The following is a 56,412-nucleotide window of genomic DNA, read 5'->3' on the forward strand; positions in this document are numbered from 1 at the left end:
TAACGAAGCTTTTTCTTTTTCCATGTCTTTTTGTGGCAGTTGTAATTTATTCATTTTTTATCACAGTCAAGTATTGCATATATATTGTACCATAACCTTGATAATGATTTAGGATTGCTATATATAAAAAAAATGGATTGTGACTCCATTAAAGATTGTATGGAAAAGCGCAAGTGGCTAGAGAAGTTTGAGAGCTATAAAGCTGAGTGGGATAAGTGTAAGAAGCAGAAGAAACCTTAGTCCGAAGAATAATGGCTCTTCTAACAAATCAAAGTGCTTTTTTAGAAGAGCCACATAAACTAGATTTTTGGCGTTGCCAGATTTTTAGAAATCCTTATTTTTACTACAATCTGACTTTTAGTGTAGTTTATTGATCAGTTCTACAAAATAGTACTTAATATGGTCATAGGTGTCATCTGAAAGATTATTAGAGTGCTGCTTCTCTTCTGGGATTACCTTCTCTACAATTAGTTTAAGTGCTTCTGCTAAAATATCACTGGGTATTTTTAAATCAGTTAAATCGGTAGTTTCATGGTCTGCGTCGAATTTTTCCAAAGAGTTACAAATTTTTATTAGACACTTGTCAATGTCTATTTTAAGTTGTTCGTTTAAATCGATTACTCCACTATCTAGTTTCGTTTCAGACTGTGTATCTACATAATCTCTAACCCCTTTGCTATTCAATATTATCTCACGGTTAGATTCTAGCCATTGTCTAGCTAGACGATAAGATTCCTCATGAGACTCATCCGCCCTTTGCAGATTTTCCATCTCAGATAGAACTTGCTGATTCTTTTTATCGTTATTTTCTTTATCATCCCAAGCCTTCTTAAGCTTTATTCCTAGTCTTTTCAATTGTGCTTTTCGTATGGCGGAACGTTCCTTATGCTCTTTTTCGTTTTCAATTAAGTTTTCTAAGGCAGTTTTAAAGTCTTTTACAATGAGATTATCTTGCAGACAGACTGAATTATTAGTTTCCATTTCTTTGAGTAATGCTGCAATATTATGCAGCATTTCATGGCTCACTATTTTTCTGTTCTTGTCTACATCATTTTCTTTTATTAATTCGCCTAGTTCATCTGGAGACAGATCCATTGTGGGATTTTCGTCACAAAAACTCTTATCATAGAGAGCATCTTTCCAATCTTTAGCCGAGTTAACTTGCTCTAGAGTTAGTTTGGTATTCCCAAACCTAGTTCCATTAAGCGTAGCATCCTTAAAGATAGCTCCCTCAAGGTCAGCTCCGTTAAAGTGAACTGCACTGAGATCCGCGTTATAAAATTTAGCATTTTTAAGGTTAGCACGAATTAAAAATGCTCCTCGAAGATCAGTATTGCGAAGAAAAGCGTCCTCCAAATCAGTACGCTGCTCTTCATATTTAGATTCATTACTTTGATTATCATAAATGGTATGTCCCAGCTCCTCAAGTTCAGCTCCCTCAAGATTAGCTCCCTCAAAATCAACTCCCTTAAGGTTTGCGCCCTGTAACTGAGCTTTCTGGAGTTGGGCATTCTTAAGATTAGCTCCCTCAAGATTAGCCCCCTGAAGCAGAGCATTTTTAAAACTTGCTCCTTCAAGGTTAGCTCTTTGCAAGTTAATTCCTCTGAGATCTGCTCCATCGGCATCGAGTCCTTTTAGAGAAGCTCCCATTTTATGCAGTTCTTGGATAGCTTGGAATCTTGCGCCACTGGTTTCAGCCCCTATTGCTCCATCAATCAATTGCCATGCTTTAAGCTCTTCTTCTTTTTGGCGCTTGGGTTTCTCCAATAAATATATTATTGCGACTAAAATAACGCCAAAATTTTGGAATTGTCCTAATAATTTTGAGTTGGAAATTGTTTTAATAACCGAATTGTTTTGCTTAATTTGAGGTGTTGGTTCAGGATCTTGCGGTGGCTCTAAAACAAATACAGCCAAAAGAACTACAACCAAGGTTAGCAACACACCATATTTCGTACTATGTCTAGAAAGATGTTCAAGAGGTTTATTAAGTTTCAATTTCAGTTTCAGTAATAAATTTTGAACTTTCAACTTCTTGCCAGATTTGGTGGTTGTCATAGTATTCCCGATCGAGTGTTATGATTATTCTTCCAAAAATCATTCTCGATAGAAGTGACTGAAGTCCGAAAAAACACCGATCGCAATCACAAAATAATAGGACTTATGCACTGTACAAAATAAGCATTTTGTGTATCAACCTAAATACGTCGTTACTATTGTGTGGTGCGTCGCTGCAAGATTGTCGGTGCGACGCACCCTACGGCTAGGTTCTATTCGATCGCAAATTCCCGATTTCTTCGATACTCAATCCCGTTGTTCGACTGATGGTTTCGTCATCGAGGACATCGAGTAACTGTCGCGCAGCCGCCTGCATTGCTTCTTTTCGACCTTCTTCTCGTCCTTCTTCTCGTCCTTCTTCTCGACCTTCTCGATTAGCTTTGATTACAACTCCTTGTTGGTCGTAAATAAACTGTTCTTGCCGTTCGAGGGCTTCTAGTTCGCCAGGATTTAAATTAACTTGATTGGCTATCTCAAAGGCTTGATGGATCTCTGGCACCATATCCATTGTTTGCGGTACTTGTGTCAGCATACTAGCATATTTCATGAAATAAATCCATTTATCGGTCAGGGTTTCTACTTGTGACAATTCTTTGGTGAATTTTGGCAGTTCGACGAACACTAACTCAATGTGATTGTCGATATATTCAATATTTGTTGTTGTTTCTTTGTAAACAAATCGAGAAATTAGCCGATCGCTATTTTTAAACATCTCAAAATCTGTAATTGTCAGTGCAATTACAGGTTGCAGCATTCGGTAGCCTTGTCCTTTCTGTAATTGAGAGGCGTAGGTTTTGGCAGCGTTGTATAAAACTCTCTTCCCGAAAGACTCGACGTTTAATACCTGCATTTCAATGATGACTAAAGTCCCGTCGGCGAGTTGGGCTTTGACATCTAAAGAAGAGTCTTTTAAGCCTGCGATTTTGGGTGGTAAATTAGGATCGATAATTTCTAAGTCTGCAATTGTCAGATTCCCATCGTAGATTGTGGCGTTGAGAAAGCTGATGAGAATGCCTTTGCTGTCTTGGGAAGCAAAGATTTTTTTGAAGGCGTAGTCGGTTTTGGGATTGATGAATGTCATGGTGATAAATCGAAGATAGCAACCGCTATCTCGATTCTATCACCCGTCTAATTGGTAGGGTGTGTCGCTGCGAAAATATTGATAAAACTTGCAGATTTGAGATGGCGACGCACCACACAATAGTAAGGTGCGTCGCTGCGAGATTGTCGATTTGATTTACAGATTTTCGGTGCGTCGCACCCTACGGCTAGGTGATATTCGATCGCAAATTCCCGATTTATTGGATACTCAGCGCCTGAGTGTTGTGTGGTGCGTCGCTTGGAAATTGTCGCTTTGATTTGCAGATTGTCGATGCGACGCACCCTACGACTAATTAGACAGACTCTATTCGACGCTCGATCGCATTCCAGTAACTCTCGCCCATATCAACCATCCCAACCTCAATCAACCCTATATTATCGGCACTCAACACCCGCAAAGGCGAATCAGCACCCCCAACAACGCCGATTTTCTGCCACATTTTCGGTAAATGTTCTTGCAGGTAAGACTCCCAAATTTCTTGATTTTTCGGGGCGACTGAAACAATAATGCAATTGCCCATTTCACCAAACAAAACTTCATCCCAACGGCTAACATCTGCCGAATTCAAGCCCAGATGGATTTCCGCACCCAGTTTAGCAGAGATACAGGATTCCGCCAGGGCGATCGCAATTCCACCTTCCGCAGCATCGTGGGCTGAACATATCCAACCGCTGCGGATTCCGTCGCGACAAACTGATTGTACTTTCCTTTCCAAATCAAAATTGATAGTTGGCGGTTTCCCAGCAATAATCCCGTGAATTGCCGCTAAATATTCTGAACCTCCGAGAGTAGCAAAAGCCAGATTTTTCGGAGTTTCAGTTTTAAATTCAGAATTGGCAGATTGAAAAAATGTCAATTCCTCTTGACTGCTTTCTCCAATTCCCAACACATAAATTAAATCGCCCTTCTTTTGCCAACCTTGACCGCAAATCTTCATCAAATCTGGAATCAAACCCACCATTCCGATTACCGGAGTTGGATAAATCGGTTGAGGATTCCCCTCAGCATCAACCGTTTCATTGTAAAGAGAAACATTCCCGCCAGTCACAGGTGTTTTTAACTCGCGACAAGCATCAGCAATCCCGCGACAAGCTGATGCTAACTGCCAATATCCTACAGGTTTTTCGGGACTGCCAAAATTGAGATTGTCCGTGACTGCCAGCGGTTCAGCACCCACACAACTTAAGTTTCTCGCTGCTTCCGCTACGACTGCTTTTGCACCTTCATAAGGATCGAGATAAACATAGCGAGAATTGCAATCAACCGTCGCCGCAACTCCGGGAATAACCCCCCCCGGCCCCCCCTTGCTAAGGGGGGGAGAAAGTTCGAGAGTTTCTCTTCCTTGTGCCTTCTTAAATAAGGGAATAGCTTCTGCTTCCTCTTGTAGCGTCGCCTTAGTAAGGGCGGGTTCTCCCTCTTGTAGCCCCCCCTTACCAAGGGGGGGTTGGGGGGGTTCTTTTTGACACGGTTCCAGAGGCCGCAATCTCACAACAGCAGCATCGGCACCACCGGGCAACAGCACAGTATTATTTTGCACCTGATGGTCGTATTGGCGATAAACCCAGCGTTTTGAAGCGATGGTGGGAGTATCCAAAAGCGTCAGCAAAATCTGATTCCAAGTTTGGAAATCACCCTGAACTTCGATACCGGCTGCGGTGCATTCCGGCAACTTGTCAGCCGTCCATTCCCATGCTTTTCTAGCATATTCTGGCGCTTCAGTCAACAATTCGCGGTGATAAATTGGCGTATTATCTGCCAAAGCAGTCGCGGTAATTTCGGCAGCGATTTCGCCTTTAAACAGAATTCGGACGATCGGCTCTTCGATGACTGTCCCCGCGACTACGGCGTGCAATCCCCAGCGATGAAAAATATCAATTAATTCCTGTTCGCGTCCTTTATGGGCGACAAACAACATCCGTTCTTGCGATTCCGAAAGCAGGTATTCGTAGGGAACCATGCCGCTTTCTCGAACCGGAACTTTATCTAGATCGAATTCAATTCCGACACCACCTTTGGCTGCCATTTCCGATGTCGAACAGGTGATTCCGGCCGCGCCCATATCTTGGGCGGCGACGACAGCACCAGTTTTAAATGCTGCCAAACAAGCTTCAATTAAAGATTTTTCGAGAAACGGATCTCCTACTTGAACGGCGGGGCGGTCGTCCATCGATTTATCAGTCAATTCTGCACTAGCAAAACTTGCACCTCCCATGCCATCTCTGCCAGTAGTTGAACCGACATAAAGCACAGGATTTCCAATTCCCGATGCACCAGATTTAACTATTTCTTGAGTTTCCATCAAGCCCAAGGCCATGACATTAACTAATGGATTGCCAGCATAGGCATCATTGAAATAAACTTCGCCGCCAACTGTGGGTACCCCAATGCAATTTCCGTAGTGACTGATTCCCGCTACAACACCTTTAAACAATCTCTGAGTTTTGCTATCATCTAAATTGCCAAAGCGGAGGGAATTCAAAAGTGCGATCGGGCGAGCACCCATTGTAAAGATATCGCGGAGAATTCCACCGACGCCGGTTGCAGCACCTTGAAAGGGTTCCACTGCTGAGGGGTGGTTGTGGGATTCAATTTTGAAAGCAAGTTGCAACCCATCTCCCAAATCTACGACACCGGCATTTTCTCCCGGGCCGACCAGAATGCGATCGCCCTCTGTGGGAAACTGTTTTAATAGCGGCCGCGAATTTTTGTAGCAGCAGTGTTCGCTCCACATCACGCCGAACATTCCCAATTCTGCTTTATTGGGATGGCGGCCGAGTCGCTGAACGATTTCTTCGTATTCTTCGGGTTTGAGTCTTTCGGCGGCAATTTGTTCCGGGGAAAATGGGAGGTTTGACATAATAATTGCGATGTTTTGTAGATTTTACATCCCGACTTGGGATTTTGTTAATCAGGACTTAGGCATTTCCGACCAAACAAACCGGGTTTTTTATTTTATCTGCGGGTTGGAAGGAAATCTTTTGGCTAAAAAACCCGGTTTCTGACAACTCTTGCATCCAGGAGTGTTAATGCGAATTTCTAGGATGGCGGAGTTTGTTGATAACAGCGTTCAGATTTTAATTTCTAGCATGGATTGAAGGGGCTGCATTGTTGTTAACTCAATCTCAAAGATGGTAGCAGTTTTTTGTCGCTCCGATGAGTTCCTAGGACGCGATCGATCGTACAGGGAAATCGACAAGTTACCAAATATCAGATAATAATTGACATATATCTTGTTTTCTGCTAAAGCAGCCGCGCCCAACAGTTAAGATATTATTAATTCCTCAAACCCTTGTGGAAGATTCCCTCTTCCCTCTTCCCTCTTCCCTCTTCCTTCGTGTCCTTCGCGTCTTCGCGGTTCATACTTCCATCTTCACTTATGACTCAAAATCTCAACTTTGCCAACCAAAACTTGCGGAACCGTTCATTTAAAGGGCTGGACTTATCAGGGGCGAACTTCAGCGGTTGCGACATTCGAGGCTGCAATTTCACAGGGGCGATTTTGAGGGGGGCAAATTTTCAAGGCGTCAGAAGCGGACAAAGCCGCCGCCGAGTAAAAAAATTGATTGCTAGGGCTGGCGTAACAGCGGTGACAGTGACGGCTGCTGGGGCTTTGATTGGACTCATTGGCGGAGTGGATGCGGGGGCTGTGGCTGTAGCGGGGACTGCTGCGACGGCGATTGCTGCGACTCGGGGCGAGGCGGGAATTGTGGCGGGGGCTGTGGCTGGGGCTGCTGCTGCGATCGGCGCTAACGGTATTGTGACATTTTTGGGTGGGGATACTCTCAGGGGAATTGGTTTATTTTTGGTTTCTGGGGTTATTTTGGGGTTAACTGCGATCGGCTTTTTTATCGCGGTTGAAGAAATCGAAAAATTGTCAGTAACGTCGTTTAGAAAAGCTGATTTAACTGGCGCTATATTCGATCCGGGGGCGGTTCTCGATGCCGATTTTTCCGATGCGCGAGGTTTACCGTGGTAAGCTGCACAATTGAATGAATTATTTTTGCTTGTTATGGCGATCGTACTAGCTTTAAGATTTCAAAGTTTTGTGACAGTTCTAATTTTTGGACAATTATTGACGTAAAGGCGATCGATCGATCAAAGCAAACAAATACATCAAACATACTCCCCATCGGATTTATGGGTTTTAGGGCGGTATGAAAGCACGTCCGCCTTACTGGGAGGACGTTAAGTGTGCGATCGAGGCGGGGATTATTCCGGCGATTTAGAAGCTGATTGATGATGGTGGAAGATGTTTTGGGCGATCGTACCCACAGACTTATGTTAAATTAGACCTCTTGCAAAAATCGCTAAGACGGGCAAGATGCCCATCCCACAAAAATCATCTTTTCTTGTGGAATTGGCCGGAGAGCCCGTCCTAAAATTTGATTAAAAGGACTTTTGCAAAAGGTCTATTTTCCTGTATTTTCAGTCACTCACAGTACCTCCGGCGAACGACTTCTTTTTAAAGCAATAGATAATTGCCTCAATCGTTCGCTAACTTCTAAATTCGATTCTTGTGACTTCAAGTTATCAGGTATTTCAGCAAACAGAATAGAATTTCCCTGCAACCATTCATTGAGAGCAACCCCAGTCCAAGTACCTTCTTTGTCTCTAAAACTATCAACTAAACCCTTTAGTTCTTGAATACAGTATGACTCGAAACCAGACGCACCGAAAATTGCATAGCGTAGGTATTCTTCAAAAGCATTAATATCATTCTCTACCTCAAAAACTACAGATTCTTGTGAAGATATGAGGTCTTTAGAAACATCTACTACTATCTGCGTTGCTACCCCAGCAATTTGTCTTGCTACTCCTGGCACTCCCAAGACTTGTTGCCGAAGCTCAGGATTAAATAGTAAATCAGATCCATATTTTACATATTTTTTAAGAGTTTTAAAGGCAGCCTCTTCGCCAGTATAGTAGTTATCAACAATTTCAATATCTACTCCTAAACTTTTGATGATTTTATTTCGAGTATCGCTATTCACTGGGCCGCGAATCAGTGCTTCCGCAACTGGACGGGCAAAGCGTAAAAATAATACGCTTAAGCTATTCTCTAGTTTTGCTAAAAAATACTCCTCTGAATTTTCAATAAGCCTGGACTTTACTTGGTTACTTTCCCATAATAAAGTTGTCATGTACTCAACTAATTTTAATGCTTCATCCTTAAGTTCTAAAGCAAGTTGATGAGCAATTGAAGATAGAAGCTTACTAATATCACCGTACAAATGATCGCGCCAAGCAAAATTGGCTTTCATGCGATCGAACTCTGGATTTGAGTTAGCAAGAAAAATCGTATCTTTCTTTTTAAATGTTTCCTCCCTAAGTTTCTTCATTTCTGCCTCAACGATTTGTAAATATCGCTCTCTAAATTTTTCTATTTGAGTGAATGAGTTAGCAGTTGAACTCTCTAAGGGTTTGTTGACAACAGAATATTCGTAGTATTTTTGCAAGTCAGCTTTAATTATTTCCCATTTTTGGTTCCACCATTCTGTAAACAAAACTCGTCGATTATTTTCTTCAAAAAGCTTTGCTTCTTCAGGATTTTCAGGATATTTTTTGCTAACTGTAATATAAATTTCTTCAGAATTGCTGATAATTTTATCGATAGACGCTTCGCATCTTTTCTTTAAAATAGATACACGCTCTGTGTTGATATAGTTAAATATTTTGTCTTTAATTTCTGGAATACCCGTGCCATCTTTAGTGATAATCTCTCGATCGGTAATTCCAGTTAATCTCTTCAACTGAGCTTGAATATTACTTGCGTCCCCAATCTCTAACTTAGTCTGTTCTCCTGCTAAACCATTCAAAATTAAATAGGCTCCCGCTGAACCATATACAATGCGTTCAGGTGGAAGGTTTGCACGCCTTAACCAATCTTGGGAAGCTTCTTCAATATGTGTTTTAAGCGCCTCTGCACTACCTAATGAATCAATCCGACTTAAAAAAACAAACAGCTTGTCAGCAACGGTGACGTTTTTATCGCCAAGTTCTGTGAATTTTATTATTTCTAGTTCCTTTTCTCGGAGGCTAGTAAACCGCTGTACTAATATCACAGCATCACAGTCAGACAGCATTTCTTGTGCTTCGTCAACGTGCTTTGCTAAACCCGAATCCAAACCCGGAACATCATAAAAAACAATCCCTTCAGCTTGAGCAAGTTTGTTAGTATAAAGTCGAGCTTCTAAAACAGCGTGAGCATACTTTTCATCTGCTACATACTTCTTTAGCGGTTCTCTAATATCTTCTAGTCTAGTAAATGGGAAAGTGAGATTACCTTCTCTTCTTACCTGTTGTAAAGTTATTTCGTTGATTTTTATAGTATTTAAGTCTTCTTTTGCCCCTACTTTCTCAAGTTCCTTTAGTAAATTGATAAACTCTTCTTCAGTTCTCGCTTGTACTTCCAGCCTTTGTTCGGACTCATTTTCGACTGAATAAATTTGGGTGGTTGTAAATGTACATCTTCCTCCCTTCGCTGGAAGTAAATCGCATTCCAGCCAAGCATTAATAAAAGTGCTTTTTCCAGCTTTCTCTAACCCCACAACAGCGATACGAAACTCACGCTTTCTAAGTCTTTCAAGTTGGCGGCGAGTTGGTTCTGCTTCTTGTAAAAGTACCTCTTTTAATCGAGTAGGAACTTCAGCCTGGGGTAACATAGCCAAATTAAGCGCGTGTCGCTGCACGTTTAGAGCGTCGCTAAGACGAGCTTCATAGTAAGAAGAGGCTGTTTTCCAATCCATTTTGGGGTTCCTTAAATGCGGTTAAAGTTTTCTAAACCAGATACAGATAGATATTTTAGACAAGCTAATTGTGTAACCATACCTTGTCCATTAGAAGGGAGATTTCTCTTTAAAATATATGGAACTTTCTTCCCAATCATTTCTTCCCCATTATCAATGTTAATCCTGACGTAAATTTCTCTCTGTTCACTAAGAGTTGTAATATCTTCGTCGGTTCTTTCTAACCGCTTCCATGTCGCATCCGCATCTTCTGGAGTTGTACATAGAAAATATAAGGAATTATCTATGAGTTTTTCTATGTCAGAGACATCAATTGGATGATTTTCTCTTACATTTTCTACCACCGATGCTGGTACAACAAGACACAAAGCTACAGGTACAGGAACTTTTGGTCGTGGTGGAGAGCTATCTAATGGCTGATTTTTGCGACTATCTCCTACTTCTCGTTCTTTTTTGGCTTTTTCAAGATATTTTATACAAACAACTGCTCCTACAATTAGACATCCTATAACAACAATCTGAAATAACTTCATTTGAGTATCTTCCCAATTATTACCAAAATTCTTACGTACAGTTTTAACACTCTCTTTCACAGGCTGAATTATATCATTTATCCATTTCTTTTGATTATTAGGATTACTTATGAAAAGCCCAATAATATCAACTGATATAGATAAATCATCTTCTAATGATGCGTAATCTTTAATTTTAAGATACTGACAAACTTCTTGAGCTTGTGAGTTGTCGGCTCCAAGTATTATATATATTACTGTGGACAGAACTCCCTTCTTTTGATTTTTAATTTTAGGATAAATCTCCTCACAAATCGCTTGATACAATTTTTCTATGTTTTGACCTACTGAAAATTGGGGTTGCGTATTCATGTCATTATATTTTTGGGATAGAACACGGATTTTAAATTAACAAAAGCAATTGTCAATTCAGTTAACTTTCCAGATTTTTCCTAAGCTAGAAAACTCTTCTGCTAGGTTTTGAGCTTTTTGTTCCATAGGTTGCCAGACGTTTTTTTGCTTTTCATAATCAATAGTAATTTCTTGGTTTGCCTTATCGAGCCTTTCTTGATAACGGTTAATAATATCACTCTGAACTTTATCTACATTTTTTTTTAGACAATCAATTTGTTCTAGTAACCATCTTGCAACTTGATTTACTCTTTCTGAGTCTTCCCCTTTTGCCTGCATTACCCACCCTTCAAGTAAATTTTCTACGCTTGGTATATCAGCATTATCGCTAGAACGGGTTCGATATTCGGTTTCATAAATGGTTTTCTTCCCTATCCACAATGTATACCAAGTTCTTTTTTGTCTTTCAACCTGTACTGCTTCCTCCCAATTCCCTTTTGTAATAGGAAATCCTGCTTTAAACCTAAAATTAAATGTTAAATGACTCTCGACTTTAATCAGTTCGGATTCAGGAAATTTAATCGCTATGTTAGGTGCAATATCATTGGCTTCATTTTCAAAATAAGACAAATGGCAACGAAACAATTCGGACACAGCCTGATAAATTCTATTTAATTCTTGAGTGGAAATCTGTTTTAATACATCCTGTATAACAATGTTAAGATGGATAGCTAGTTCATTGAGTTCGTCATTAAGTTGTTTGAGTTTATTTTTCTCAGCCTCCGTTTTTGCTTCCATTGTTTTTCCTTCTTTAGCAACGGAAGCCTTGTAGCCTAAACCAACTAAACGGTTCAAGTTTCTTGCTAGTAAATTGACATTTAAAACATTTGCTCTTTTTAAATTCGGACTGTCTAAGTCTACCCTTCCAGTTTCTAAAGACTTTGCCACTGCTTCTAATACTTGGTTAATTCCTTTTTGAAATTCATTTTCCCATGAATAAAGTGGGAATAATTTTTCTCGTAATTCATCGTATGGTTCGACCTGCTGGAGTTCCGAAATTATGGTTCTTATATACTTCACAACATCATCTTCTGACTGTTTTCCAAGAACCTGTTTAACTTTTGTATCTAGTTTTTCAAAAGGCTGTTTTAAATTTGTATCGCTAATTTCTAAGAACTGTTTAAGTGATGCCCTAATCCTTGATATATTTTCGTATTCCTGTTTATAGCGTTCTTCCGAACTATTAAGAATAGCTGTTGTTGTTTGTGTTGCCCATTCCGTTACGGCATTTCCTGCGGATAGATTGAAGCGTTCTATAATTTGTGGGATTACTAACTGTGGAAAGTGTTGAGTAATATGTCCCCTTAAGTTCTGTTGAAATTCCTCTGCATAAGATTTTTGCCATAATGCTTCAGCAACTCGGTTTCGATCGTGTCTAGACCATTTTTGTACGTTACGTGGCAGGACTTCTAATATATCTTCATCAATTAATCCATTAAAATTGTTGTCTGCCTTTTTACAGGCTTCAGCACTATAGATATCATCATTATTTTGGATCTGAAGGGCTAGTAGCGCAGGCCATGTACTAAGTTTGACAACTTGTAACTTCTCAATATCTTCTGTATATTCTTGTAATTGTTCAGTCAATTCGTTTTTTATATCACGTATAGCTTTTTCAACAAAGCGATTTTCTGTTTCAGGCCAATTTTTGTCGGCTCGAAAAACGTCAATCCGATTCAGAGTAAAGAGCATACGTGCAGGAGAACCACCTAAATCTTTTACCTGCTGTACAACTTCTTGCAGTAAACTTTTTACTTTATGTGCATCGGTTTCTGCACTATTGTATGTGACTATGCACAAGGCTTCTCGGCACTGTTTAATAACATCTGCGTTACCTTGATCGCCCACATAGGCCAAACCAGGTAAATCAAGAATTTTTACCCTGGTTCCTTGTGGCAGTTCCAGTTTAGACTCTTTGACAAGCCTGAAAGGGTAAAATATTGTAGATTGTGGGCAAGCTAAATTCGGTTCTTTTTCTCTGTTTTCGATATAACTTATCATTACTTGGTATAAGCGCTGATAAATTTTTTCCTCTCTGATACCTCTCCATTCTCCACATTCCCACAATGCTCCTGGTGTTTCATGGATTATTAGAGACTTTTCCTTGCTATATTCGATAGTGACTGCCCCTGCGCTCATTTCACTTACGGCTACGGGGACAATTTCGGCTCCACATAACAAATTCACCAAAGTGCTTTTCCCACTACTGGTGGTTCCTGTAGTCGCAAGAGTCAGAGTTGGATTACGAAGTTCCTCAACCAGAGTGCTTAAAGCATTGTCTAATTTACTAGAAAGTTCTTGTATCTCAGGCTGATATGTATCTGGTAAATGCTCAGAAATTTCTGTAGAAAAATTATTCCAGTATTTAGCAAGCAGTTGAGCTTGGAATTCTACTTCGTCAAAAACTTTGTATAATTGTTTACTCATGTGTTAAATACTGGTGTTGATAGTGAATATGTATCCTAGTTAACATATTTGAGTCGCAAGTCATAGAGGGCTGACAGCCGCACTGTTTAATTATAACTCTAGGGTATTATAGTATACTTGTAAAGATACGATCGCACTTTCTTTAAATAATTTTAGCAACAGGCTCTTCAGATTTTTGCAGGTCTTAAATCAGATGATCGGCGGGCGTTGCTGAATGCAGGTATGAAACGATCGCCCGCACAGTCAAAAGGCCGATCGCCCGCACAGTCAAACACCTGTTTTGTCCCAGATCTCTGATTATCGTTGAGGTGCGCGAGGACGATCGCACGTTAAGAGTTGATAGACTGACAATTACCTATTCCTCACCCATTCCCGGAATTCTCGCACTGCTGCGGTTGCGCCTGCTGTTTGAGTGCGATCGTCGATCGGTATGTTGCGATTTTGATGTTCCGGTAGTAGCACCATAATTTCTAATTTACCTTGATGATAAGCAATTCTGGTGGAACGTTAATTTCCCAGTTTCGCAAGTAAATCTTCATATAATTTCCAACTAATATTTGGTAGTAAAACTCTTTGTTCAGAGGACGTTGATGTTGTTAATATTTGAGTTGGGTTTGTATTGATGACTATTTGTTTGTGTAAAATAGCACGAAGTGCAAAACATTGACTTTATGACTAAGTTTCCCCACGATCAGTTTGCCAAAGAATACCTTCAGGAGTTATTGTCGCCTCTGGGAGAAGTAGAAACCAGCAAAGATGTCACCGCTGAAGTCAGAGAAATTGATGTCTGGTTTCAACCAACTTCTTTTGAGGGCGAATATGTTGAGAGTTTGGGTTTATTGGGTAAGATGGCTGCTACTGTAGCTGTCATTGAGCCGTTTCGCAATCCGGTTAATACTGAGGGAATCTTCAGTTGTGTGGTAAAACTATTAAATAGTAGGGCTAAACTGGGGCGGCAGACTAATCGAGAAGACCAGCGTTTAGAAGAAAGACAATTGCCGAGGTTGTGGATTTTAACTCCCACTGCTTCGGAACTTTTACTGGACAGTTTTGGTTTTCGGGTTCCCGAAGAGTCAGAGGGCTGGGGGAAAGGAGTTTATTTTTTAACTGAGGTTTGGAGAGTCGGACTAATCGCGATTCACCAGCTACCGAGAAGTCCCGAGACTATGTGGTTGCGGATGTTGGGCCGCGGGCGGGTACAGCAGCAGGCGATCGCAGAACTAAGTGCATTGCCTGTCGATAATCCACTCCGAACTAACGCGCTAGAATTATTGTACATCTTGCAGGCAAATTTGCAAGCGAATACACCACCTATTCCCGCAGGGGATGATGAAGATCAGGAGTTAGTTATGGCAATCGCACCTCTTTTTCAACAACATTTAGAAGCTGCACAACAACAAGGTCGAGAAGAAGGACAGCGGATGATTTTGGAGAGTTTTTTGCAAGTTAGATTTGGGGAGTTAGACCCACGAACTATCGCATTAATTCTACCGATTTCTGCTTTACCTGTTGCCGAGTTTACCTTGCTGTTAGTGCAATTATCTACTCTGCCTGCGGGAGAAACTGAACACCAACAAGTCCAAAATTTGTTGGCTGAAACTGTTTTGAAAAAATATTTTCCTCAAACGGAACAGTCATCGGAAATTTTGGCTAGTATCATCCATGATTTGCTGGCTTTATCTCCCGAAGTTTTCTCATCTTTATTGGCAGAATTACCTCAATTGTCGATTGAAGAACTGACAGCTAGATTGGCACAAATATCGACTTAACAACAAATCAACTGACGGACGATGCCTGTCAATAACAGTAACAGGCATCGCAGAACTAAGTGCGTTGCCTGTCGATAATCCACTCCGAACTAACGCGCTAGAATTATTGTACATCTTGCAAGCAAATTTGCAAGCGAATACACCACCTATTCCCGCAGGGGATGATGAAGATCGGGAGTTACTTATGGCGATTGCACCTCTTTTTCAACAACATTTACAAGCTGCACAACAACAAGGTCGAGAAGAAGGACGGGAAGAAGGCCGGGAAGAAGGCCGGAAAGAAGGCCGGAAAGAATTACAGCGGATGATTTTGGAGAGTTTTTTGCAAGTTAGATTTGGGGAGTTAGACCCACGAACTGTTGCATTAATTCTACCGATTTCGGCTTTGCCTGTTGCCGAGTTCACCTTACTGTTAGTGCAATTATCTACTCAGCCTGCGGGAGAGAATCAACACCAACAAGTCCAAGATTTGTTAGCTGAAACTGTTTTAAAAAAAACTTTTACTCTAACGGAACAGTCATCTGAAATTTCGGCTGGTATTATCCATGATTTGCTGGCTTTATCTCCAGATAATTTATCATCACTGTTGGCAGAGTTGCCTCAATTATCGATTGAAGAACTGATGGCTAGATTGGCACAATCATTGACTGAGAAAAAAATAAACTGACAGCCAATAGCTTGTCAATATTGGGGCGGTTTCTCACAGACACCGCCTCTATATTTTGCAGGTGTCAATAGCTGCGGTCATGCGCTACTGTAGTTAATAATAGACTGTGGTCATTAGTCCTTTTTGTATGAAGCTGCGATCGTTCTTTTCTTTCCTCATTGCTGGCGTCTTGGCACTCTTAGCCTTGAGTGCAGGCGGTTTTTACTGGCTGTCAACCAAAACTCCCCTAAATTTGCTCGCCGGTGGGCCGACAACTACTCCGGCTGCGGCTGTGTTTGTCTCGAAACGATCGCCTGTGTTAGTTTCAATGCTGGTAAATCCCGATCGCCTCGAAGCATTGCGACAAATCTTTGCCTCTCCTGAAGAAAGAAGCCGATCGCACGCTGAATTCGAGCAAATCAAAAAAAGCCTCCTCGTCAATACTAACCTGGATTACAGCCGCGATATCCAACCTTGGATCGGTGACGAAATTACTTTCGCTACCACTACGCCAGATTTCGACGATCGCGAACTCAACAACGGCAAACAAACCGGGTTTCTGCTAGCCGTTTCCTCCCAAAATGCCGATCGCAGTCAAAAATTTCTCACTTCCTACTGGCAAAAAGAATCTCGTAAGGAGAAAACAGTGCAGTCGGAAATATATAAAGGTGTCAAAATATATTATAAAGATTCACCAACAACTAACCCCAAAAAAGATTCGATTTGGTCTTTCAACTCGCTTTCTCTACCGAATTCAACTTTGCCTCCTAGCTTTGCAACAGCAGCAATCGGCGGTAGTTCCGATCCAGGAAGTAAGAGCAGTTTTGTTTTATTTGCCAACAGTCCGAACGTGTTGCGAGATGCAATTGATAACGTAGAATCAGCAAACTGGAATCTCCACAACAGTCCTAACTATCAAAAAGCTTTGCAGCAGCTAACTCAAGGCAGAATAGCTTTAGGATTTGTCAATCTCCCGCAGCCGGCAACCAACCAAAATTCCCAAGTTTCCCCCAATTCCCTGGCAGTTGCGATCGGAGTCAACCGACGGGGATTGCTTGCCCAAACTGCTTTGGTGACATCGGGAGACAAAACAGCAATTCCCACACTATCCGCACCTGTACAAGCCTTGCAGTACATACCCTCAGCCAGTCCTTTCACTGTCGCCAGCACCGATTTAAGGAATTTTTGGACTGATTTGTCGTCGGCGGTGTCAACTAACGCAGAGGCTTCAAAATTAGCCGATCGCGCGATCGCAGATATTCAGCAAAATTCGGGCGTCAATTTGCCGCAGGATATATTTAACTGGGTACAAGGAGAATACGCTTTAGCCGTACTTCCGAGTTCGTCAAGCACTCCCGACTGGATTTTTGCGGCAGAAAAATCTGCTGGTGCTCAAAAGGCGATCGACAAACTCGATGAAATTGCCCGGAGTAAAGAATACAGCATCGGCAACTTTACTCTCAGAAACCAGAAAATTACCGCTTGGACGCAGTTGACAACGAGCCAGAGTTACGATGGAAAAAATAAGAGCAAAAGTGCGATCGAAACTGAAGCAAAAGGAGTTCGAGCCACTGTCGGCAAATACGAAATTTTCACGACTTCGGTAGAAGCAATGGATGCAGCACTCAAAGCAGCCGAAACAGGCTCTTTGGTGGCAAATCAAGATTTTCAAACCAGCATCGAACCGCTACCGCCAGCTAACGACGGCTATTTTTATTTAGACTGGCCCTCCAGCAGAGCAATTTGGGAAAAACAAATCCCGTTGTTGAGGTTAATTGAACTTTCTGCAAGACCGCTTTTTGACCACTTGCGATCGCTCACTGTCACCAGTACGGGAGAAGTCGCAGGAATTCGGAAAGCTACAATATTTATGCGGCTTAATTAGTCAGTTGTTAGTTGTCATATCGTGTCCGGTCAGTTGACCGCGATAATATCCGTTCGTTCGTAGTGCGGACTTCAGTCCGCAGCATATTGCGGACTGAAGTCCGCACTACGAACAACAGTCAACAATGCCCCATGCCCCATGACTACTCAGGGGTTACTACTACCGGGTTGACTGGTGTTTTTGGCTTGCCAAAATAAGCTTGAAACACCTCTTTGGCGATCGGGGCTGCCGCGACAGAACCAAAACCGCCATTTTCTACAACCACGGCGATCGCAATTTCCGGCTTGTCCGCAGGCCCATAGGCCACATACAGCGAGTGATCCTTCTGTCCGATTACCTCCGAAGTCCCAGTTTTGCCCGCCGTTAGTGGAATTGAGCCGTCATTTAGCCCCTGTCCCGTACCGTCGGTAACTACTGCCGCGAGTCCTTCTTTAATCACATTAACTGTCGAAGGTTTCATCCCCGTAGGTACTGGTTTTGTCTCAGGCTTGCCAGTCATAGAAGTCAAAAGATGCGGCTTGACGCGATTACCACCATTGGCGATCGAACCTATCATCACCGCCGCCTCCAAAGGAGTCACCAACACGAACCCCTGACCGATCGACATTGTTACCGTATCACCAGCATACCAAGGTTCTTTATACATTATTTCCTTCTCTGCCGGGGTCGGCATTTGACCGTAATCGCCACCGCCTAGGCCCAACAGCTTCAAATCCGTATCCTTGCCAATTCCCAAGCGGTGTCCCCACTTAGCAATTTCCTCCGGGCCGATACTCATCCCGATTTGATAAAAAAATGTATTGCTGCTGAAAGCCAAAGCATCCCGAAAGCCGATGTTGCCGTAACCGCCACTGTGTTCGTTAAAATCAATTCCCCCCACAGTAATGTAAGACGAAGTACCAATAATTGAGTCCGGCGAAAACTTGCCCGACTCCATCCCCGCGACGGAAGTCACAATTTTAAATGTGCTGCCGGGGGGATAGCCTTGCATGGTTCGATTCACAAATGGATTTTCTTCCTGTTGAAGAGTTGCCCAATCATCCTTAGTGATTTTTCGCGTAAACAGATTGGGGTCAAAAGTCGGGTGGCTGGCCAAAACTAATACCGCACCGGTTTTCACATCAAGGGCCACTACTGCTCCCCGACGGTTCCCCAGGGCTGTTTCGGCTGCTTTTTGCATGGGCAAGTCTATGGTTAGCTGCACTGACTGGCCCGGTTTGGGCGGTGTCTCTCCCATCAGCCGCAATTCTTGATTTTGGGCATTTACTTCGATCAGCCGATCGCCCCACACTCCCGCAATTTCCTTATTAGAACTCGCTTCTATGCCCATCTGACCGACAATCATCCCCATTGGATATTCCGGGTGAGCTTTCAAGTCTTCTGCGGTAGCTTCGCCAATATATCCCAAAACGTGAGCAGCTAAACTGCCTTCGGGATAGTAGCGGCTCGCTTCTGGCCGCACTTCCACTCCCCGCATTTGTCCCACCTGTTCTGCTAGCGGTACAAACAATTCTGGCGGCATCGCTTGCCTGATTCGCACCGGTCTGTAGGACAGAGGATCGACCTTTTTTAATTTATCTAATATTTCTTTAGCCGGGATTTTGAGCAGCGGACTCAACTTTTCTGCTGTCACTTTCCACTCTTCCGTCGTTTGTTCTTTTGGCCACAAATAGACCGATCGAGCTAAATTGTTAGCCGCTAGCAGCTTGCCTTTGCGATCGAGAATGTGTCCCCGATTCGACGGCATCGGTACTAGGCGAACGCGATTGTTTTCGGCTCGTTCTCGGTTTTGCTTGCCTTGTACCAGTTGCAATTCCACCAGCCGGCTAGCGTGCAGGCCCAGCAAACCGGTTGCTACTAGCATTAACACGATCGCCCGGTGTATCGGACGCGACTGTTTCTTAGGAGTTTCCAGAAAAGTTTTGTCATTCGAGCGAAATTCAGAGAGCGCAGAAATTTCTCGTTGCATTATTCTGTCTATAGGTAGATGTCAATTCCTAGATTTTAGATTTCTGATTGTCAATTTTGCAGTATACACGATCGCACCCGAGGCCCTTGCATAGGTCCAATTTGTACCAAGGGGAATTGACCGTTGGGCGAAGCGGAAAGATTGATAATTGGCTTTTGAATAACTAATAACTCCTCATCGAGCGCTGTCAACTAATCCCCCAAGCACCAAGAAATAGCCAGCAAAATCAAAGTCAGGCTGAGCCAAACCGGGAAATGGATCCACCCAGATAGACTCATAGGTAACAATAGCAAAGCCTCGGCGAATAGGGAAGCAATTGTCAATACAGAGGCAAGCAGTATCAAATTTATCATTTTGACACCGTACAATTGCGGATGCGAGCAGGGCGCGTGTGGCAGAACCGGGAGTGGCACGAGGAAGGGCGATCGCACAGGTGTTGTTCTGATAAAAATAAGGAAGAGAAACCAAGAGGTTTTGAACTAATTAAAAAAAAATGTTCTTCCTCTCCTAGTTCGGATTCTTGGGGCTGCGATGGGTGAATTCTGAGTTGTGATTTTAAGTTGTGACAGAGGAGTATTGCCATGTTGTTTAATCCGCGAGCTCATTTCAAAAACGCTGCGATCTTAGCTGCGACTTGTGCGATCGCCACCCACCCCGTTTTAGCAGAAACAGCCAATTTCGGCACATTAATTTTATCGCGAGGTTTTGGAGCCCCAACAGCAGCTTTGAGAGGTTCCATAGGCGGATCGTACTCTCTATCTGCCATTGCCAACGCCGATCGCCACAAAAACAAATGTTTGGGTTTTGCCACCCCCACTCCCGACCACATCATACAGTTGCAGCAAAACTTTTCCAAACTCACCATCCAAGTCAACAGCGGAGGCAAGGACACCACCTTACTCGTACAAGGCCCTGGTAACACCGTGCGCTGCGGAGACGATACAGGTCAGAATAAAGATGCTGGCATTGTAGATTCAGACTGGCAAGCAGGCTCATACAAAATTTGGGTCGGCACACTCGAACCCGGAGTCAAGTCTAACTATACGATCTCAGTACAGGAATAACGTGCATCTGGGTTTGACATTTGTAGTGCGATCGCACTGTCAAAAAAAGCTCCACAGGAATAAAACGCAACGGCACTGTGGGATGGGGACGATCGAATATCCTCAAATTTTCTCGAAATCTCCCCCAATCTCCTCCAGGGACACTCCCCCAATCTCCCACTCCCCCAATCTCGCGATCGGTCAATAACTTCCCCCGTCGAGTAAAATGTAAGATCGAAAGTGCCGTGTTTAACCAAAATTGGTAAATCCGAAAGTGCTAAAGACTCTTAGAGCTGACTTCAGTATTATTTTCGATCGCGACCCTGCCGCTCGCAACTGGCTGGAAGTTTTGTTTTGTTACCCAGGTCTTCAGGCCCTAGTGCTGCACCGCCTCGCACACTGGCTTTACGTACTGGGCCTTCCCTTCATTCCCCGCTTAATTTCCCACATAGCTCGCTTTTTGACCGGCATTGAAATTCACCCAGGGGCAACGATCGGCAAAAGCGTCTTCATCGACCACGGTATGGGGGTTGTGATCGGCGAAACTGCGATCGTCGGCGATTTTGCCCTAATTTACCAAGGTGTCACCCTCGGCGGCACAGGCAAGGAAAGCGGAAAACGTCACCCTACCGTCGGTGAAAATGTAGTTGTCGGTGCCGGCGCCAAGGTACTCGGCAACTTGCTAATTGGCAACAACGTTCGCATCGGCGCCGGTTCCGTCGTCCTCCGCGACGTACCATCTGACTGTACAGTTGTAGGGATTCCCGGCCGCATCGTTTATCGATCGGGAGTGCGCGTCAATCCCCTAGAACACGGGAGTTTGCCGGATTCGGAAGCTGCGGTAATTCGCTCTTTGGTCGATCGTATCGAGTCCCTCGAACAGCAACTAAAAACTTTGCAGGCTCAACCATCTGCCTCATTAACTTCTGTTTCCAATTCCCACAATTTCCAATCAGTATCAGAAGCTTTAAACCAAGCCAGCAATGTAGCCTTAGCCGAAAAAACCCAGCCCGTTACAACCCCTAGCTGCAAGTTAAAAGATAAAGCAATTCAAGAATTTTTCGACGGCACCGGCATCTAAAATTTGAATTGGGAATTGGGAATTGGGAATTGGGAATTGGGAATTGGGAATTGGGAATTGGGCATGGGGCATGGGGCATGGGGCATTGGGCATTCGCCCGCCCAGGGCATTTGGCATTGGGCAAACAGGGCATTTGGCAAACAGGGGATTGGAACTGATATCATGTCCGGTCGATTACTATAACAAAAAACTGTTCGTAGTGTGGACTTCAGTCCGCAGCATATTGCGGACTAAAGTCCGCACTACGAACGGATATTATCGCGGTCAATCGACAGAAGACGATATGACAACAAATAACCAATAACCAATAACTAATGACTAATGACTAATGACTGCTGACTAATGACTTCTTTTTCAAGGATTGACCGATCGCACAAACCAATTGCCATCTCCGTCGCGCCCGTAAAGCGATCGGTTCTGGGGTTCCCCCCGCAACTCCAAAAAATCCACCGTTTCCGGTTCCAACAGCAGCAAGCAAAAACTAGGCAGCGGCTCGATCGCATCTGGGGAAGCACAATCAAAAGCAGTAGCCTCAGCCTTGTCTTCCCCAGGTTGGGGCCAACCAAATTGCGATCGAGCCCCCTCAGAAATCTCCTGCCAAGCTGTGCGGCGCGCTGCGTACAACTCTACATCTGGACAATCTGCCCCTGCCAAAAGTAGCTTTCCAGCAATCCGAAATTGTTCGCGAGTTTTAGGGAAATACCAGCAAATCTCCCCCCAAGGATAGAGATTAATTTCCTCTGCCTTTTGACTGCGAATATCTGTAATAAACTTTAACTGGTTGGTGTTTTCCAAAAAGCCTCGAAACACCACAGTGCGGTTAGCAGGACGCCCGTCAGGACGAACCGTTGCTAGTTGCAAGTAGCGGGCATAGGCAAGACTGCGGTTGCGGTGGAGCGATCGCGCCAAGGGCGATCGCCAAAGTGCTAAAGACATAATGAATATCCTATTATATTGGTTTTCATAAAGATGAGGTATGTTGTTGGGCTTTAGCCCTGTGAGTTTAGTAGTTATATGAGCTGTTAGTTATACCTCATCTTTTTGAGAAAGGCTATATATTGGTAATTGGCAATCAGTAATCCGTAATCTACTAAGCCTGCTTCTTGTTTATAGTTAATGACCAATGACCAATGACCAATGACCAATGACCAATGACTAATGACTATTTTTCTTATATTAGTAATTGTATGTCAAATTCACCCTCAAAACTCAAAACTATTGAAACTCCCCACAGCGGCTACCACTGGGACGGCAGTTCCCGGCGCTTTTTTGAAGGCTGGTACTACCGAATAACATTACCAATTCACGGACAATCCTTTGCATTCATGTATTCCATAGAAGACCCCAGAGGCGGTCAACCTTACAGCGGCGGTGCCGCCCAAATTCTTGGCCCCAAAGATAGCTATTTGTGCCGCACATTCCCCGATGTAAATAAGTTTTGGGCGCACCGAGACACATTGGGTTTAGGACATTGGGGCAAAACAGATTTACAAATGAAACCAGAATATTTAGAACCACAAGTATTCGACAGCCGCGTCCAAGAAGGGTATCAAGCTACTGCTACTTTAAATCAAGGTTATCTGCACGATCCAGGAACTGGCAAGCACTGTTTTTGGCAGTACCAAATCCAACCTATTTACGGCTGGGGAAACTCCGACGAACTCCAAAAATCTACAGCCGGAATGCTATCTTTTTTGCCAGTGTTTGAGCCTGGATGGCAAATTTTAATGGCTCGCGGTTTAGCCACGGGTTGGATCGATTGGAACGGCGAACGCTATGAATTTAAAGACGCTCCCGCTTACACCGAAAAAAACTGGGGCGGTGCTTTTCCGCAAAAATGGTTTTGGATAAATTCCAATTGTTTTCAAGGCGAAAGCGATTTAGCATTAACTGCTGGGGGTGGCAAGCGGGGCGTGCTGTGGTGGATGGAATCGGTAGCAATGATTGGCATCCATTACCGAGGCAAATTCTACGAATTTGTGCCTTGGAATTCCCAAGTAACTTGGAATATTGAACCTTGGGGAAGTTGGAAAATGCAGGCGAGAAACAGCCAGTTTGAAGTTGAGTTAAGTGGCAGTACAAAGAGTTCTGGCACCTATGTGCGAACTCCTACAGCCAAGGGTATGGCTTTTTGCTGCCGCGATACGACGCATGGCGAATTGCGATTGCAACTGCGAGAATTGTTGGGGGGAAATGTTGAAAAAAATGGCAAGCAGCGCTCTAAAATTATCTTAGAGGCTCAAAGTTATTTGGCAGGTTTAGAAGTTGGCGGCGGGCCTTGGGATGCAGTTTGGCGATCGAATTAAGTTATTAGTCATTAGTCATTAGTCATTAGTCATTGGGCATTGAGCATTGGGCATTGGGCATTGAGCATTGGGCATTGGGCATTATTCATTAGTGCGAGCGTCCCCGCTCGCGAACAAAATCTGTCAACTGTCAACTGTCAACTGTCAACTGTCATTAGTGCTGTCCCCGATCGCAAACAACATCTGTCAACTATCAACTGTCAACTGTCAACTGTCATTAGTGCTGTCCCCGATCGCGAATAGCATCAGTCATCAGTCGATCAATTGTCAACTGTCAACTGTCAACTGTCAACTGTCAACTGATTAACGCTATCAACTGTATTCAGACTTTAGTTTAAATTAAAGCCAAGTTCTTCATTATTAATAGAGCCGTCCGGCATTATTGCCCCATTCAGCACCGCACCTCTGAGATTTGCTCCCGTTAAATTAGCGCCTTCTAAATTAGCATTGCTCAGATTCGTAACTTGCTTGGAACCTCGGAAAAAGAAACTGTGCAAGTCAGCATTTGTCAAATTAGTGTCTGCCAGATTAGCATATTGCAAATCAGCACCGTGCAGGGTCGCATCAGTTAAATTAGCTTGGGTGAGATTGCTTCCCCAAAGTCGAGAATCCAACAAATTAGCATCTTGTAAATTGGCGCGACTCAGATTTGCCAAAGTCAGATTAGCATCCCACAATTTGGTGCGGTTGAAATTAGCTTCGGTCAAATTGGCTCGACTGAGATCCGTCCCCAAAATATCAGCATTTGCTAAATTGGCGCTGGTGAGATCTGCGTCAGAAAGGTCAGCATTTTTTAAATTAGCACCGGACAAGTTGGCACCGCTCAGGTTGGCACCGCTCAAGTTGGCTTCTTGGAGATTAGCTCCTCGCAAATCGGCAGCGCTCAAATCGCATTGCTTCCACAGAAAGCTGACGCACCAATTATCTTTTAATAGCTGATTCACATCCTCGGCATTCGCGGCAATCACAGGAGGAGTTAAGTAGAGAGTGAACAGGACGATCGCCAATACTGTCGCGAAGAAAGTTTTTAACGTCAGAACTATTTTCATTGACACTAATTGCCATAGATTCTTGATGTGTAATCAGAGCATATCAAAGAATAAGCAACTTTCATCGGCAATATTACTCAAAAATATTAGTGAAATGTCGATCGCCCTTAGCCCAGCCCCCAACTTAACCCGGCCAGTTACGGGTGAATCGTCTTACCTAGAAAACGGGTTGCTTCACAGATGCGTCGGTGCTACAGATGTTTTTTCCCTAAACCCTGTATCAGATGCTCGCAAGTGCGATCGGAATTTACTGATAGCATATCTTGCGACAATGTAATAAGCTGTTGCCCATTTAAATTGTATATTTTAATAAACTATTCTCCTCCACCGTCAAATATTCTCCACATCTTGCTCTCTCCCTCTTTCTCTGGTGAATCTGGCCAGCAAAAATAAATTGTTCAGTTCGCTTAAAGCTACGAAATTTAGGGGTTTATAGACGCAAGTATCCTTAATTGTGACTGGCATCACGAACTACACCCAACTGTCATCACACAAATCAATCTTCAAGCATCACCAAATCTCGTCAAACTTATCACCTCTGTGAGAGTACGGATATCACTGTCAGTAGCTGACAATATGCAAGAAAATTAGAGCATACAGTTAAACACCCGCCCTCCCATGCGTACTATCCCCTTTCTCCCGAGTCAATTAGCTGTCACAACTATTTTCAATTCGATCGAATTTTTGGGATTCGCCAATACTTCAGGTAAAGTATTTTCTGGCGAGCAAGCCCAAGCGCGACAAGAGGCAAATTTAGACGTTAGCACCAAGAAGGTTTACAGTGCAGCTTTAAAAAGTCTCGAACAAAAAGACTTGCACGCTGCGATTAAAAATTTCACCGCCACAATCAACATTAATCCGCAATTCGCACCAGCTTACAACGATCGCGGTGTTGCCCGCTACAGATTAGGCGACAAACAATCTGCGATCGCAGATTTAACTACCGCCATCGAACTCAATCCCTATCGAGCCAAGTATTACAACAATCGGGCGTTTATGCTAGCTGGCTTAAAAGATTACGCTGGGGCGATCGCAGATTACAACTCAGCACTCCTGCTCAAACCCAATTTATCTCAAGCTTACTTCAACCGAGGCACTATCCACCTGCAAATGGAAAATTCCCTCGCAGCACTAGCTGATTTTGAATCAGCAATTCGCCTCGATCGCAATTTTGCTAAAGCTTACTTCAACCGAGGAGTGACTAGATATAAATTGAGAGAGGTGCAGGGAGCATTTGAAGATTTTCAGAAAGCCGCAGGGCTGTTTAAGCAGCAGGCGAGAATGGATTGCTATCAAGATGCTGTCTCTAAACTTAGAAAGTTATGTTATTAATTAAATTTGGCATAAGCCATAAAAAATAGATTGTACAACCAGGGGCTGGCATCTAATAAAAGATATGGATATTGAGCCGAAAAGCATTAGAAATTGGGTCGATTTCAACTCGACCCAATTCACTTAAAACTACCCAATCCTTAAGGCTGCATCGCCAGTGGGCAAATCATTAGGACGAGGAACAACCGGAGACAAAGGAATTGCAAAAACTGCATTTTTGACGGAATCGACCGTAGCATTTTTGACAATAGCAGGAGAGCCAGCCAAGTTAATTAAAGTATCGCTACCAGATTGAGTGAATGTAGTATCCGATAATTTTCCTGTCAAAGCAATGCGATCGCCCTCCGCTGGTTTAAAATCAAGTATTGTATGATTAGTTGGGACTAACAGAATAAAAGGCAGACTCGCAGGATCGACTCCGACCAAAACAAAAGTATCTGCACCATTACCTCCAGTCATAGTATCGTTGCCCGTATCCCCAATCAAAATATCATTTCCATCGCCACCATTTAAGACATCATTCCCTCGCCCACCCCTTAAAAAGTCGTTACCAGCATCGCCATTAACAATATCGTCGCCTAAATTTCCGTTGATAATATCGTTACCAATACCACCGCTAATTGAGTCGCTACCTTTACCACCTCTGAGAAAGTCGTCCCCTCCTTCGCCAGTGATAGTGTCGTTTCCTTGGCCGCCGTTGATGGCATCATCAATCGATGAACCGATAATGCGATCGTTTGCGCTACCTCCGCGCACGCCCGTGGGGTTTTGCTGAGAGTCTTGGGCAGTAACTTGATAGTTATTTGGGGTATTAGGCAAATTGAGCGATCGCAAAGGCAGATTTACAAAATTAGTATTATTCACAAAACTATTCAACACAGCAGCATTGGGAATAATACTCGAAACCCGACTGGGGACAATCCCTGCAACGACTTTGGCACTCGAAATGCGATCGCCCTGCTGCACCGCATTAACCGTCTCAAACCCTTGAATTACATTCCCAAAAACAGCATAATTCCCATCCAAAAACGGCAAAGCATCCAAAGCAAAATAGAACTGCGAAGAAGCCGTATTTAAACCACTATTAGAACGAGCCATTGCCACCGCCCCTTTTGTATGGGGCAACTGTGGCCTTTGCGTCACAACTTGGTTGTAAACTGGCTGTGCTGCCCCTTGCGGCTTGATTTCCAAAGGAATAAAACGCGCCTGATTAGTATCCGGATCTATAAAATTACCCGTTCCCAATTGACCCGCCGGAATGCTAGTATCCTTGCTGCGCGGATCGCCCCCTTGCACCACAAAAGGATCTGGTTGTCGCACAACTCGGTGAAACATCACCCCATCGTAGGTGCCACGTTCAACTAAATCAACAAAATTTCCCCCAGTAATCGGCGCATTAGTGCCGTCTACTTCGATTACCACCGGTTGACCATTAATTACCTGGACTACTGTAACTTTGCCTGTTAACGGGAGTGCAGCGCTCATAAGTAAATTTCTATTTGAGTGAGTGATATTTCGGTTTGATACCAAATCCTGGTTAAATGTTCCCTTTATTTCTTAGCCCGCAGCAGCGAGCTTCCTCTCTATAAAAGCGGTTTTAACCGCCGAATCATCAAAGAGGCGGGTAACTCGGATTTAGCTAGCACAGCAGAATCCCCACACTATACCTGTACTCAGGTTAGTGTAGGATGAATGCGAGGCAATGAGAAATTGACCGACGAGCAATATTGAACGCAGTTCAATCAGCGATATTGGTCGGTGACGAATTGCCAATCTTTGATGCTGGCAACGAATCAATCAGCTCTTCAATTACTTGAGTCATTGTCTTATCGGATTGAACAGCGTATAGCTGTAGCTTATGAAAACGTCGCTCAGACATCCTTAATCTTAATTGTTTGTTTTTCATATGGTTACACAATGGTTACACAATTATGCTAACATAGTGGTAACAGGAGGTAAAAACAAATGAGGATGGCATACCAGTACAAATTACGCCCAAGCAAACAACAAGCAATAGAATTAGACAGATGGTTGTCTATGCTTTGCGCTCAATATAACTATTTGTTGGCAGATAGATTTAACTGGTGCGAACAAAATCGTTGTCCTATCAATGCTTGTCCTCTTGTTTGTCACCTTCCAGAATTACGAGACAATCCCGATTACTACAGTCAAAAGAAAACACTACCTGACCTCAAGAAAACTCATCCTTGGTATGGCGAAATTTACTCACAAGTTCTACAGGATATTGTCAAGAGAGTTAAGGTAACTTTTGAGAGATTTTTGAAGGGTGACAGTAACGGAAAACGTAGCGGCAGACCGAGGTTTAAGTCTCGCAACCACTACAGAACTTTTACCTATCCTCAAATGAAGGATGGATGCTTGCAAAACAATTTAATCAATCTTCCGATGTTTGGAAAAGTTAAGGTTATTTTGCATCGTCCCATTCCGAATGGTTTCAAAATCAAAACTGCTTCTGTCACTAAAAAAGCTGACGGTTACTATTTAACCCTCAGCCTGGAAGATGCGACAGTCCCAACAATTAAACCCGATTTCAATCCAGAGTTAATAACTGGTATCGATGTTGGCTTAAAGGAGTTCTTGACAACTTCTGAGGGTGAAACTGTTGCTATACCTCAACATTACCGGAAGTCTCAAAAACGTTTAAAAGTTATTCAGAAACGTGTTTCCCGTCGTCAAAAAGGAAGCAACCGAAGATTGAAAGCGGTAAAACAGTTGGGTAAGCAGCATAAAAAAGTTGCCGACAAACGTAAAGATTTTCATTTCAAAACAGTTAACAAATTGTTAAAAAAATATGATGTTGTCGCGGTTGAAGATTTGAATATCAAAGGACTTGCGCGTACATGGTTGGCAAAATCTGTTCTTGATGCCGGATGGTCAAGCTTTCTGTCGATACTAAAAAACAAAGCCGAAAATGCTGGTTTGTTGGTTGTCCCAGTTAAAGCGTCTGGCACGAGTCAAGATTGTTCCAATTGTGGCGAGAAAGTACCTAAAAAACTGCATGACAGATGGCACGACTGTCCGCATTGTGGATGTAGTCTTGACCGCGATCTTAATGCGGCAATAAATATAAAAAACAGAGCGGTAGGGCATTCCGTTCTTAAAGCTCATCGAGTATCCGAAGCAATAGCTGGATTTGGTGAGAAGCCTACACGCTAACTGTACGAGCGTCAGTGTAGGAGTATGTCACTATTAGAAGCAATTCGCAAATTGCCCCTACCCATTTAATCAGAAAACTGTAAACTTGTGTTAAGTACAGTTCTACTTGTTAATTTATGATTTCCCGGCGCAAGTTTTTTAGCACTTTATTGGCAATTTGTCTAGCCTTTCTGAGTTTCAATTTTGCCCCTCCAGCCTTGGCCCTCGGCGGCAAGCTGCCGGCGGTGAATCAAGCCGCACCAGACTTTAGTTTGCCGACAAACAGCGGCGACGGGCAAATCTCGCTGTCCGATTATCGCGGGAAGTGGCTGGTAGTCTACTTCTATCCCAAAGATTTTACATCCGGTTGTACGATCGAAGCGCGTCGATTCCAGCAAGACTTACCAAAATACCTAGCAAAAAACACTCAAATCATCGGCATCAGCGCCGATGATGTCAACTCCCACGCGGAATTTTGCGATTCTGAAGGCTTAAAATTTCCGCTATTAGCAGATACCGACGGCAAAATAAGTAAAGCTTACGGTTCTTGGATGAGTTTTATCTCATCCCGCCACAGTTTTATTATTGACCCAGAAGGAATTTTGCGGGAAACATTTGTCAAAGTTAATCCCGCCATTCACTCCAAAGAAGTATTAGCTCGTCTAGGCGAATTGCAGGCGAACAGCTAATATTGTGTCACCTCGAATAACCCAAATCAAATAGGTTCGTAGTGAGGACTTTAGTCCTTCTCCTCTATTTTCATATAACTAAAGTGCTGACCGCGAACCGCAATCAAATAGGTTCGTAGTGAGGACTTTAGTCCTTCCCCTCTATTTTCAGATGACTTTAATCCTCAATACAGGTTCGTAGTGAGGACTTTAGTCCTTCCCATGTTCGTAGCGAGGACTTTAGTCATTCCCCTCTATTTTCATATGACTTTAATCCTCACTACGAAAGTTATCATGGTTATTTTACAACAGACGATAAATTGTAACCATACAAGCTGTAGAGCAAATTTCAAATCGCCTGTCTCGCCATACTCAATGAGAATTGAACTTACTATTTACAGCCACAGGTTCCGGAGAAGATTCTGGCTCTGACAGATTTCTTTTTCGGCTAGCAAAACGGCGTTCCGGGTCAATTCCCTCAAAAGTTGGTGGCAACCAAACTCGGATGACCAACAATATTCCCAAAACCAGCAAAAATCCACCTGTTGACAATATTTGAACCCAGGGAGTTTCCAGAACACCCCGCACGATAACTTCTCGCAAAACAGAGACAATACAAACTTCAACCGCCACACCAATTGAAACGCGCTGCTCTTGCAAATAAATAATTAAAAGCCGAAATAATTCCACCAAAACTAAGAGAAATAGAATGTCTGCTGTCACTTGCTGAAAATTCAAAGGAGGCAGCAGCGAGAAAAACATTTCTCGCAGTTCCAGTACCATGAAACAGAACAAACCAATACACAAAGAAATAACAATTAAGTCTTGAACTGTTTCCAGACCGCTGACTATTAGTTTCAAATTCAACCATTTAGGAGGAGAATTGGTCTGATTGTTTGAACGGTTTTCCATTGGCTGCTCCGGCAATTTGTTGGACTTGCTTACAGCTTAAGTTAAATTGAGCTTATATTTGATAAAAAAACAGGTTTAATTTATTTATAACCATCATTAAAATTCTGTCTAGTGACAATTTCTTACCAACTTTTATATATTGCCCAGGCGGGTTGACTTTTAGGCAATGTTTGTGCTATGTGAAATTTGGTATTAGTAGATTTGGTGAAAAGTAGAATTCAAGCTTCTAAAATGCTGCAATTGAGATAAAATATGAGAATTGTCAAAAATTAATTACGACAGCTTGATAAACTCAAGCTAGCGACTCTAGGCTCAAATCATACAAAAGCCGGAAAGTCAACCCAAAAAAGCCACCAAGAGAGGATTGAACACAATGGCATTTACACTCGCACCATTACCCTTCGCCGCTGACGCCCTAGAGTCAGGTCATATGTCGGCCAACACGTTTTCGTTCCACCACGACAAGCACCATGCTGCTTACGTGACCAATCTCAACAAACTGATTGAAGGCACCGAACTAGCCAGCAAATCCCTAGAAGAAATTGTAATGGAATCTGCCAAAGATCCATCCAAAGCCGGCATCTTCAACAATGCAGGTCAAGTTTGGAACCACAATTTCTTTTGGAATTCCCTCAAAGCGGGCGGCGGCGGCACTCCGACAGGAGCTTTAGCTGATAAAATCAATACCGACTTTGGCAGCTTCGACAAATTCAAAGAAGAATTTAAGGCTGCTGCGACAACTCAGTTCGGTAGTGGTTGGGCTTGGCTGGTTTTGGACAACGGTACTTTAAAAGTTACCAAAACTGCTAACGCTGACACCCCGCTAGCACACGGCCAAACTCCTTTGCTGACTTTGGATGTGTGGGAACACGCTTATTATTTGGATTTCCAAAATCGCCGTCCCGATTACATTGCTAATTTCCTAGACAATTTGGCTAACTGGGATTTCGCAGCAGCAAATTTGGCTGCGGCTTAGTAACATCTGAGTTTTAGAACGGAAGTCCTCACCACGAACTTTTATCGGTTTGTAGTGAGGACTTTAGTTTTTGTTTCCGAGGACTGAAGTTCTCGCTACTAATACCAGTAATGGGTTATGGGTAATTGGTAATTGGTAATTGGTGAGGGGCTTTTAAGCTTTTAACCTGAAAGCTTTTTTCTGATTGCCAACTACGGATTACCCACTATCGATTACCGATTATCCAAATACCATCTTTCAGAAATCGCGCTACATAACAATTATTGGATTTGTTGATTTTGCCCGATGTGTAAGGTGCATCGCCAGTCGAAAAGTCGATTAAATGCGAGGTCTTGAAAGAGAGCGACACACTCTAAAAATACAGTCGCATCATTTTTAACAAATGGTATAACTTAATAGGTTCGCTTAGTTCTGCAAAAGTAATGATGTAATTCGATGTAACCATTTCTATATAAGGATTAAGAATGCGAAAAACATTAATTGTAGACCACTAAGTAGGTCGGCGCTGTAAAATGCAAATATGTAAACGATTGTAAAGTATTCAAATACACATCTAGCAGCACTGGTTTGTTTTGTTTACATATTGTTACATAATAAAGTTTATTTAATCTCGCCTACTTACTGAAATGGATGTAAGAATAGGTGTGGTATTTTAGGAATTTCCACTGCCTTGCACGGTATCTTAACCTTTGCAGATCGAGCCATGTGTGGGAGGGAAGGGATAGTAAAGACCTCCCGCCCTCGCAAAATCGGCACGTTTCTCCTTGCTATGGCAATTTTGTTGTGACAGATAGATGTGGGGACAGATAAATGTGTGGACAGATAGATGTCTGGAGAGATATATTTTAAATATTGGGTGCAGAAACTTTTAACATAACTTTGGGAGTCTAGAAAATGACAAAAAATGTATCGGTAGTGATTCCATCTTATAATTGCGCCCAATTTTTACCGGAAGCGATTGAGAGCATTCTGGAACAAAGCTACCCTCCGTTTGAGGCGATCGTAGTAGACGATGGCTCTACTGATGATACGAAAGAAGTTTGCGATCGCTACCCGAAAGTAACATACGTCTATCAAAAAAACCAAGGTGTTGCTGCTGCACGCAATACTGGGCTGCGGGTTAGTACGGGAGAGTATATTGTTTTCCTGGATAGTGATGACTGCCTTTTACCTGAAGCGATCGAGATTGGAGTCAAGCATCTCAACGCCCTGCCAGAGGTGGGCTTTGTCTTTGGTCGTTATTTCTTCTATTCTATTCAACCTGATGGCTCCTACAAAGTAGAAGAGAAATATGAGAATCAGCCTGAAGTTGCTAATTATGAAACTATTTTAGCTATCCGGCATAGGATTCAATGCGGTTGTATTATGTTTCGCCGTGCTGCCCTCGATACTATCGCCATTGAGTCTATCGGTGCATTTGATCCAAGTGTATTAGCGATCGAAGATTACAATTTATGTTTGCGAATTGCCTGTATTTTTCCTATCTATTTCCACGGTGAAGTCGTTTTTCAATATCGCTACACTGGCAATAACATATCTAGTAAATCGACCTACTTTCTGATCCATGCAATTCGAGAGCATTCTCAGCAATGGAGTTACGTTGAACAAACTAAAAGAGAAGAATATATAGTTGCTTATGAAGAAGGAAAAAAGCACTGGACTAAGCTTTTGGGAGATCGATTGCCTTACGAAATCCAGAGATATATACGAGCTAAAGAATGGGTCGCAGCCTTGGGGATCCTGAGATTAATCTTGTATTACGATCCCAAATTCCAATCTATCGATCGCGAAATCTACGAAACATCCTATGCAACTCTGATGTCAGAGCTACGAAAGCTCCCATTGCAAGACTCCTTAGCCTATTGGAAAAAACAACTTGCTGGAGCCCCTCCTTTATTACCCCTACCCACTGACAGACCGCGCCCCCCAGAGCAATCCTTTCGGGAAGCTTCTGTGTCTTTTGGCATTTCTGGGGAAATCGCGACTGCCTTAGGTATATTGGCCGAGCAGGAAGGGGTCACTCTCTCAACAACCCTGTTAGCCGCCTTTAATATTTTGCTGTATCGCTATACAGGTACAGAAGACGTGATTGTTGGCTCCCCTTTTGTGAGCCGTGTGAATTCAGAAAATTTTGTGAATGCTGTCCCCCTTCGTACAGATATGTCCGGCAATCCCACGTTCCTAGAGTTTCTGGGACGAGTGAGGAAAGTCGTTTTGTTAGCGCAAACCTATAAAGATGTACCCTATTGTTTGTTGGTCGATCAATTTTCTCCCGAGATCGACTTGAGCTATTCTCCTCTGTTTCAAGTGACCTTTGTCTTTGAGGAAAAACTTCCCTTCCAAGGGAGCGATCGGTCAAGATTAACAGCAAGTCCTTGGGTGATTGAAAATAACGAAGGGAAGTTTGACTTAACTTTGTTCTTAAAACCAACCAGCGAAGGATTGGAGGGGAGTTGGTCTTACAGCACGGATTTGTTTGATGCAGAAACCATTGAACGAATGAACGAGCATTTCCAGATTTTGTTGGCTGGGATTGTGGCTCATGCAGAACAACCGATTTCTGCATTGCCGTTGTTGCCAGACAAAGAGAAAAATGTGTTGCTTGTGGAATGGAATCAGACTCAAATAGATGAGTCACAATATCGATGTCTCCACCACTTAGTGACTCAACAAGCAGAAGCAACTCCAGAGAAAATTGCGGTTTCATTTGAAGGTCAAAGATTAACTTACCAAGAACTGCATCAACGCTCCAATCAACTAGCCCACTATTTACAAAAAAAAAGGGTAAAGCCAGATGATTTAGTTGGCATTTGTGTCGAGCGTTCTCTGGAAATGCTGGTGGGATTATTAGGTGTGCTGAAGGCGGGCGGAGCCTATGTTCCCATAGATCCGAACTACCCGGACGATCGCGTCGAATACATGATCGAGAATTCCAAAGCCAAAGTATTGTTAACACAACAGCAGCTTGTCAAGAACCTGCCTACCAAAGCAGCCAAAGAAGCATTGGTCATCTGTGTGGATGCGGATTGGTCTCTCATTGCCCAAGAGAGTCACGAAACACCGATCGCAAATGTTACGCCAGAAAATATGGCCTACGTCATTTACACGTCTGGTTCTACGGGTAAGCCCAAAGGCGTACAAGTTCTTCACCGGGGGGCAGTCAATTTTTTACGTTCGATGCGCGAGCAACCGGGAATTTGTGAGGCGGATATTTTGCTGTCTGTCACCACTCTCTCGTTTGATATTGCAGTCTTAGAACTGTACTTACCCCTGACTGTGGGAGCGCAGGTTGTCATCCTGAGTCGGGAAGCTGCTATGGATGGCAGAAAATTATTAAAGACGATCGTCCAATTGGGGATTACGATATTGCAAGCTACCCCAGCCACTTGGCGATTATTGCTGGAATCGGGTTGGGAAGGTAACTCCCCGATGAAAATGCTCTGCGGTGGGGAAGCCATGCCTAAAGAATTGGCTGCCCAATTGTTAGCCAAAGGTACGGAACTTTGGAATATGTACGGGCCGACAGAAACAACAGTTTGGTCAACGGTTTATCAAGTCAAAGATGCCGAACAGCGAATTTTAATTGGTAAGCCGATCGCCAATACCGATATCTACATCTTAGATCCTCTCCTGCAACCCGTTCCCATTGGGGTGGCTGGAGAATTACATATTGGTGGTTCAGGATTAGCCCGGGGCTATTTGCAACGTGACGATTTAACGACAGAGAGATTTATTCCTAATCCCTTTCGTCCAAGCGAACGAATCTACAAGACGGGGGACTTAGCGCGTTATTTGCCAGATGGAAATATTGAGTGCTTGGGGCGGCTAGATTTTCAAGTCAAAATTCGCGGTTTTCGGATCGAACTCGGTGAAATCGAGTCTGTTTTGGTCAAAGATCCCAAGGTGCAGCAAGCGGTGGTCATCGTCAGGGAAGATGTTCCAGGCGACAAGCGTCTAGTAGGCTATATTGTCTCCCTCAACAATCAGAACCCCACCATCCAAGAACTGCGAAGTCTGCTCAAGGAGTACGTACCAGAATATATGGTGCCGTCTATCTTTGTTTTCTTGGAAGCTCTACCCCTAACACCTAATGGTAAGGTCGATCGTAAAGCTTTGCCTGCACCTGAACAATCTCGCGAAACAAAAGCAGTCGAATCCGCCACTCCAAATCCTCCCGTTCTCTCCGAGACTACAATTAAAGTAAAGCAAGAAAAGCCAAGAGAATTGGCAGCTCCCCAGGATGATTTGGAACTTCAACTCGTCCAGATTTGGGAAAAAGTCTTGCATACTTCACCTATCAGTACCACAGATAATTTTTTCGAGTTGGGAGGACATTCCCTATTAGCGATATCGCTAATTCGTGAAATAGAGGAAACTTACAAGCAAGAGCTATCTTTAGCTATCCTTTTCCAATCGCCAACAATTCAGCAGTTGGCTAACACCCTTCGCGAAGAAGGATGCTTGTCTTCTGCACAGGCTTTAGTCACGATTCAGGAAGGCAGTTCCAAACTACCTTTATTCTTCATTTACGGCATATTTCTTTACTATGATTTGTCAAGACACCTCGGCAAAGACCAGACCTGTTATGGAGTTTATCTCAACGAGGAAGTCAGTATGTTCCAAAAGGATAAACTTGACAAATCACCAACGGATTTAGTGAGTGTTGCAGATATGGCAACTCGCTATCTCAAAGAAATCCAAAAACATCAACCTAAAGGGCCTTACCTCCTAGCGGGTGAGTCATTAGGTGGCTTAGTAGCCTTTGAAATGGCACATCTACTTCATTTACAGGGTGAGGAGGTAGCTTTACTGGGTCTTTTGGATAGTGCGATTCCAGGAAAAAACAAACTGTCATTCAGCCAGAAGCTGGCTTTTCATCTCAAAAAGCTGCGCCAACAAGGGCTTCCCTATTTGTTAAAAAAGATCCTAAAATCGAAGACTAAATCGACTTCTGACATGATGATTAAGAATCATAAGGTAGATCCTGGAGTAGAGTTTCGGAATTACGCTTTCAACAGTTACAAGCCACAACCTTATCCAGGCAGGGCGGTTTTGTTCCGAGCGAAGGATGAAAGTCACTTTAGCACTTTGGAAAACTGGAAGGATCTGGCAGTTGGAGGATTAGACATATATGATATCCCTGGAGATCATCTAAGTATTCTTCAAGAACCCAATGTCCCTGTCTTGGCCGAAAAAATGAAAGTGCATATCGATCGAGCCTTAGCAAAACTTTAGGTTGTTCAGTTGAACGACTTATAAAAGCGATTCAACAGGCTATGACAGATCGAACAATGCGTCAAAGCGCCGCCAATCTGGCGGCGCAAATCCAAGCTGAAGATGGGATTGCCAATGCAGTTGCTATCGTACAGAAAATCTAAAATCGTGGGACTGTTTGCGAATAACCGATATTCTACAGGAGGAATTCAAAAGGGAGCATCTCATTTTTGAAAAAAGCATTTTTTATTATATTGCGCGCTGTCGCGCTCTCGCGAGTGCTGTAACACTCGCTCTTCGGGGATAGCACTATAGTAAATGCAAAACTGAGATCCTCCCATTCAAAATCCCGTAAGTCATTCCCGAATCTAAAATCTAAAATCCGCGAAGGGGGTAGTAAATGCCGAGTCCGGTTGAAAAATATTAAGTTGTGTTATAGTGCTATAGGTAACTCATTTACAAATTTTGTAGTATCAGTGGCTGTTCGCGCGATGACCTCTTCACCAACCATAGCACCCGTTCGATCGAGTCAAGTTACCCGCAAGCCTTATCCAAATTATCGGGTAATAGTCCTCAACGACGATTTCAATACATTTCAGCACGTTGTGGAATGTCTGACTAAGTACATTCCAGGCATGACGAGCGATCGAGCTTGGAAACTCGCCGATCAAATCCACAACGAAGGCCAAGCCACCGTCTGGGTTGGCCCGCAAGAGCAAGCAGAACTTTATCATATGCAATTGAGCCGTGCTGGGCTGACAATGGCTCCCCTAGAGTCCACTTAACTGCTATTGACAATCCTGGAGACATTTTAACCAAAATCTCTCCGGGGCGAGCCGTGCGATGAAAGCAATCTCAGCCTCAAAGAGATTGCTTTCATCGTATTGCACCTCAGACAAGGAATATTGGTGTTGGTGCTGATTTACCAACTCAAATTGTTGATATTTTAGGATTTACACGCGCGGGTGAGAAACCCCGTTTATTCTTAAATACTGCGCTTCCACACCAATATTTCTCGCATAAACCTGGTTTCTGATGCGTTTAGTGTATTTATCTACTTAAATTTTTAAGACCACACTTTGGTTAATAAAGATATCTACAGGCTGATTTAAATCCAGAACTTATTGGAGTCTGCTTAGCTCAATTTGAAACCTGCCAAAATGGCAACATGACTCTATCCTGATGATTTAGATTATTGGAAAAGGTGAATAATCTTGCGATCGCTTAGGAGAATGTTATGAATCATCCTTTTGATCTAGATGCTGCCGACCTCGAAGCAATGGATTTGGATTTTGAAGAGCAGCTAACTGATGAAGAAGCAGCCCAAGTTGGCGGTGGACTTAAAGTCACAACTCTGGCTCTTGGTGAAGAAGGTGGCGGGATTGTGTGTATCTCTGCTCCATGTCCGGGAAGTGAAGGAGGAGAATCTCCTCGTCCTATTCCCATTGACCCTCCGATGACCACTCTGGCTCTCGGTGAAGAAAGTGGAGGCCCTTACACTAAGGCTTGGTTTGAGTGTGGAGGACGCCCCATTTATTGGTAATCTCATTAGTGCTGACACTTTTAGAGATTTTGCCGAAGTCCTGCACTATTCAGAGCGTTTCTGTCATGGGACTTTCCAATTTATCGGGTCATTTGATTGTTTTTGAATATCCAAAAAGTTGCAACACTCTCGAAACAACTCGGAACCAGTGGTGCCACTTTTTGTATTTAGAAATAACACAAAAAAACAGGGTTGTTGTCAAAAAATATTTCCCTAAATTACCAAAGATGTTGACAAGGAAGACTAAAATTAGCATCGATTGGATGACCAAAGTCCTAGAGGCAAAACCATGATGGTAAAAATATATACTGCGATTGCTTTCCCGAAGCCCAATGACAATAAAAAAGTATTAACTGAACTCTATTGGACTAAAATCAGAACGCTCAAGCGAAAGTTTTCTACCGGCATACGTAACTTTTGACCGCATCTGTAATTCTCAGGTTTCCCATGAACATTTTAATTTTGGGTGATGCTTCAGATGCTCATGCTGCTCATATGAAGAATGCTCTCACCCAAGCCGGTGCAGCAGTAGATTATTTGGATACCAGCTTGTTTCCGAAACAGTTACGCCTGTCTTGGCGACCTGACACCCAGGTAGGATGCTTGACGCTACCGTCCGGTCGTCGCTTGAATCTCGACGATATTCACAGTGTATTTTGGCGCAATTTCTCCGGTGTTTCTGTTCCACCTTTAAAAGATTTCAACCAACAGCAGGTCGCATTTAATGATTCAATGAGTACAATGCGATCGCTAATGCAAGCTTGTGGGACTCGCTGGGTTAATTCCTGGCAGGCCTACCAATTTCACAAAGAAAAACCCCTACAACTGAGCAAGGCAAAACAAATAGGTGTGACGATTCCTACAACTTTAATCAGTAACGATCCACAGGAAGTTAGGGAATTTGTTGAAGTTTACCAAAAAGTAATTTTCAAGCCTGTTTATGGTGGCGCTCATACCAAGTTGGTGACAGAGGCGCATTTGGAACTTAATCGGTTAACCATGGCTTTGAGTATTTCTCCAGTCACCATTCAAGAGTATATTCCTGGGACAAACATTCGCAGTTATGCGATTGGTGAATCAGTCTATACTGCCGAAATTCGCAGTCCAGCGTTGGACTTTCGGGAAGATTTGGAGGCGGAGCTAATTCCCATAGATTTGCCCGAAGCTGTTCGCAAACAATGTTTGGCAATATCCCAGGCATTTATGCTAGAGTGGACTGCGATTGATTGGCGTGTCAAGCCAACGGGCGAGTATGTATTTTTAGAGGCAAATCCTAGTCCGATGTTTGTACATTTTGAGCGTCAGACTGGTTTTCCTATTACACAAGAATTGCTCGATCTGTTAATGTATTGACAGGCCCTCAGACGCCGCAATTTTCCCAATTATCTCGCCTCTGTATGTCCGGCTAGGTTACACCTGAGATCTTGCACCAATGTCAATAAGCCCTTTATGAACAGGCAAGATGCCTGTTCCACAAGAAAATTCATCTTTTGTGGAACAGGCAAGATGCCTGTTCTTGAGAATGTTGCAAGATGTGAGTTACACGGCAGGTTTTCTGTTCCCGACTTCACCGACATTAACAGTTGGGCGAAAGGAATTGATCTAGTTATTGGGCTGGAATTGTCAAAGTCCTTTGAATCAAATTTTCCGACGGGTTCGTTTGTCCATCCCACAAGAAAAAAAAATTGTGGATGGGCTGGCGAACCCGTCCTAGCTATTTTTGCAACAAGTCTATTATCGCACTTGCCGATCGCCCTTTCCACTCTCAAGCAGTCGATCGCACTTACATCTCAAATCTTCAACCGAACCGACCCGCATCTGTTACAATTTTCAACACAGCCAGAACGTCACACTCGCCGGAGCTCACCCGCATGGGGGTAGAAGCTGTAACTTGATTCTTGGACAAACTTACCCATTGTTGCCCAATTGTGGGTAGCTTTTCACTCGCAAGTTCTGCTTCTGTACAGTTTTCAGTACCCAAATGTGGTAAGCCTATCGACTACAATAAGATCGCATCCGACAAAAAGTATATGCCACGCAAGAGAAATAGATGGTTTAAAGCCTTGCACAGCGATCGCCCGTGAATTGGACAAACTTCAAACCGCTTGCCAACCATCATGGTTGAAATAGATCGCAAACGTTTAGACAATGGATTAAAGGACTGCCATGCTACTCGGATTCAAAACCGAATTAAAACTGAATGCCAGACAGCGAATACTGCTAGCCAAGCATTGCGGTGTAGCTCGTCACGCATGGAATTGGGGACTGTGGTTGACCAAAAATATTCTCGATCACAATCAAGCCAATCCCAACGAAAAACTCAAATTTCCGACAGCTATTGACCTGCACAAACTGTTAGTAGCTCTAGTGAAATCAGAAAATGCTTGGTATTACGAGTGCAGCAAATCTACACCGCAGATTGCATTAATAGCATTGCGAGAAGCATGGAAACGGTGTTTTAAAAAGACCGCTGGCGTGCCAAAGTTTAAGAAAAAAGGACGGCGAGATGCTTTTACCTTGGAAGGCACAGTCAAAATCTGCGGGAGTAACAAAATTCAAGTTCCTGTAATTGGCGTCCTTAAAACTTATGAAAGGCTGCCCCAAGTATTGACTAAATCTTGCACGATATCCCGTGTTGCCGACAGGTGGTTTATCAGCTTTCGGTTCGAGGTAGAACAGCTCTCAAGCGGCAAGACAAGCATTGTCGGAGTCGATCTCGGTGTTAAGTCATTAGCTACTCTCTCAACAGGTCAAGTGATTGCTGGAGCAAAGTCCTACAAAAAATATGCAGCCAAGTTATCAAGAATGCAGTGGATTGGGCGCCATAAAGTTATCGGTTCAAACAACAGTAAAAAAGCGCAAGTCAAAATAGCAAGGATGCACAAAAAAATCGCCAACATCCGTAAAGATACGTTGCACAAACTAACGACATTACTTGCCAAAAACCACGGTGTAATTGTTATAGAAGACTTGAACGTAAGCGGCATGATGGCGTTGCATAAGTTGGCGGCATCTGTGGCCGATATGGGCTTCTTTGAATTTCGCCGTCAGTTAACCTACAAATGCGAGTTGTACGGCTCAAAGTTAGTAGTTGTTGACCGTTGGTTTCCGAGTTCTAAGACTTGCTCTAATTGCGGAACAAAAAAAGAAACTCTCAAACTTTCTCAACGAGTGTTTGAGTGCGCGAGTTGCGGATTGGCGTGCGATCGCGATCTCAACGCGGCAATTAATTTGTCAAAAACCGTCAGTTAGGCGGGGTTAGCCTGTGGACTGGACAAGTGCCGACACTACCAGGATGAAGCAGGAAGTAAACGAAGCCCGCCCGGCATCCAACATTGTCTAATTTTGGGTAGCTTTGGGTAGGATTTATGTAACGGATATAAGCCCCGACTTAAATCGTGGAGAACCCAAAAAATTAGATATTTAGTTCAACCTCCCAGATTCATCTGTAGAGTCAATCTAAAATCTCAATCTAAAATCTAAAATCTAAAATCTAAAATCGACCGATGGAAACCCTGCAAACCCAACTTTATCAACTCGCACAATTTGCTAATAATTTAGTCAACACTCAACTGACACACCTGAGTTTAGTCAGTGTCGGAGTGATTTTTCTGGCAGGGTTGCTAACGAGCTTGACGCCCTGTATGCTTTCGATGTTGCCAATCACGATCGGCTACATCGGCGGATACGAAGCAAAAAGCCGCCTGCAAGCTGCGGCCCAGTCGGCATGGTTTGCCTTGGGATTGGCGACAACTCTTGCGGGTTTAGGCATTGTAGCATCATTTGCCGGTCAAGTTTATGGCAAAATTGGTCTGGGTTTGCCGATCGTTGTGAGCGTAATCGCGATTTTAATGGGGCTGAATTTACTGGAAGCCTTACCCTTACAAATGCCGTCTTTTGACGCTGTGGGCTGGGTTCCGAAAGATTTGCCTGCGGGCGTGCGATCGTACTTATTAGGCTTAACTTTTGGTTTAGTAGCTTCTCCGTGCAGCACGCCGGTTTTAGCTACTCTCTTAGCTTGGGTTTCCAAAACGGGAGATCTAGTTTTAGGCGGTGTGTTGCTGCTGTTTTATGCTGCGGGCTACGTTGCTCCGCTGATTGTAGCAGGTACTTTTACCGCGAGCATTAAAAAGTTGTTAGAATTGCGCCGTTGGTCGAGTTGGATTACGCCTGTTAGTGGCGTTTTGTTAGTGGGATTTGGCGTGTTCTCTCTGCTTTCTCGCATACTTCCAGCTTAATTGAAATCGGCATAATTCGGCATGATTCGGCGGTATCACTTGGCGGTTGAAACCGCTACTACACAAACAAAGTCCGCCGACGCGGACTAAGAAAAAAGACTTAAGAGAATTATGCGGCTTGAAGCGGCTTGAATCGGCGGTTAAAACCTGTTGACCTCAAATTCGTATGTGGCGAAGCGCCCCTGGAATACGAATTCGAGGTCAAACTACACAAACAAAGTCCGCCGACGCGGACTAAGAAAGAAAGCAGGATTTGATACTATATGTTACTCACGAATAACAAATAACCAGTAACCAGTAACCAGTAGCCAGTAACCAATAACTAATAACTCATGACATCAGAATCAAACTGGACTAATGCCCCTCAAAGATTTTTTAAGCGAGAAATTCTGCCAGTGCTGGCAGATTTGCGGCTGGCAATTATCTTGCTGCTGGCGATCGCATTTTTCAGCATTTCCGGCACCGTCATCGAACAAGGTCAATCTGTAGAATTTTACCAATCCAACTATCCAGAACACCCGGCTTTGTTCGGCTTCCTAACTTGGAAAGTTGTGCTAATTGCAGGACTTGACCACGTCTACCGCACTTGGTGGTTTTTGTCAATCCTAATTCTGTTCGGCAGCAGCTTGACAGCTTGCACTTTTACCAGGCAATTTCCGGCCTTAAAATTGGCCCGCCGCTGGAAATTTTATGAAGAACCGAAGCAGTTTGAAAAGTTAGCTCTCAGTGCGGAATTAGAAACAAGTTCTTTGAGTTCGTTAGAACAACTTTTGCAGCAAAAAAGTTACCGCATATTTCGAGAAGGTGAAAAAGTTTATGCTCGCAAGGGCATAATTGGTAAAATTGGCCCGATTATTGTTCACGCGAGTATGCTAATTATTTTAGCTGGGTCGATGTGGGGCTCGATGACGGGATTTCTCGGTCAAGAAATGGTTCCTAGCGGTGAAACTTTTCAGGTGCAGAATATCCTGGATGCTGGGCCTTGGGCGGGGCCGCAAATACCGAAGGATTGGTCGGTGCGCGTGAATCGGTTCTGGATCGATTATAGTCCGAGCGGCGCGATCGACCAATTTTACTCGGATCTGTCAGTTTTGGACAAAACAGGCCAAGAGGTCGATCGCAAAACCATTCACGTTAACGAGCCTCTGAGATACCGGGGAGTCACCTTTTATCAAGCAGATTGGAGCCTAGCCGCCGTGCGAGTTCGCCTCAACAAAAGCCCCGTTTTGCAACTGCCAATGGCTCAGTTAGACACCCAAGGTAAAGGCAGAATTTGGGGTGCTTGGATTCCGACAAAACCAGATTTGAGTGCTGGAGTTTCTCTGCTAGCAAAGGACTTGCAAGGCACAATGTTAGTCTACGGTACGGATGGCAAATTGTTAACTACAGTTCGCGCCGGTACAGCGGTGGAAGTTAACGGAGTGATGCTGGCAATTGATGAAGTTGTTGGCAGCACGGGATTGCAAATTAAAGCCGATCCAGGAATTCCACTCGTTTATACGGGCTTCGGGTTGCTAATGCTCAGCGTGATGATGAGCTATCTTTCTCACTCGCAGATTTGGGCTTTGGAAAAAAATGGCAAGCTATACGTCGGCGGGCGCACTAATCGCGCTCAGGTGATATTTGAAAGAGAAGTTGTGGAGATTTTGGACAAGTTGGCAGAATTGAAACAAGAGGCAGAAAAGAGCGAAATAGCGCCAGCTTCTCTCGCCAATCAAAATTAATAGTGGGGTGGGCATTGCCCACCTAGCTAAAAATATATATTTTAGTAACTCGCGGGCTTACAATATCAACATATTTTATACCTCAAACTATTGTTAATTCCAAAAAGGTAATCTGTGATACAAGAATAATTATTAAAAATTTGTTACAGTTAATAACTATTGATAGACTTACCCTAGTATTTTTTATGCCAATTATTGTTGCTTTTGTCATTCAAACAGTTTTACCTGCACTAAGTGTGCTTTTCGCTCTTTTAATTCCTGTACTGGCTGCTGTCATCCAATTCGCTCTGACTCGCATCCCCAGAATTCCCTCATATATCCGCCTCCTCAAAATTTTGTATTCAGATATTGACTCATCTGCAAAAGAGCGAAAAATTATTACTGGTGGACTGCTAGTAATTAGCAGTATTGTGACTTTCATGGCTTATTCTCTGATACCTTGGACGGGTGTACCCCTAATCGGTGCTGTTACCAGTCCAATCGCTGGTGCTGTTGCTCTGGTAGTTGCACTGGCACTTCTAGATATGATTTTTGCCACGAATAAAGGCTATTACTTAGAGCGACTCAAAGGAGAAGGTTTTGCTGGATTAAATGAAATAGAAACTGATATTAAAGAGTTAAAAGATATTTTTGGTAAATCGTGGGATAAAGTTAAATCGACGATTAATGATACCACCCAGAAAATTTATGAAGAGGGCTGTAAACGTGGCATCAACTTTAGTGATAAATCTTATCAAAGCTATATTGATCGTGAATTAGAAGGATTGAATTTATATGTTGGTAAAAATTCAGTGGCAGAGTATCAATCTATAAGTGCAGACTTATTAAAACAAAATAACGGCGAAGATTGGACAAAAGATGCTTTTGCAGTAGGGACGGGTGCAACTGTAGGGGCTTTGGCTGGTGTTGGGGCTTCAGCAGTTGCGACCTCAGTATTTGCGCCAGCTAGTATTTGGACAACTATCCATAGCATTCCTTTGATTGGGGGATTGGTGGGGAGTTCAACTGGTATTGTTGTCAGTGCAGGATACTACTCATTACTAACATTTGCTGCTCCTGTTGGACTGGGAGTATTAGCAACTGTCGGGATTTACAGCGGTCTAACGGGCTGGAAAAATCAAGAAGAAGCTGCCAAGATGAGCAAGTTTAAATCAGAGATAATTATGGCTGCTTTACCAATGGCTTGGATTGACGGTGAATTAGATGACAAGGAGAAAGATAGTATAGATAGATTGATGACCACCTCCGGTATGAGAAAGGAAGAGCGAGATTTGGTTCGGAAAGCCATAGAACAACGGGATAGTTTTGATGAAATCATGAAAAAGAGTATTCTTTTTGATGAGGAACATCGGGAAAAAAGTTGTAGTCAAAGCAATAAAGAGCGACTAAAGCATCGCCTAATATTATGTACAGCTTGGGAGATTGCCGTTGCTGATGGCAAAATTGATTTGTCAGAATTAGCTCTTCATAACCGGATGGCAGATAAGCTAGGTATTTCTCGCGAAGAGGTGAAAGAAATTCGGCGGGCTATAAACCTCAAGCATCAGCAAGAGCTTTGGCTGACGGAAGCATTAGAACCAAATGGTTCAAAGACTAAATTATTGAGCGTCCGCGAACAATACCGCCTCCAAACAGCAGCGGATTATCTTTAGTCTTATCTAATGGGGAAGGTAGCCCCAATAACTTGTAGTAAGTAATTATGAAAAAGATTAGATACAGCCAAGATGTAGATGCGATGCTGATCGAAATTTCCGATCGCCCGATCGCCTATGCCGAAGATGAAGGACAAATGATTCTGCACTATTCTAGCAGCGGAGAACTGGTGTTGATTGAAATATTAGATGTGAAACAATTTATTTCCTTAGAATCTCTTTCCGAAGCAGTTAAGTAGGGTGTTCTACTCTAGCGTTATTTTCGAGCCAAACCAGCAATCTCACTGACGCACCGAAAGCAAAAAAACGGTGCGTCAGAATCATGCTTTCAGTGCTGATTGAGAATCTCAAACCTGACGCACCCTACCGCAATCACTAACAGCAGCAGAAGGCTCAACCTTCTACTTCTCGTGCCGCACTTCAACCACCGTGTGCACGTTCCCCCGCGGCAGAAAATCGCCCTTCACCGTCACTTCCAGGGGCTCGCAAGCTGCGACAAAATCGTCTAAAATTTGATTGATCGATTCTTCGTGAGAAATGTAGCGATCGCGATAACTGTTAACGTAGAGCTTCAGTGCCTTCAACTCGACCACCCGCTCGTCGGGCACGTAAGTAATATGAATCGCCGCAAAATCGGGATAGCCAGAAAACGGGCACTTGCAAGTAAATTCTGGCAAAGTAATGTCAATCGTGTAGCGCCGCCCGACTCGCGGGTTCGGGAAAGTAATTAACTGCCCCTCCAAAATCTCGCGTTCGCCGTATTTCATTTCCTCGGTGCTTGACTTTTGCGACATACTTTGTTCGGTTGCGTGGTTGTTCATAGCGATCGACTCAGAAATTGTAACATTTAATTAAATTTACTATTAATATCTGTAACAACTATCTTGATGAATTGTATCGCGATCGAGCTAATTGCAAATAGTCTCAGGCTAAACTTAAAAAAGTTCACCCTCGCCATCTACAATTATGCAAAATACTACCTTATCTGACAATACGAACCCTGAAAACTCAAATAGTTACTCTGCATCGGTACCAATTTCGCTCTATCGAGAAGTCACGGCGGAATTGCAAGCAGCCCAAGCGATGCTCGACTCGCTCAAAACCCACAACCAGCAATTAGTTCAACAAAATCAACAACTGCGGCGAGAAGTAGAAACAGTAGTTCAAGTATCCCAGCAGTTACAACAAGTAGTCAACGCGGCTCAGAACGTCACCCAGACTGGGATGCCTCAAATGCCCTCAGTCAAATTCAATTTCAGCGTTGAACCGGAACCTCAAGCACCTGCAATATCGAGGGCTAGCTCTTCTAACATACCTCAACCACCTCAAACAGTCGCATTTCCCTTTCCTCTACCAGAACCCACAGTCCCCCCCATTCCGGATACACTTCCAGAAAAATTATTTACAGAGGTGCCGGAAACTCCTTACCGGGTGCGCTCTCAAGCAAAAACAGCCTCAGACTTAAGTGGATTGTGGCTGGCTATTGCCATTTTTCTGATTGTTATTGCTGCTTTTGGTGCAGGTTATTTAGTTGTTCGCCCTTTGTTGAAGGGAAAGTAAATTTCAACAAGAATCCCACGGCTCAAACCGTGGGATTTTAACGAAAACCTAGCATAAAATATTCAAACTTACGCTAATTGGCTATCATCCTCTGGCTGCACTCGCTTCTACTAAACGTGGTGCATACTGCTCTTCACAAGCAGATTCTAGGATGCCCACCCCGGGCTCGAAACCGCGCGTGAACTCGGTGAGTTTTACCTGTTTAGCTTCCAAAGCTGTCTGTAGCACCTTCATGGCCTTGTGAGGGTCGCCGGCTCCGCAGAAAAATAAGTCTGCGGCAAAATAACCGTGTTCAGGCCAAGTATGGATTGCTATATGAGACTCTGCCAAAGTTGCAGTAGCCGTCACTCCGTGAGGACTAAACTGGTGTACGCACAAATCGATGAGAGTAGCTCCTCCGGCTTCGATCGCATCGAGAATAGCGCGGCGGATACGTTCAGGATCGTTGAGCAGGTCTCCAGGAGACTGCCAAGCATCAGCGACCAGATGGGTTCCCAATTGTTTCATTCTGCGGGGTTTTACCTCTAATTCACAATGTCTCAAACCTTTTGACCATAGCACGGATTCTAGAAATTTTCAAGTAAATTACCAAAAAAATTCCAAAAAATAGTTGCGAGGGCCCTCGCAACTATTTTTTGGGGCGCTTTGTCGCCAGTCAAACGCCGGTGCGAGATCTCGCACCGGCGAGTAGCGCGCCACTGCAAAAAAGCGACGTAAGTGAAGCTTTTGACTTCACGCGCGATCGCTAGCCTGCTCGCAACTGACAATCAACACACTACCGGACATCCGATCAATCGCGGCTGTGAGTAGCCCCATTCGGCAAAATAGCCCCGCTCAAAGCCGCTTGGTTCAAATTAGCAACATTCAAGCTAGCCCCAATCAAATTAGCCTCCGACAAATTAGTTCCTGTCAAATTTGCCCCTGTCAAAGAACTCAGCAGCAAACCCGCTCCCGACAAATTGGCGTGGCTCAAATTCGCTCCCCGCAAATCTGCTTCCAGCAAGCTAGCACCCGATAAATTTGCACCGCTCAAATCAGCTCCCCGGAGAGAAGCTTTGTTCAAATTCGCAGCCCTCAAATCAGCATTATGCAGAATCAAACCATTCAAATTAGCTTTACTCAAATTAGCGCCTTGCAAGTCAGCACCGCTCAAATTAGAACCATTTAAGTTAGCTCCTTTCAAGTCAGTACCGCTCAAGTCAGCACCCCTCAAATTAGCAGCACAAATACAAGCCTCCCGCAGACTTGCCTCGCTCAAAATCGCCCCAACCAAATTGACACCGCCGAGATTTCCGCGATTGAGATAAGCCCGAATTAGATTTGCACCGCTCAGGTTTGCGCCGTTCAAATCTACTTCGCTCATAATTGCTCTAGTCAGATTTGCTCTGCTTAAATCAACCCCGCTCATAATTGCTCGGCTCAGCGTCGCCCCGCTCAAATTAGCCTCAATTAGTTTCGAGCCACTTAGCAAACAAGCTCCGACTAAACTCGCTCCAGTCATCACAGCTTTGCTCAAGTCAGCGCGAGACAATATTGCTCCGCTGAGATTTGCTCCGCTAAAATCGGCTCCGATCGCCACAGTTCCCGTTAAACTACAACTACCTAGGTTCGCTTCAATTAATTTAGCCTTAGATAAATTAGCCCCGCTCAAGTCGGCGCCGTTTAAATTAGCTCCTATTAGTTTACTTCTAATTAAGTTCGCACCTTTCAAATTAGTGTTGCTCAAATTAGTTCGACTGAGATTAGATTCAATCAAATGAGCGGCAATGAGGTTGGCTCCTCGAAAATCTCGTTCCCCGTTTCTATGTCTAGTTAAAAGTTCATCAGCAGTTAAAAGCTCAGTGAAATTCATAAAAAAAATTGAGTGAGTTTCCTTAATTTCTCGATGTTCAATGTTGTCTGAAAGTTTGTATGCTCGTGTTTGCTAGTCAGTTCTTAAACCATTACTGCCGCAGTAATAATTATCAAAACTGGTTGATTTCTAGCATCACCCTGATAATTTACGTAGAACTTACGAAAAGCCACCCGGGTTTTCGTAAAAGTAGGGCTTGGCTAGGGGCATTTATGAAGAAACTGAGTTTCTCGCTTCCGCCTGTAAGTCTTATGCTGCTAAGAGTTAGTTGCGGCTGATGTTAGTTGTTAATTGTTAGTTGTATTTATACTAACTGCTAATCACTAACTATTAACTACTAACTATTTACAAAATATCGATAAATCGATAAGTTGTCGATCGCATATTTTTGGGGTTCTTGCTGGCGGCACCCGCGCCACATTCACAGCCCACAAATTGCTGGTACAGGGGAGCAAATCTATTCTATTAGTTCCCGAAAGAAATAAGGACTCGAAGCTTCAACTCCGAATATCTTTTAGTTTTTGCCTTCTTTCTTCGATCGCCCATGAAAGCAGAGCCCGGTCAGCTCAGCTAGTGTCACCTCCCCCCACTGTGCTCAATGCCAGTGAAATCGAACAGGAAGGCTGTTTCGATCGGAGTCCCGATCGAGTCCCAGGCGAAACCAGCAATAGGCTGCCATGGGCCTGAGATTTCGCCAAAAAAAGCGCCGCGAGCCGTTCCCGTACTCCCGCGCTGCTGTGCTTGCTGTTAATGTTTACTCGATCCATGAGCGCTTGCGCTTCTAATTAACAGAACGCCCGATACCAGACGCGCTCCCGGACATAAAAGCTGTTCCTGGGCTTGAAAAATGCTTCGCTGAGGCATTCCCAGAAAAACTATATTCCTTTAGCCGGTCTTGCCAAAGGCAATTGGGCTGCTACAGCCAACCAATGACCAGCCTAAGTCTTGCCCCAAGGGGACGACAATATTATTCCAATAATTGCCGACCACCGCAGGCCGTACTCGGCGCGCGGGACTGACTAATTCACCTGATATAATTTGCTGAAATTAGCCACCCCATAATTAAAGATAGTCGTTCTTTGACTAACGGGGCAATCTCTACTGCAATTTAAGTCATCCAATTTTATCCTACTCCAGGGTTTGCAACCCTTGCAGTAGTGAGTGTTACAGACTCAAAAATCCCTGCGGATTTAGAGTGTAAAAATTTATAGAGCCGATCGACCAGCCGACCAAAGTCCAGCTCGCCAATCCAAATTAAATTTTTAACACATCTCTTTTTTTTAAGTTTCCAGAACAAAACAAAAGCCGGCTTTCAGAGAAAAAGCCGACTTTTGTTTTGTTCTGGCAAAGCGTAAAACCCCTAGCTAGCCAGTGTTTGTTCCACAAGCTCAATTGGGCTCGCGACTAGCCAAACAAAGTCCTCTCGATCAAACCCGACGCTTGCCAGCAACGCCCTGATTGGGGTCGTAAATACCAGGCGTAGTATCAGCGCCGGGACTGCCGGGAGTGCCGTAATCTGCCCGAGCGGTATCCACGCTGGGAGAGTCGTAGGTGTTCCAATCCTGAATGCCTCCGCGGCTCAGAACAGCCCCAGCTTGAGCGACTTCTGCTTCGCTGCCGTCAACCAGTACCAAGTAATCTCCCCTCGCCACTCGATCGTTATAAGCTCTGGCTTCCTCTTCGGGAATTCCCAAACCGACTAAAGCTCCGATCAAGCTACCAGCAGCCGCACCCAAAGCAGTACCTGCTAGTGTAGTGGCGATCGCCGTAGCCGAGGCTCCAGCCAGCATAATCGGCCCGATACCCGGAATTGCCACCAAGCCGAGACCTACCAACAAGCCAGTCAAACCGCCCAGCGTTCCGCCTGTGAGCGCACCCTTAGTCGCCCCTTCATCGGCCTTGTTGTCTGCGCTGTCGTGCACGTCAATGCCTGCGATATCCCCTTTAGAATCGCCATCCTTAGCAATGACCGAAACCCGATCCATGTCGAAACCCCCTGTTCTCAGTTCTCCCAGCGCGTGTTCAGTCTCGCGGCGAGTGGAAAACACGCCCACAGCGCGCTTTTGGCGGGCCATCGATCTGCGGCCGGTGTCTGCCGGCACATCATAAATGCCCCAATCCTGAATGCCCCGCACGCTCATAATTCCTTCGGCGGTGGCAAGTTCGGCATCCGTTCCTTCTACGAATACCAAATATTCTCCGCGCGAGAGGCGATCGCCATAAACTTTAGCTTGGGCTTCGGGAACGCCCAAACCGACCAAACCGCCGACCAAACCGCCCGCAGCAGCCCCGATCGCGCCTCCGACTACAGTATCAGCAAGCAGAGTGGCGATCGCGCCCCCCGCCATCACCGGGCCAACTCCCGGAATCGCCAGCGCCCCAATACTTCCGAGCAACCCAATCAAACCGCCCGTCACGACTCCCGCCGTCGCGCCAGCTTTCGCGCCGCCGCCCACCTTCTCGTCGGTACTCTTAGCAGCACTAGCGCCCGCAATTTCGCTGCGATCGAGATTTTCTCCAACTACCGAAACCTTATTCATCGGAAACCCGCTACTTTGCAGTTCCATCAAGGCTAGTTCCGTATCGCGGTAATTAGAAAACGATCCTACAGCCCGTTTGTGTTGACCTAAAGCCATTTCTTTTCTCCTTCAAAATATACTGTTTTTACACAACTACAGAATTTCCGATCTGCTTGCTGCCATCTATCACATTTAGTCATTTTTTCCCAACATTTTTCATCGCTCGTTGGGAATAAAATTCGTCTCTATCTTCCGACAGGTTTCCACTAATTATCGGGAATTTTAAATCGTAAATTGCCAATGGCAAATTGCAGGTATTGCGCGAGTTTGGAGCGCGGATTTTTGAGTGGGTTAATCTTCAACTCTTTAACTCAAAAAAACGCAACCGAAAGATTCACGTAAGCCTTGTAATCCACTGTGAAAGCACTTTTAAAATTCCCAACTTTCCCTCTTCCTTATGTCGGTTAAATCCGTCAAACAATCCGTTAAATCCGTTACCAAATCCGTTGCCGAACTTCCTTCCAATTTATTACTTACTAGGCGATGCGGCGGGTGAAGCGGGGGCGACAACAGCCGTAACATTCACGCTTTTAACACCCTTAATCTCTTTAGCTAGAGGCTCAATTTTAGCTAAATCAGTTTGATTCGGAACTGTGCCACCTACGGTAACAGCCCCGTCTTTTGCGTCCACAGTCAGCGCACCTTTAGTAATGTTCACTTCCAACTTAGAACGAACTTCACTTTTCAGGTCGCCATCGGCTCTGCTTGCATCGCCGCCAGTCACGTTGTTGCGCTGTTCTCTGGCTCTGATATCAGAATTTGCTTGGGCTTTGCGAACATCGCTAGTTGCGTCGGACTGAGTTTTTTGAACATTCTCGGCTGGGGGCGGGCTCTTGACATTTTCTGTGGTAGAATTAGGAGCATCGGCGCTAGTTTTAGCCCCCTCAGTGCAAGCAGCAGCTCCAAATAATAGGAGACCGCTGATGAGAATTGGTGTTAGTTTATTCATAATATATTAATACCCTCCGGGTAAGCTGTCGATGAGTGAGACTTCGTTGAGTGAGATTAAGCCACACAGAATTTTAGCTGGTGCTTTCTGCACTCTAAAAATCCTTATATCAAACATATATAATTGAGGAATCCGCTACATCGCTCTACAGGTGTAAAATTTACCTCTGTCCTTGGGTAGAGTACAAAAAATAAAATAAGGTCTTATATAATTTTAAATTTTAGATTTTATATCGTTTCCGGTTATATCGGAATTATTTAACCGCAGAGAACACAGAGAACACAGAGAGAGCATGGAGAGATCAATAATTCAGATGCTATCGAAAATGATATTAGATTTCTGCACGATCGCGATCGCTTGTCGAAGTGTCGAAGGATTTGCAATTGGGAATGAGTTACTGAAGATGGGTTTGAAGCTGACAAAACAGTTGCATTATTTTTTTTTAACGGGTATTAGATTAAATTTAACTTAATTATTCCTGGATTCACTATTCATCATCAATCAGGTTGATTTCGATATTTTTAATTACTAAAGCTAATATTTTGAGAGACACCAAGTTCACAAACGTAAGTTTTATTAATAGATTCGATCGCCACTCACAACTAATTTTGTCTGATGACAGTTAACCGCTTGACAGTTAACTGATGACTAATGACTGATGACTAATGACTAATGACTAATGACTGATGACTGATGACTTCCTGCTTCAATACAAACGAAAAGAGTCGAGAAATTTTTGAGCATTTTCAGGTTCTGGAGTAGTAGCAACCAGCCCGTAAACGCGCTTTTCAACCAAAAAAACTTGACCGACGCCTATAGGTTCCTTGGGAGAAAGTGGCTGAAACTCAAACTCTTTTCCCGGGTAGCGACCCAGAGAAATGTCGCGCACTTGCAGCAATTTAGCATTCGCAGCCACTACAAAAAAGTCAACGGCATTATTTAAAGTAATTTTGATATTCTTGTTGCTAGTTGCAAAATCTAGGTCAAAATATTGAAGTAAATAAGTTTCTTTGTTTTTTAAGATAGACCTGTATGTATAAGTGGTAATTTGAGTTGAAAAAGTTTCAGTATTAATTTTGGGAGTTCCGGGCATATCGATCGCAAACTGACCCATTGCCGAACAAAATGGCTGCCACTCTGGCTGAGGAAGTGGCGCCCGCAGCGGGGCTACTTGAGCTTTTGCCGGAGTGGTAAACTTGAGGCCGGAGACAAGTAATGTAGCAGTAACTAGGATTATGTGCAGAAATTTCATTTGAGTAAAAATTATATTTGTCCGATCTGCGCTAGCCTAGAAATATATCCGCAAACGAGGGATTTATGCTGAATATTATACGTAGCCAACAGCGAGGCAACTCGATCGCCCCAGCCAAAACCAGTAAAACCAATAAAACCAATATACTCGCTGGTGTAAAGACTTGGCTGGCTATCAGTCTGCTGGTTTCTGTGACAGCTTGTGCAAACAGCCCCAACAGCAAAGCCCTCGAAGAATCGGTAGCCGCCGATCCGAAATTAATCGCAACTCCGCTTCCCGTCCCTCTTCCTCCCCCAGGGACAGCAGTTGAAACCAGCACAACTGCCAAACTTCCTGCCGATTTCCCGACAGAGATTCCACTCTATCCTAATGCTCAGTTAATCGAAGTTGGTGCGCCCAGCGATGGACAGTCAAAAAACGTGCGGCTGCGCTGGGAAAGCACAGATCCGGTTAATTCGGTTCAGAACTTTTATCAGACAGAATTTGGGCGCCCGAATTGGCAAATAGTCAGCCGCCCAACCGCCGAAGGACAAGGTTCTTTGGTAGCAACCCGAGATAAATTGCGGGTAACAGTGTCGCTTTCTGGGACTCAAAAAGTAGGAGGTTCTACAGAATTTGCGATCGACTATAGCAAAGACAGCCCCGAAATAGCAGCCAGTCCCCAACCTAACAATTCCGAGTCTAGCCCATCTCCAACCGCTTCACCAAGTCCATCAAATTCAGAAGGAACTACTCCAACCCCATCCCCTTCGCCAAAATCAGAAAAAGTTAGCCAACTAGACACCAAAATTCCTCAACAGTTGCAGCAGTACGTGGCGGATTTGGCTCAATTAGAAGCGCTGAAAGTGCGATCGAAAAGCGGTGCTAATTTAGAAACTGGCAACAGTTTACCCGAACCCAACAAAATTGTCACCCGCCGCGAATACGCCCGCTGGTTAGTAGCAGCAAACAATCAGATTTATGCCAGCCGTCAAGCCAAACAAATTAGATTAGCAGCAGAATCTAGCGAACCAGCCTTTTCTGACATACCCAAAACAGATCCAGATTTTGCAGCAATTCAAGGTTTAGCAGAAGCCGGTTTAATTCCGAGTTCGCTTTCTGGAGAAACGAAAGATATGAAATTTCGTCCGGATGCACCTTTAACCCGCGAAACAATGATTCTCTGGAAAGTACCATTAGATACCCGTCAAGTTTTGCCTACAGCCAACATTGAGGGAATCAAAGAAAAATGGAGTTTTCAAGACGCTTCTAAGATAGATTCCCAAGCGTCGCGGGCAGTTTTAGCTGATTTCAACAATGGAGATTTGGCGAATATTCGTCGGGTTTTTGGTTTTACAACTCTCTTTCAGCCCAAGAAATCCGTGACTCGCGCCGAAGCTGCTGCTAGTTTGTGGTATTTTGGTATTCAAGATCAGGGATTGTCGGCTAAAGATGCCCTGCAAGCCAAGTCTCAACCAGCCCAGTAGACTTGTTTAGGCTCATTAAAAGTTTTGCACAAAGCATCAACTTAAACAAAAAAGGTTCGTAGTGAGGACTTCAGTCCTTCTTTTCCTGAAAACTGAAATCCAAGAAAGGTTCGTAGTGAGGACTTCAGTCCTTCTTTTCCTGAAAACTGAAATCCAAAAAAGGTTCGTAGTGAGGACTTCAGTCCTTCTTTTCCTGAAAACTGAAATCCAAAAAAGGTTCGTAGTGAGGACTTCAGTCCTTCTTTTCCTGAAAACTGAAATCCAAGAAAGGTTCGTAGTGAGGACTTCAGTCCTTCTTTTCCTGAAAACTGAAATCCAAAAAAGGTTCGTAGTGA

45 protein-coding genes are annotated in these 56,412 nt (G+C 43.8%); 26 read left to right on the forward strand and 19 right to left on the reverse strand.

Annotated elements, in window-relative coordinates:
• Positions 1-357 precede the first annotated feature (357 nt).
• The 4 genes from QZ918_RS15330 to purL all read right to left on the reverse strand — a co-directional run bounded on the left by QZ918_RS15330 (position 358) and on the right by purL (position 6,017).
• Complete coding sequence (locus QZ918_RS15330) at positions 358-2,058, reverse strand: pentapeptide repeat-containing protein (protein WP_293336423.1); 1,701 nt, start codon at positions 2,056-2,058, stop codon at positions 358-360.
• Positions 2,059-2,263: 205 nt separating this feature from the next.
• Complete coding sequence (locus QZ918_RS15335) at positions 2,264-3,139, reverse strand: Rpn family recombination-promoting nuclease/putative transposase (RefSeq protein ID WP_293336425.1); 876 nt, start codon at positions 3,137-3,139, stop codon at positions 2,264-2,266.
• 47 nt (positions 3,140-3,186) lie between these two features.
• Positions 3,187-3,441, reverse strand: a complete 255-nt coding sequence (locus QZ918_RS15340; RefSeq protein ID WP_293336427.1) for a hypothetical protein — start codon at positions 3,439-3,441, stop codon at positions 3,187-3,189.
• 11 nt (positions 3,442-3,452) lie between these two features.
• Complete coding sequence (gene purL, locus QZ918_RS15345; protein ID WP_293336429.1) at positions 3,453-6,017, reverse strand: phosphoribosylformylglycinamidine synthase subunit PurL; 2,565 nt, start codon at positions 6,015-6,017, stop codon at positions 3,453-3,455.
• Between the two features lie 519 nt (positions 6,018-6,536).
• Here purL and QZ918_RS15350 point away from each other — a divergent pair.
• Entirely contained in the window at positions 6,537-7,136 is a 600-nt protein-coding gene (locus QZ918_RS15350; protein WP_293336431.1) for a pentapeptide repeat-containing protein, read from the forward strand.
• Between the two features lie 457 nt (positions 7,137-7,593).
• Here QZ918_RS15350 and QZ918_RS15355 read toward each other — a convergent pair whose 3' ends face one another.
• Genes QZ918_RS15355 through QZ918_RS15365 form a run of 3 tightly spaced genes read right to left on the reverse strand, consistent with a single transcriptional unit; the run spans position 7,594 to position 13,256 of the window.
• Positions 7,594-9,906, reverse strand: coding sequence for a dynamin family protein (locus tag QZ918_RS15355; RefSeq protein WP_293336433.1), 2,313 nt, complete (start codon positions 9,904-9,906; stop codon positions 7,594-7,596).
• Positions 9,907-9,917: 11 nt separating this feature from the next.
• Positions 9,918-10,790 (reverse strand): hypothetical protein, encoded by an 873-nt coding sequence (locus tag QZ918_RS15360; protein WP_293336435.1) that lies wholly within the window; start codon positions 10,788-10,790, stop codon positions 9,918-9,920.
• 57 nt (positions 10,791-10,847) lie between these two features.
• Positions 10,848-13,256 (reverse strand): dynamin family protein, encoded by a 2,409-nt coding sequence (locus tag QZ918_RS15365; RefSeq protein WP_293336437.1) that lies wholly within the window; start codon positions 13,254-13,256, stop codon positions 10,848-10,850.
• A gap of 671 nt (positions 13,257-13,927) precedes the next feature.
• Between QZ918_RS15365 and QZ918_RS15370 the strand changes: the two genes are divergently transcribed.
• From QZ918_RS15370 to QZ918_RS15380, 3 genes are all read left to right on the forward strand, one after another.
• Positions 13,928-15,025: a flagellar assembly protein H gene (locus tag QZ918_RS15370; protein WP_293336439.1), complete on the forward strand. Its 1,098-nt coding sequence runs from the start codon at positions 13,928-13,930 to the stop codon at positions 15,023-15,025.
• A 64-nt stretch (positions 15,026-15,089) separates the two neighbouring features.
• A complete protein-coding gene (locus QZ918_RS15375; RefSeq protein ID WP_293336441.1) occupies positions 15,090-15,692 on the forward strand; it encodes a hypothetical protein in 603 nt (200 codons plus the stop codon).
• A 106-nt stretch (positions 15,693-15,798) separates the two neighbouring features.
• Positions 15,799-17,556 carry a DUF3352 domain-containing protein gene (locus QZ918_RS15380; RefSeq protein WP_293336443.1) on the forward strand — a complete coding sequence of 586 codons (1,758 nt, stop codon included), beginning with the start codon at positions 15,799-15,801 and terminating at the stop codon, positions 17,554-17,556.
• A gap of 142 nt (positions 17,557-17,698) precedes the next feature.
• On the opposite strand, the gene mrdA is transcribed toward QZ918_RS15380, so the two are convergent.
• Both mrdA and QZ918_RS15390 read right to left on the reverse strand, forming a co-directional pair.
• Positions 17,699-19,525, reverse strand: coding sequence for a penicillin-binding protein 2 (mrdA, locus tag QZ918_RS15385; RefSeq protein WP_293336445.1), 1,827 nt, complete (start codon positions 19,523-19,525; stop codon positions 17,699-17,701).
• 174 nt (positions 19,526-19,699) lie between these two features.
• Positions 19,700-19,993, reverse strand: a complete 294-nt coding sequence (locus tag QZ918_RS15390; protein WP_293145389.1) for a hypothetical protein — start codon at positions 19,991-19,993, stop codon at positions 19,700-19,702.
• A 113-nt stretch (positions 19,994-20,106) separates the two neighbouring features.
• On the opposite strand from QZ918_RS15390, the gene QZ918_RS15395 reads away from it, so the two are divergent.
• The 3 genes from QZ918_RS15395 (at position 20,107) to QZ918_RS15405 (ending at position 21,953) form a co-directional block, all read left to right on the forward strand.
• Positions 20,107-20,589 (forward strand): hypothetical protein, encoded by a 483-nt coding sequence (locus tag QZ918_RS15395; protein ID WP_293336447.1) that lies wholly within the window; start codon positions 20,107-20,109, stop codon positions 20,587-20,589.
• A gap of 253 nt (positions 20,590-20,842) precedes the next feature.
• Positions 20,843-21,649, forward strand: a complete 807-nt coding sequence (gene cysE / locus QZ918_RS15400; RefSeq protein WP_293145383.1) for a serine O-acetyltransferase — start codon at positions 20,843-20,845, stop codon at positions 21,647-21,649.
• Positions 21,650-21,671: 22 nt separating this feature from the next.
• A complete protein-coding gene (locus QZ918_RS15405) occupies positions 21,672-21,953 on the forward strand; it encodes a hypothetical protein (protein WP_293336449.1) in 282 nt (93 codons plus the stop codon).
• Between the two features lie 50 nt (positions 21,954-22,003).
• Here QZ918_RS15405 and QZ918_RS15410 read toward each other — a convergent pair whose 3' ends face one another.
• The gene (locus QZ918_RS15410; RefSeq protein ID WP_293336451.1) at positions 22,004-22,585 is read right to left on the reverse strand and encodes an Npun_F5749 family FMN-dependent PPOX-type flavoprotein; all 582 of its coding nucleotides are present in this window, start codon (positions 22,583-22,585) and stop codon (positions 22,004-22,006) included.
• Between the two features lie 251 nt (positions 22,586-22,836).
• Between QZ918_RS15410 and QZ918_RS15415 the strand changes: the two genes are divergently transcribed.
• Entirely contained in the window at positions 22,837-23,955 is a 1,119-nt protein-coding gene (locus QZ918_RS15415) for a tocopherol cyclase family protein (RefSeq protein WP_293336453.1), read from the forward strand.
• Between the two features lie 91 nt (positions 23,956-24,046).
• Positions 24,047-24,262: a hypothetical protein gene (locus tag QZ918_RS15420; protein ID WP_293336455.1), complete on the forward strand. Its 216-nt coding sequence runs from the start codon at positions 24,047-24,049 to the stop codon at positions 24,260-24,262.
• Positions 24,263-24,284: 22 nt separating this feature from the next.
• Here QZ918_RS15420 and QZ918_RS15425 read toward each other — a convergent pair whose 3' ends face one another.
• Positions 24,285-25,004 carry a pentapeptide repeat-containing protein gene (locus tag QZ918_RS15425; RefSeq protein ID WP_293336457.1) on the reverse strand — a complete coding sequence of 240 codons (720 nt, stop codon included), beginning with the start codon at positions 25,002-25,004 and terminating at the stop codon, positions 24,285-24,287.
• A gap of 618 nt (positions 25,005-25,622) precedes the next feature.
• Between QZ918_RS15425 and QZ918_RS15430 the strand changes: the two genes are divergently transcribed.
• On the forward strand, positions 25,623-26,336 hold the full coding sequence (locus QZ918_RS15430; RefSeq protein WP_293336459.1) for a tetratricopeptide repeat protein: 714 nt from the start codon (positions 25,623-25,625) through the stop codon (positions 26,334-26,336).
• A gap of 129 nt (positions 26,337-26,465) precedes the next feature.
• On the opposite strand, the gene QZ918_RS15435 is transcribed toward QZ918_RS15430, so the two are convergent.
• Positions 26,466-27,821, reverse strand: a complete 1,356-nt coding sequence (locus QZ918_RS15435) for a peptidylprolyl isomerase (protein ID WP_293336461.1) — start codon at positions 27,819-27,821, stop codon at positions 26,466-26,468.
• Positions 27,822-28,301: 480 nt separating this feature from the next.
• Here QZ918_RS15435 and QZ918_RS15440 point away from each other — a divergent pair, with 480 nt between their 5' ends.
• Positions 28,302-29,513, forward strand: a complete 1,212-nt coding sequence (locus tag QZ918_RS15440) for an RNA-guided endonuclease InsQ/TnpB family protein (protein WP_293336463.1) — start codon at positions 28,302-28,304, stop codon at positions 29,511-29,513.
• A 116-nt stretch (positions 29,514-29,629) separates the two neighbouring features.
• Complete coding sequence (locus QZ918_RS15445) at positions 29,630-30,181, forward strand: peroxiredoxin (protein WP_293336465.1); 552 nt, start codon at positions 29,630-29,632, stop codon at positions 30,179-30,181.
• Between the two features lie 351 nt (positions 30,182-30,532).
• Here QZ918_RS15445 and QZ918_RS15450 read toward each other — a convergent pair whose 3' ends face one another.
• Positions 30,533-31,072 carry a phosphate-starvation-inducible PsiE family protein gene (locus tag QZ918_RS15450; RefSeq protein WP_293336467.1) on the reverse strand — a complete coding sequence of 180 codons (540 nt, stop codon included), beginning with the start codon at positions 31,070-31,072 and terminating at the stop codon, positions 30,533-30,535.
• 373 nt (positions 31,073-31,445) lie between these two features.
• Between QZ918_RS15450 and QZ918_RS15455 the strand changes: the two genes are divergently transcribed.
• The 11 genes from QZ918_RS15455 to QZ918_RS15505 all read left to right on the forward strand — a co-directional run bounded on the left by QZ918_RS15455 (position 31,446) and on the right by QZ918_RS15505 (position 46,658).
• Positions 31,446-32,048, forward strand: a complete 603-nt coding sequence (locus QZ918_RS15455) for a superoxide dismutase (protein ID WP_293145357.1) — start codon at positions 31,446-31,448, stop codon at positions 32,046-32,048.
• Positions 32,049-32,942: 894 nt separating this feature from the next.
• Positions 32,943-37,283 carry a non-ribosomal peptide synthetase gene (locus tag QZ918_RS15460; protein WP_293336470.1) on the forward strand — a complete coding sequence of 1,447 codons (4,341 nt, stop codon included), beginning with the start codon at positions 32,943-32,945 and terminating at the stop codon, positions 37,281-37,283.
• A 470-nt stretch (positions 37,284-37,753) separates the two neighbouring features.
• Positions 37,754-38,047: an ATP-dependent Clp protease adapter ClpS gene (gene clpS / locus QZ918_RS15465; protein WP_293145351.1), complete on the forward strand. Its 294-nt coding sequence runs from the start codon at positions 37,754-37,756 to the stop codon at positions 38,045-38,047.
• A gap of 452 nt (positions 38,048-38,499) precedes the next feature.
• On the forward strand, positions 38,500-38,805 hold the full coding sequence (locus QZ918_RS15470) for a hypothetical protein (protein ID WP_293336472.1): 306 nt from the start codon (positions 38,500-38,502) through the stop codon (positions 38,803-38,805).
• 447 nt (positions 38,806-39,252) lie between these two features.
• On the forward strand, positions 39,253-40,158 hold the full coding sequence (locus QZ918_RS15475; RefSeq protein ID WP_293336474.1) for an MvdC/MvdD family ATP grasp protein: 906 nt from the start codon (positions 39,253-39,255) through the stop codon (positions 40,156-40,158).
• 338 nt (positions 40,159-40,496) lie between these two features.
• Positions 40,497-40,700 (forward strand): hypothetical protein, encoded by a 204-nt coding sequence (locus QZ918_RS15480; protein ID WP_293336476.1) that lies wholly within the window; start codon positions 40,497-40,499, stop codon positions 40,698-40,700.
• Positions 40,701-40,971: 271 nt separating this feature from the next.
• On the forward strand, positions 40,972-42,057 hold the full coding sequence (locus QZ918_RS15485; protein WP_293336478.1) for an RNA-guided endonuclease InsQ/TnpB family protein: 1,086 nt from the start codon (positions 40,972-40,974) through the stop codon (positions 42,055-42,057).
• Positions 42,058-42,311: 254 nt separating this feature from the next.
• Complete coding sequence (locus QZ918_RS15490) at positions 42,312-43,043, forward strand: cytochrome c biogenesis protein CcdA (protein WP_293336480.1); 732 nt, start codon at positions 42,312-42,314, stop codon at positions 43,041-43,043.
• Positions 43,044-43,375: 332 nt separating this feature from the next.
• On the forward strand, positions 43,376-44,767 hold the full coding sequence (locus QZ918_RS15495) for a cytochrome c biogenesis protein (RefSeq protein ID WP_293336482.1): 1,392 nt from the start codon (positions 43,376-43,378) through the stop codon (positions 44,765-44,767).
• 140 nt (positions 44,768-44,907) lie between these two features.
• A complete protein-coding gene (locus tag QZ918_RS15500; protein ID WP_293336484.1) occupies positions 44,908-46,419 on the forward strand; it encodes a tellurite resistance TerB family protein in 1,512 nt (503 codons plus the stop codon).
• Between the two features lie 47 nt (positions 46,420-46,466).
• Complete coding sequence (locus QZ918_RS15505; RefSeq protein WP_293336486.1) at positions 46,467-46,658, forward strand: DUF2283 domain-containing protein; 192 nt, start codon at positions 46,467-46,469, stop codon at positions 46,656-46,658.
• Between the two features lie 162 nt (positions 46,659-46,820).
• Here the strand turns inward: QZ918_RS15505 and queF are convergent, their stop codons facing one another.
• A complete protein-coding gene (queF, locus tag QZ918_RS15510) occupies positions 46,821-47,240 on the reverse strand; it encodes a preQ(1) synthase (RefSeq protein ID WP_293336488.1) in 420 nt (139 codons plus the stop codon).
• A gap of 145 nt (positions 47,241-47,385) precedes the next feature.
• Between queF and QZ918_RS15515 the strand changes: the two genes are divergently transcribed.
• Positions 47,386-47,979 (forward strand): hypothetical protein, encoded by a 594-nt coding sequence (locus QZ918_RS15515; protein WP_293336490.1) that lies wholly within the window; start codon positions 47,386-47,388, stop codon positions 47,977-47,979.
• 84 nt (positions 47,980-48,063) lie between these two features.
• Here the strand turns inward: QZ918_RS15515 and speD are convergent, their stop codons facing one another.
• The 5 genes from speD to QZ918_RS15540 all read right to left on the reverse strand — a co-directional run bounded on the left by speD (position 48,064) and on the right by QZ918_RS15540 (position 54,611).
• Positions 48,064-48,486: an adenosylmethionine decarboxylase gene (gene speD, locus QZ918_RS15520; RefSeq protein WP_293145316.1), complete on the reverse strand. Its 423-nt coding sequence runs from the start codon at positions 48,484-48,486 to the stop codon at positions 48,064-48,066.
• 283 nt (positions 48,487-48,769) lie between these two features.
• Positions 48,770-49,831, reverse strand: a complete 1,062-nt coding sequence (locus QZ918_RS15525) for a pentapeptide repeat-containing protein (protein WP_293336492.1) — start codon at positions 49,829-49,831, stop codon at positions 48,770-48,772.
• Positions 49,832-51,258: 1,427 nt separating this feature from the next.
• Positions 51,259-52,467: a general stress protein gene (locus QZ918_RS15530; RefSeq protein WP_293336494.1), complete on the reverse strand. Its 1,209-nt coding sequence runs from the start codon at positions 52,465-52,467 to the stop codon at positions 51,259-51,261.
• A gap of 412 nt (positions 52,468-52,879) precedes the next feature.
• Positions 52,880-53,359 (reverse strand): BON domain-containing protein, encoded by a 480-nt coding sequence (locus QZ918_RS15535; RefSeq protein ID WP_293145307.1) that lies wholly within the window; start codon positions 53,357-53,359, stop codon positions 52,880-52,882.
• A gap of 706 nt (positions 53,360-54,065) precedes the next feature.
• Positions 54,066-54,611: a hypothetical protein gene (locus QZ918_RS15540; RefSeq protein ID WP_293336496.1), complete on the reverse strand. Its 546-nt coding sequence runs from the start codon at positions 54,609-54,611 to the stop codon at positions 54,066-54,068.
• Between the two features lie 65 nt (positions 54,612-54,676).
• On the opposite strand from QZ918_RS15540, the gene QZ918_RS15545 reads away from it, so the two are divergent.
• Together QZ918_RS15545 and QZ918_RS15550 are read left to right on the forward strand one after the other, a co-directional pair.
• Positions 54,677-56,077, forward strand: coding sequence for an S-layer homology domain-containing protein (locus tag QZ918_RS15545; RefSeq protein WP_293336498.1), 1,401 nt, complete (start codon positions 54,677-54,679; stop codon positions 56,075-56,077).
• A 61-nt stretch (positions 56,078-56,138) separates the two neighbouring features.
• A partial coding sequence (locus QZ918_RS15550; RefSeq protein ID WP_293336500.1) for a hypothetical protein occupies positions 56,139-56,412 on the forward strand: 274 nt, incomplete at its 3' end.

It is taken from the genome of Microcoleus sp. CAWBG58 (genome assembly GCF_020883045.1).
GTDB lineage: Bacteria > Cyanobacteriota > Cyanobacteriia > Cyanobacteriales > Microcoleaceae > Microcoleus.

What these genes read in the sequence shown, in the direction of transcription:
- QZ918_RS15350 (WP_293336431.1), top strand. Translation starts at nt 6,537, where the DNA reads ATGACTCAAAATCTCAACTTTGCCAACCAAAACTTGCGGAACCGTTCA.
- speD (WP_293145316.1), bottom strand. Translation starts at nt 48,486, where the DNA reads ATGAAACAATTGGGAACCCATCTGGTCGCTGATGCTTGGCAGTCTCCT.
- QZ918_RS15505 (WP_293336486.1), top strand. Translation starts at nt 46,467, where the DNA reads ATGAAAAAGATTAGATACAGCCAAGATGTAGATGCGATGCTGATCGAA.
- QZ918_RS15425 (WP_293336457.1), bottom strand. Translation starts at nt 25,004, where the DNA reads ATGAAAATAGTTCTGACGTTAAAAACTTTCTTCGCGACAGTATTGGCG.
- QZ918_RS15445 (WP_293336465.1), top strand. Translation starts at nt 29,630, where the DNA reads ATGATTTCCCGGCGCAAGTTTTTTAGCACTTTATTGGCAATTTGTCTA.
- QZ918_RS15355 (WP_293336433.1), bottom strand. Translation starts at nt 9,906, where the DNA reads ATGGATTGGAAAACAGCCTCTTCTTACTATGAAGCTCGTCTTAGCGAC.
- QZ918_RS15540 (WP_293336496.1), bottom strand. Translation starts at nt 54,611, where the DNA reads ATGAAATTTCTGCACATAATCCTAGTTACTGCTACATTACTTGTCTCC.
- QZ918_RS15485 (WP_293336478.1), top strand. Translation starts at nt 40,972, where the DNA reads ATGCTACTCGGATTCAAAACCGAATTAAAACTGAATGCCAGACAGCGA.
- QZ918_RS15360 (WP_293336435.1), bottom strand. Translation starts at nt 10,790, where the DNA reads ATGAATACGCAACCCCAATTTTCAGTAGGTCAAAACATAGAAAAATTG.
- queF (WP_293336488.1), bottom strand. Translation starts at nt 47,240, where the DNA reads ATGAACAACCACGCAACCGAACAAAGTATGTCGCAAAAGTCAAGCACC.
- QZ918_RS15535 (WP_293145307.1), bottom strand. Translation starts at nt 53,359, where the DNA reads ATGAATAAACTAACACCAATTCTCATCAGCGGTCTCCTATTATTTGGA.
- QZ918_RS15490 (WP_293336480.1), top strand. Translation starts at nt 42,312, where the DNA reads ATGGAAACCCTGCAAACCCAACTTTATCAACTCGCACAATTTGCTAAT.
- QZ918_RS15530 (WP_293336494.1), bottom strand. Translation starts at nt 52,467, where the DNA reads ATGGCTTTAGGTCAACACAAACGGGCTGTAGGATCGTTTTCTAATTAC.
- QZ918_RS15410 (WP_293336451.1), bottom strand. Translation starts at nt 22,585, where the DNA reads ATGTCTTTAGCACTTTGGCGATCGCCCTTGGCGCGATCGCTCCACCGC.
- QZ918_RS15455 (WP_293145357.1), top strand. Translation starts at nt 31,446, where the DNA reads ATGGCATTTACACTCGCACCATTACCCTTCGCCGCTGACGCCCTAGAG.
- QZ918_RS15475 (WP_293336474.1), top strand. Translation starts at nt 39,253, where the DNA reads ATGAACATTTTAATTTTGGGTGATGCTTCAGATGCTCATGCTGCTCAT.
- QZ918_RS15365 (WP_293336437.1), bottom strand. Translation starts at nt 13,256, where the DNA reads ATGAGTAAACAATTATACAAAGTTTTTGACGAAGTAGAATTCCAAGCT.
- QZ918_RS15470 (WP_293336472.1), top strand. Translation starts at nt 38,500, where the DNA reads ATGAATCATCCTTTTGATCTAGATGCTGCCGACCTCGAAGCAATGGAT.
- QZ918_RS15430 (WP_293336459.1), top strand. Translation starts at nt 25,623, where the DNA reads ATGCGTACTATCCCCTTTCTCCCGAGTCAATTAGCTGTCACAACTATT.
- QZ918_RS15525 (WP_293336492.1), bottom strand. Translation starts at nt 49,831, where the DNA reads ATGAATTTCACTGAGCTTTTAACTGCTGATGAACTTTTAACTAGACAT.
- QZ918_RS15450 (WP_293336467.1), bottom strand. Translation starts at nt 31,072, where the DNA reads ATGGAAAACCGTTCAAACAATCAGACCAATTCTCCTCCTAAATGGTTG.
- QZ918_RS15435 (WP_293336461.1), bottom strand. Translation starts at nt 27,821, where the DNA reads ATGAGCGCTGCACTCCCGTTAACAGGCAAAGTTACAGTAGTCCAGGTA.
- clpS (WP_293145351.1), top strand. Translation starts at nt 37,754, where the DNA reads ATGACCTCTTCACCAACCATAGCACCCGTTCGATCGAGTCAAGTTACC.
- purL (WP_293336429.1), bottom strand. Translation starts at nt 6,017, where the DNA reads ATGTCAAACCTCCCATTTTCCCCGGAACAAATTGCCGCCGAAAGACTC.
- QZ918_RS15545 (WP_293336498.1), top strand. Translation starts at nt 54,677, where the DNA reads ATGCTGAATATTATACGTAGCCAACAGCGAGGCAACTCGATCGCCCCA.
- mrdA (WP_293336445.1), bottom strand. Translation starts at nt 19,525, where the DNA reads ATGCAACGAGAAATTTCTGCGCTCTCTGAATTTCGCTCGAATGACAAA.
- QZ918_RS15460 (WP_293336470.1), top strand. Translation starts at nt 32,943, where the DNA reads ATGACAAAAAATGTATCGGTAGTGATTCCATCTTATAATTGCGCCCAA.
- QZ918_RS15330 (WP_293336423.1), bottom strand. Translation starts at nt 2,058, where the DNA reads ATGACAACCACCAAATCTGGCAAGAAGTTGAAAGTTCAAAATTTATTA.
- QZ918_RS15335 (WP_293336425.1), bottom strand. Translation starts at nt 3,139, where the DNA reads ATGACATTCATCAATCCCAAAACCGACTACGCCTTCAAAAAAATCTTT.
- QZ918_RS15415 (WP_293336453.1), top strand. Translation starts at nt 22,837, where the DNA reads ATGTCAAATTCACCCTCAAAACTCAAAACTATTGAAACTCCCCACAGC.
- QZ918_RS15495 (WP_293336482.1), top strand. Translation starts at nt 43,376, where the DNA reads ATGACATCAGAATCAAACTGGACTAATGCCCCTCAAAGATTTTTTAAG.
- QZ918_RS15395 (WP_293336447.1), top strand. Translation starts at nt 20,107, where the DNA reads ATGTTGTTTAATCCGCGAGCTCATTTCAAAAACGCTGCGATCTTAGCT.
- QZ918_RS15515 (WP_293336490.1), top strand. Translation starts at nt 47,386, where the DNA reads ATGCAAAATACTACCTTATCTGACAATACGAACCCTGAAAACTCAAAT.
- QZ918_RS15440 (WP_293336463.1), top strand. Translation starts at nt 28,302, where the DNA reads ATGAGGATGGCATACCAGTACAAATTACGCCCAAGCAAACAACAAGCA.
- QZ918_RS15370 (WP_293336439.1), top strand. Translation starts at nt 13,928, where the DNA reads ATGACTAAGTTTCCCCACGATCAGTTTGCCAAAGAATACCTTCAGGAG.
- QZ918_RS15480 (WP_293336476.1), top strand. Translation starts at nt 40,497, where the DNA reads ATGGGCTGGCGAACCCGTCCTAGCTATTTTTGCAACAAGTCTATTATC.